Source organism: Vibrio sp. 2132-1, assembly GCF_033344315.1.
Genome location: NZ_JAWPON010000018.1, coordinates 1 through 57,671, shown reverse-complemented (window position 1 = coordinate 57,671; position 57,671 = coordinate 1). Strand labels below are relative to the sequence as shown.

53 protein-coding genes (1 of these 53 running past the window's edge) are annotated in these 57,671 nt (G+C 46.7%); 29 read left to right on the top strand and 24 right to left on the bottom strand.

All coding sequences use genetic code 11. The annotated features are described in order from the left end of the window. Positions 1-4,291 carry the 5' portion of a DEAD/DEAH box helicase gene (locus R8N47_RS18780; protein WP_318070366.1) on the bottom strand. The gene continues 1,994 nt to the left of window position 1, outside the view, so 4,291 of the gene's 6,285 nt are visible here — the first part of the coding sequence; its start codon is at positions 4,289-4,291; the stop codon falls past the left edge of the window. A 1-nt stretch (position 4,292) separates the two neighbouring features. Then, positions 4,293-7,628: an STY4851/ECs_5259 family protein gene (locus R8N47_RS18775; RefSeq protein ID WP_169608569.1), complete on the bottom strand. Its 3,336-nt coding sequence runs from the start codon at positions 7,626-7,628 to the stop codon at positions 4,293-4,295. An 854-nt stretch (positions 7,629-8,482) separates the two neighbouring features. On the opposite strand from R8N47_RS18775, the gene mioC reads away from it, so the two are divergent. The 15 genes from mioC (at position 8,483) to glmU (ending at position 22,277) form a co-directional block, all read left to right on the top strand. After that, positions 8,483-8,917 (top strand): FMN-binding protein MioC, encoded by a 435-nt coding sequence (gene mioC / locus R8N47_RS18770; RefSeq protein WP_005378900.1) that lies wholly within the window; start codon positions 8,483-8,485, stop codon positions 8,915-8,917. 477 nt (positions 8,918-9,394) lie between these two features. Then, positions 9,395-11,290 carry a tRNA uridine-5-carboxymethylaminomethyl(34) synthesis enzyme MnmG gene (mnmG, locus tag R8N47_RS18765; RefSeq protein WP_005378901.1) on the top strand — a complete coding sequence of 632 codons (1,896 nt, stop codon included), beginning with the start codon at positions 9,395-9,397 and terminating at the stop codon, positions 11,288-11,290. Beyond that, positions 11,290-11,925, top strand: a complete 636-nt coding sequence (rsmG, locus tag R8N47_RS18760; RefSeq protein ID WP_005378902.1) for a 16S rRNA (guanine(527)-N(7))-methyltransferase RsmG — start codon at positions 11,290-11,292, stop codon at positions 11,923-11,925. Before mnmG ends, rsmG begins: the two co-directional genes overlap by 1 nt. A 10-nt stretch (positions 11,926-11,935) precedes the next feature. Then, positions 11,936-12,709 carry a ParA family protein gene (locus R8N47_RS18755; RefSeq protein ID WP_005383838.1) on the top strand — a complete coding sequence of 258 codons (774 nt, stop codon included), beginning with the start codon at positions 11,936-11,938 and terminating at the stop codon, positions 12,707-12,709. A gap of 24 nt (positions 12,710-12,733) precedes the next feature. Then, the gene (locus R8N47_RS18750) at positions 12,734-13,615 is read left to right on the top strand and encodes a ParB/RepB/Spo0J family partition protein (RefSeq protein WP_005383840.1); all 882 of its coding nucleotides are present in this window, start codon (positions 12,734-12,736) and stop codon (positions 13,613-13,615) included. Positions 13,616-13,804: 189 nt separating this feature from the next. Further along, positions 13,805-14,194 (top strand): F0F1 ATP synthase subunit I, encoded by a 390-nt coding sequence (locus tag R8N47_RS18745; protein WP_005378921.1) that lies wholly within the window; start codon positions 13,805-13,807, stop codon positions 14,192-14,194. Positions 14,195-14,202: 8 nt separating this feature from the next. After that, the gene (gene atpB, locus R8N47_RS18740; RefSeq protein ID WP_005378922.1) at positions 14,203-15,015 is read left to right on the top strand and encodes a F0F1 ATP synthase subunit A; all 813 of its coding nucleotides are present in this window, start codon (positions 14,203-14,205) and stop codon (positions 15,013-15,015) included. Between the two features lie 57 nt (positions 15,016-15,072). Continuing rightward, entirely contained in the window at positions 15,073-15,327 is a 255-nt protein-coding gene (atpE, locus tag R8N47_RS18735) for a F0F1 ATP synthase subunit C (RefSeq protein WP_002540812.1), read from the top strand. A gap of 74 nt (positions 15,328-15,401) precedes the next feature. Continuing rightward, the gene (atpF, locus tag R8N47_RS18730) at positions 15,402-15,872 is read left to right on the top strand and encodes a F0F1 ATP synthase subunit B (RefSeq protein ID WP_005378929.1); all 471 of its coding nucleotides are present in this window, start codon (positions 15,402-15,404) and stop codon (positions 15,870-15,872) included. A 14-nt stretch (positions 15,873-15,886) separates the two neighbouring features. Next, complete coding sequence (gene atpH / locus R8N47_RS18725) at positions 15,887-16,420, top strand: F0F1 ATP synthase subunit delta (protein ID WP_005378930.1); 534 nt, start codon at positions 15,887-15,889, stop codon at positions 16,418-16,420. Between the two features lie 13 nt (positions 16,421-16,433). Continuing rightward, positions 16,434-17,975, top strand: a complete 1,542-nt coding sequence (atpA, locus tag R8N47_RS18720) for a F0F1 ATP synthase subunit alpha (RefSeq protein ID WP_005378931.1) — start codon at positions 16,434-16,436, stop codon at positions 17,973-17,975. Between the two features lie 44 nt (positions 17,976-18,019). Beyond that, on the top strand, positions 18,020-18,886 hold the full coding sequence (gene atpG / locus R8N47_RS18715) for a F0F1 ATP synthase subunit gamma (RefSeq protein WP_005378932.1): 867 nt from the start codon (positions 18,020-18,022) through the stop codon (positions 18,884-18,886). A gap of 35 nt (positions 18,887-18,921) precedes the next feature. Continuing rightward, positions 18,922-20,325: a F0F1 ATP synthase subunit beta gene (atpD, locus tag R8N47_RS18710; protein WP_005383849.1), complete on the top strand. Its 1,404-nt coding sequence runs from the start codon at positions 18,922-18,924 to the stop codon at positions 20,323-20,325. A gap of 18 nt (positions 20,326-20,343) precedes the next feature. After that, positions 20,344-20,766 carry a F0F1 ATP synthase subunit epsilon gene (locus tag R8N47_RS18705; protein ID WP_005378937.1) on the top strand — a complete coding sequence of 141 codons (423 nt, stop codon included), beginning with the start codon at positions 20,344-20,346 and terminating at the stop codon, positions 20,764-20,766. A gap of 149 nt (positions 20,767-20,915) precedes the next feature. Continuing rightward, positions 20,916-22,277 carry a bifunctional UDP-N-acetylglucosamine diphosphorylase/glucosamine-1-phosphate N-acetyltransferase GlmU gene (glmU, locus tag R8N47_RS18700; RefSeq protein WP_054575340.1) on the top strand — a complete coding sequence of 454 codons (1,362 nt, stop codon included), beginning with the start codon at positions 20,916-20,918 and terminating at the stop codon, positions 22,275-22,277. Between the two features lie 80 nt (positions 22,278-22,357). Here the strand turns inward: glmU and R8N47_RS18695 are convergent, their stop codons facing one another. Beyond that, positions 22,358-23,098, bottom strand: a complete 741-nt coding sequence (locus R8N47_RS18695) for an amino acid ABC transporter permease (RefSeq protein ID WP_064354428.1) — start codon at positions 23,096-23,098, stop codon at positions 22,358-22,360. A gap of 115 nt (positions 23,099-23,213) precedes the next feature. Here R8N47_RS18695 and R8N47_RS18690 point away from each other — a divergent pair, with 115 nt between their 5' ends. Next, positions 23,214-23,990, top strand: coding sequence for a transporter substrate-binding domain-containing protein (locus R8N47_RS18690; protein WP_054579442.1), 777 nt, complete (start codon positions 23,214-23,216; stop codon positions 23,988-23,990). Positions 23,991-24,034: 44 nt separating this feature from the next. On the opposite strand, the gene punC is transcribed toward R8N47_RS18690, so the two are convergent. After that, the gene (punC, locus tag R8N47_RS18685) at positions 24,035-25,240 is read right to left on the bottom strand and encodes a purine nucleoside transporter PunC (protein ID WP_054579443.1); all 1,206 of its coding nucleotides are present in this window, start codon (positions 25,238-25,240) and stop codon (positions 24,035-24,037) included. 152 nt (positions 25,241-25,392) lie between these two features. On the opposite strand from punC, the gene punR reads away from it, so the two are divergent. Next, the gene (gene punR / locus R8N47_RS18680) at positions 25,393-26,295 is read left to right on the top strand and encodes a DNA-binding transcriptional activator PunR (protein ID WP_017821565.1); all 903 of its coding nucleotides are present in this window, start codon (positions 25,393-25,395) and stop codon (positions 26,293-26,295) included. Positions 26,296-26,348: 53 nt separating this feature from the next. Here the strand turns inward: punR and ilvA are convergent, their stop codons facing one another. Genes ilvA through ilvG form a run of 5 tightly spaced genes read right to left on the bottom strand, consistent with a single transcriptional unit; the run spans position 26,349 to position 32,647 of the window. After that, entirely contained in the window at positions 26,349-27,896 is a 1,548-nt protein-coding gene (gene ilvA, locus R8N47_RS18675; RefSeq protein ID WP_042523890.1) for a threonine ammonia-lyase, biosynthetic, read from the bottom strand. Positions 27,897-27,898: 2 nt separating this feature from the next. Then, entirely contained in the window at positions 27,899-29,740 is a 1,842-nt protein-coding gene (gene ilvD, locus R8N47_RS18670; RefSeq protein ID WP_064354427.1) for a dihydroxy-acid dehydratase, read from the bottom strand. Between the two features lie 13 nt (positions 29,741-29,753). Next, positions 29,754-30,692: a branched-chain-amino-acid transaminase gene (gene ilvE / locus R8N47_RS18665; RefSeq protein ID WP_005378953.1), complete on the bottom strand. Its 939-nt coding sequence runs from the start codon at positions 30,690-30,692 to the stop codon at positions 29,754-29,756. Between the two features lie 12 nt (positions 30,693-30,704). Then, the gene (gene ilvM, locus R8N47_RS18660; protein WP_005378958.1) at positions 30,705-30,989 is read right to left on the bottom strand and encodes an acetolactate synthase 2 small subunit; all 285 of its coding nucleotides are present in this window, start codon (positions 30,987-30,989) and stop codon (positions 30,705-30,707) included. 11 nt (positions 30,990-31,000) lie between these two features. Further along, complete coding sequence (ilvG, locus tag R8N47_RS18655) at positions 31,001-32,647, bottom strand: acetolactate synthase 2 catalytic subunit (RefSeq protein WP_053350673.1); 1,647 nt, start codon at positions 32,645-32,647, stop codon at positions 31,001-31,003. A 465-nt stretch (positions 32,648-33,112) separates the two neighbouring features. On the opposite strand from ilvG, the gene R8N47_RS18650 reads away from it, so the two are divergent. Continuing rightward, positions 33,113-34,636 carry a YifB family Mg chelatase-like AAA ATPase gene (locus R8N47_RS18650; RefSeq protein WP_005383862.1) on the top strand — a complete coding sequence of 508 codons (1,524 nt, stop codon included), beginning with the start codon at positions 33,113-33,115 and terminating at the stop codon, positions 34,634-34,636. 55 nt (positions 34,637-34,691) lie between these two features. On the opposite strand, the gene R8N47_RS18645 is transcribed toward R8N47_RS18650, so the two are convergent. Then, on the bottom strand, positions 34,692-35,648 hold the full coding sequence (locus R8N47_RS18645) for a DUF2860 domain-containing protein (protein WP_005379034.1): 957 nt from the start codon (positions 35,646-35,648) through the stop codon (positions 34,692-34,694). 149 nt (positions 35,649-35,797) lie between these two features. Here R8N47_RS18645 and R8N47_RS18640 point away from each other — a divergent pair, with 149 nt between their 5' ends. Next, positions 35,798-36,676: an acyltransferase gene (locus R8N47_RS18640; protein WP_005379035.1), complete on the top strand. Its 879-nt coding sequence runs from the start codon at positions 35,798-35,800 to the stop codon at positions 36,674-36,676. Between the two features lie 46 nt (positions 36,677-36,722). Here R8N47_RS18640 and R8N47_RS18635 read toward each other — a convergent pair whose 3' ends face one another. From R8N47_RS18635 to R8N47_RS18615, 5 genes are all read right to left on the bottom strand, one after another. Beyond that, complete coding sequence (locus R8N47_RS18635) at positions 36,723-37,325, bottom strand: thiol:disulfide interchange protein DsbA/DsbL (protein WP_005379036.1); 603 nt, start codon at positions 37,323-37,325, stop codon at positions 36,723-36,725. Positions 37,326-37,359: 34 nt separating this feature from the next. Beyond that, positions 37,360-38,346, bottom strand: coding sequence for a serine/threonine protein kinase (locus tag R8N47_RS18630; protein WP_005379037.1), 987 nt, complete (start codon positions 38,344-38,346; stop codon positions 37,360-37,362). 48 nt (positions 38,347-38,394) lie between these two features. Continuing rightward, positions 38,395-39,816, bottom strand: a complete 1,422-nt coding sequence (gene ccoG, locus R8N47_RS18625; protein ID WP_064354426.1) for a cytochrome c oxidase accessory protein CcoG — start codon at positions 39,814-39,816, stop codon at positions 38,395-38,397. A gap of 313 nt (positions 39,817-40,129) precedes the next feature. Beyond that, positions 40,130-40,396 (bottom strand): YihD family protein, encoded by a 267-nt coding sequence (locus R8N47_RS18620; RefSeq protein WP_047010287.1) that lies wholly within the window; start codon positions 40,394-40,396, stop codon positions 40,130-40,132. A 166-nt stretch (positions 40,397-40,562) separates the two neighbouring features. Continuing rightward, positions 40,563-40,730, bottom strand: a complete 168-nt coding sequence (locus tag R8N47_RS18615; RefSeq protein ID WP_005379043.1) for a hypothetical protein — start codon at positions 40,728-40,730, stop codon at positions 40,563-40,565. Between the two features lie 296 nt (positions 40,731-41,026). Here R8N47_RS18615 and R8N47_RS18610 point away from each other — a divergent pair, with 296 nt between their 5' ends. After that, positions 41,027-41,833 carry a sporulation protein gene (locus R8N47_RS18610; protein ID WP_005394045.1) on the top strand — a complete coding sequence of 269 codons (807 nt, stop codon included), beginning with the start codon at positions 41,027-41,029 and terminating at the stop codon, positions 41,831-41,833. A 70-nt stretch (positions 41,834-41,903) separates the two neighbouring features. Further along, positions 41,904-42,557 (top strand): PAQR family membrane homeostasis protein TrhA, encoded by a 654-nt coding sequence (gene trhA / locus R8N47_RS18605; RefSeq protein ID WP_005394044.1) that lies wholly within the window; start codon positions 41,904-41,906, stop codon positions 42,555-42,557. Between the two features lie 38 nt (positions 42,558-42,595). On the opposite strand, the gene R8N47_RS18600 is transcribed toward trhA, so the two are convergent. The 6 genes from R8N47_RS18600 to def all read right to left on the bottom strand — a co-directional run bounded on the left by R8N47_RS18600 (position 42,596) and on the right by def (position 48,964). After that, positions 42,596-43,180 (bottom strand): DUF3157 family protein, encoded by a 585-nt coding sequence (locus tag R8N47_RS18600; RefSeq protein WP_006742924.1) that lies wholly within the window; start codon positions 43,178-43,180, stop codon positions 42,596-42,598. Between the two features lie 25 nt (positions 43,181-43,205). After that, on the bottom strand, positions 43,206-44,651 hold the full coding sequence (locus R8N47_RS18595; RefSeq protein WP_006742925.1) for a TrkH family potassium uptake protein: 1,446 nt from the start codon (positions 44,649-44,651) through the stop codon (positions 43,206-43,208). Between the two features lie 9 nt (positions 44,652-44,660). Continuing rightward, a complete protein-coding gene (gene trkA, locus R8N47_RS18590) occupies positions 44,661-46,037 on the bottom strand; it encodes a Trk system potassium transporter TrkA (protein ID WP_005394041.1) in 1,377 nt (458 codons plus the stop codon). A gap of 63 nt (positions 46,038-46,100) precedes the next feature. Further along, complete coding sequence (gene rsmB / locus R8N47_RS18585) at positions 46,101-47,384, bottom strand: 16S rRNA (cytosine(967)-C(5))-methyltransferase RsmB (protein WP_318070365.1); 1,284 nt, start codon at positions 47,382-47,384, stop codon at positions 46,101-46,103. 80 nt (positions 47,385-47,464) lie between these two features. Next, positions 47,465-48,412, bottom strand: coding sequence for a methionyl-tRNA formyltransferase (gene fmt / locus R8N47_RS18580; RefSeq protein ID WP_318070364.1), 948 nt, complete (start codon positions 48,410-48,412; stop codon positions 47,465-47,467). 33 nt (positions 48,413-48,445) lie between these two features. Then, positions 48,446-48,964 (bottom strand): peptide deformylase, encoded by a 519-nt coding sequence (gene def, locus R8N47_RS18575; RefSeq protein ID WP_064354423.1) that lies wholly within the window; start codon positions 48,962-48,964, stop codon positions 48,446-48,448. A gap of 138 nt (positions 48,965-49,102) precedes the next feature. On the opposite strand from def, the gene R8N47_RS18570 reads away from it, so the two are divergent. From R8N47_RS18570 to R8N47_RS18555, 4 genes are all read left to right on the top strand, one after another. Then, complete coding sequence (locus R8N47_RS18570) at positions 49,103-50,197, top strand: LysM peptidoglycan-binding domain-containing protein (protein ID WP_213913932.1); 1,095 nt, start codon at positions 49,103-49,105, stop codon at positions 50,195-50,197. Next, a complete protein-coding gene (gene dprA / locus R8N47_RS18565; protein WP_053304037.1) occupies positions 50,181-51,290 on the top strand; it encodes a DNA-processing protein DprA in 1,110 nt (369 codons plus the stop codon). Before R8N47_RS18570 ends, dprA begins: the two co-directional genes overlap by 17 nt. 2 nt (positions 51,291-51,292) lie before the next feature. After that, the gene (locus R8N47_RS18560) at positions 51,293-51,772 is read left to right on the top strand and encodes a DUF494 family protein (RefSeq protein ID WP_005379074.1); all 480 of its coding nucleotides are present in this window, start codon (positions 51,293-51,295) and stop codon (positions 51,770-51,772) included. A 76-nt stretch (positions 51,773-51,848) separates the two neighbouring features. Further along, entirely contained in the window at positions 51,849-52,418 is a 570-nt protein-coding gene (locus R8N47_RS18555; RefSeq protein ID WP_047102572.1) for a type I DNA topoisomerase, read from the top strand. A gap of 65 nt (positions 52,419-52,483) precedes the next feature. Here the strand turns inward: R8N47_RS18555 and R8N47_RS18550 are convergent, their stop codons facing one another. Both R8N47_RS18550 and purE read right to left on the bottom strand, forming a co-directional pair. Then, positions 52,484-53,617, bottom strand: a complete 1,134-nt coding sequence (locus R8N47_RS18550) for a 5-(carboxyamino)imidazole ribonucleotide synthase (protein ID WP_064354422.1) — start codon at positions 53,615-53,617, stop codon at positions 52,484-52,486. Positions 53,618-53,621: 4 nt separating this feature from the next. Beyond that, positions 53,622-54,107 (bottom strand): 5-(carboxyamino)imidazole ribonucleotide mutase, encoded by a 486-nt coding sequence (gene purE / locus R8N47_RS18545; RefSeq protein WP_064354421.1) that lies wholly within the window; start codon positions 54,105-54,107, stop codon positions 53,622-53,624. A gap of 199 nt (positions 54,108-54,306) precedes the next feature. On the opposite strand from purE, the gene R8N47_RS18540 reads away from it, so the two are divergent. From R8N47_RS18540 to R8N47_RS18525, 4 genes are all read left to right on the top strand, one after another. Beyond that, the gene (locus R8N47_RS18540; RefSeq protein WP_005379084.1) at positions 54,307-54,864 is read left to right on the top strand and encodes an L-threonylcarbamoyladenylate synthase; all 558 of its coding nucleotides are present in this window, start codon (positions 54,307-54,309) and stop codon (positions 54,862-54,864) included. Between the two features lie 47 nt (positions 54,865-54,911). Further along, a complete protein-coding gene (gene hemF / locus R8N47_RS18535) occupies positions 54,912-55,829 on the top strand; it encodes an oxygen-dependent coproporphyrinogen oxidase (protein ID WP_054579451.1) in 918 nt (305 codons plus the stop codon). A 101-nt stretch (positions 55,830-55,930) separates the two neighbouring features. Then, positions 55,931-56,764 carry a shikimate dehydrogenase gene (gene aroE, locus R8N47_RS18530; protein WP_033906569.1) on the top strand — a complete coding sequence of 278 codons (834 nt, stop codon included), beginning with the start codon at positions 55,931-55,933 and terminating at the stop codon, positions 56,762-56,764. A 3-nt stretch (positions 56,765-56,767) separates the two neighbouring features. Continuing rightward, entirely contained in the window at positions 56,768-57,031 is a 264-nt protein-coding gene (locus R8N47_RS18525; protein ID WP_064354420.1) for a DUF1488 domain-containing protein, read from the top strand. Between the two features lie 7 nt (positions 57,032-57,038). On the opposite strand, the gene R8N47_RS18520 is transcribed toward R8N47_RS18525, so the two are convergent. After that, complete coding sequence (locus R8N47_RS18520; protein ID WP_005379096.1) at positions 57,039-57,587, bottom strand: gamma carbonic anhydrase family protein; 549 nt, start codon at positions 57,585-57,587, stop codon at positions 57,039-57,041. Positions 57,588-57,671: the final 84 nt, after the last annotated feature.

The following is a 57,671-nucleotide window of genomic DNA, read 5'->3' as shown; positions in this document are numbered from 1 at the left end:
CAATCGCGACACCATCTAGATAACCGGTCTGCCCGCAATGATTGCAGCGCCAGGCCAAATCAAACTTTTGAGCCTCCACTGCATCCGATTTAGAAATATTGTGCCAGTTAAGGGCAACACCACCTGAACGGAATACTCGGCCATCCAGAACAACTTCTGCACCGGGGGCATACTCTCGAATGGCAACCGCAAGGTTTCGGCTTGGTAAACCCCGCGCTCGAGAGACATTATCTTCCCTGTCATCTTCTTTCTTCTTCCCTTCGAGCTTGTCTCGCTTGAAGTCTTCAATATTAGTGTTATTGAACGTGACCACATCAGTTGGGAAGCCATAACCTGGTAAGAATGATTTCGCCGCCAATTCTCGAAGTAAATACTCTTTACATAAACGGTTCAGTTCTTGTTTGAGACGGAAAGCAAAAGGACTTCCCTCTTCAGCTCTCGCTTGCTCAGATTCAAGTCGCTTGTAGTCTTCCAGCCAGCGTTTGGAAAGCGTTTTCATCATAAGCGACGCTTGTTCCAATAAGCTGGTAGCTGAACTGGAGGCCAGCACTGTTCCAGCTACTAGGGTTTGGAGTTCCTTGTCTAACGCGATCGCACCTGTTTTTAGCCATGTTATGAATCTATCGCTGACGGATATTGACTCTCCTGACGCAAGATAGAACCACTCCAAATTAAGCGACGTTCGCTCTGTTTTTGTATTTCCGACCTGTTCTCGCAGGAACACAGAAAGCAGCATGGAATTGACATGACGCTGAACCAAGCGTGAAGAATTAAACGCGACATACGGTGCTGGGATCGACGTTTCAAAAGGCCACTTAGGGTTATTGAACGCCTGCTGATCATGAGGGTTTCCCTTACACAACGTGTAGGAAATAGCGCGTGACTCTTTGCTCCGGCCCGCACGTCCAGCTCGCTGTAAATAGTTAGCTGGGTGAGGCGGTACGTTATTCATCACTACTGCAGAAATACCACCGATATCAACGCCCATTTCCATGGTTGTAGAACAGTTGAGCACGTTGATTTTGCCCGACTTGAACATCTCCTCATATTTCTCTAAACGCTCAGCAGACTGCTGTGCAGAATGTTCAGCGGTACGGTAGTAAAAACCACCTTCAACGACTCTGTCGTTGATATCCGTCCATAAGTTTTGCTCCCTTAAAGCCTGTACCTTTGGATCCTCTGAGACCTGCTTACGTGTAAGCAGTAGACCCTTACCGAAATCAGCTTGGTCGTCTCCAAATTCCCAAATCTGTGGGTAGTCTACTGCCACGCAGGTGTAATCATCGTTACCCAGCTTTATCGGTAAATATGGCGTCAATCCCTTGAAGGTCGTATCGAGAAGCTTATGAGTACGCGAGCAAACGTACACTTTATCGGTGAATGAGAAGGTAAGTTGTTCTCTGTTTAGGAAGAATTTGTTCCCATCATTTTTTAGAACACCCACGTTTTTCGATGTTAGGTCACCCCATGCCGCGCGTAGCCAGCTATCAATAAGGTCAATGCCAATCACCGAGTCTTTATCCACACCACTTCCTAAAGCAAGCAGCTTGACCAATCGGTTCATACTGTTTCGGCTTGCAAGTGGCCATTTCTTCACACTGTTCTCATCTTGCTCTTCCGAGTCAGGATTTCTCAAACGTTTTGCGGAAAAGCGATTACCAATCCACTTTCTCCAATCTTCCTCCAACAGCATGTAGGTGTTTTCGCGGATATAAAAATCCAAGGCAACTTTGAGGAAATCAAGCCAGTCTTGGAGTGTTAACCCATGCTGCTCCCATTTTTCAGGAATGCGTTTTATTGTCTTGAGACCCGTGTACCCAACTTTTATTAGGCCTTGTGTTTCAGAACTGTTCTGTCGTTTCGGGCGACGGGAAAACTCTCGGAACAATAACATTTCAGCAAGTTTCAACGCCCCGTCTGTTTGTTTAAACGTCTCCGGTGACAGGTACTTGCTGTATTCCAGCATGCTTCCGGTCACGTCACTCTTCTGAGATAATTTGGATACCATTTCAGACCAAGATACTTCAACGATTGATAGCGTTTGGCTGCCTTCCGATAGCGCTTTTGCCTTTTCTTCTAGATCGTCTGCATGACTCGAGAGCCCCATAGCACGAAGTTCTTGAGCTTTAATTAACAATGCTTCTGGAGAAACGTCTGAGTTCACTTGTTCTGGAGCAGGTTGAGATAGCTGAGCATCTCTTAAAATGTCGAACACCAGCCCTCTCAGCTTTGAGCGCTCTGCTTCTTGCTGCATGCGCACTGCCATGCGCGCAGTGCCTTGGCGACTGTCGGTGAAGGTAATCAGACGTCGGCCTCGGCCAGGTCGTGACTGAGGGCCAAGTTTAGTGTCTTTATCGACGTCGATGTCCGGGCAATACTCAAGCAAGGTAGGAACAGCGTTAGCGACATAAAATGGCGAGCCTAACATTGCTCTGCGAAAAGGCATTGAACCCCGATAACCTTCAAAACCGCATTCGACACAGCGATGCTCCCCCATAGGGCCATCTTTGTCCTCGCCCCCAAAGTATTCCGATAAACCGATGCGTTCGCCTTCCAGCGCACCATAAACGCCAGACTTCCCTACATGTACGCTGCAGTAACCATTTTTATCAGCTAATGGTCGAGCAAACACATTTGGGCGGTTTGTTGTCTCACAGTCTTGGATCTCATAGTCATCATCGTCACTGGCGGTTTCATTGAGAAGTGAAAACTCATCCCCCGCACTGGCGTTCCATTGGCGAAGTTGATTTTTACGGGAGACTTTGCCAAGCAAGTGGGGTTGATTACAGTCTTGGCAGAAGGTCAACTCAAGTACTGGTGCTCCGCACTCGCACTTCTGACGTTGTGTCGCGTAAACAAAGCCAAATGGCCAATTGTCTCCAAGCGGTGTTTCGCTCTTACACCCACAATTAGCATCAATACAAGCCCAAAGCCCCTGGGTCATCCGCTGGAAGAAATGCGCGCGTAACTTTAAAAATGCTTCGCCGCTGCTACTTGCTTTTGTACCCGATGCAATATCAAGCCATTCAAGGAGTTGTTGTTGCGTAAAAAGAGGACGATTCAGACGAATGGATAACTGGGTATTGATGTCATTTAGATCCAGCGGTTTTTTTGCTTCCACTAATGTACTTCGAAGGGCAAGAGCCGTTGTGTTTCCACAGAGAGCTTCAAAACGACGCTTTGACACATCGGGCATTTGTTTGGTTTTACCTGCAATCGGTTCACCATCAGGCTCAATAGAAAGCAGTTCTTCAATTGAATAGTTGTTGCTCGGGCACTCAGGAAGGTCAGGGACGCTCCGCTTACCGCCAACAACTTCAATCTGGTTCGGTTCCACACCCGCCAAATGAGCTAGGTAGTTCTTTAGCTGTTTTTCCGCATCCTCGTCGGCAATGGTCGCTGATGTAGCAACAAAACGTACATCCTTTGCTTCTACATCAAAAGCTTGAAGTACACGACGTAACTGCAACGCCAGTTCTGCAGCTTGGGAGCCAACATAAGTGTGCGCTTCATCCAGTACAATCCAGCGCAAAGACTTTTCTTCGCGCGAGCGTTGAATGATCGGAGCGTCAATTTGGCGAACCATCATATATTCAAGCATGGTGCCGTTCGTCACCAAAATTGGCGCTGGTGCTTCCCGCATTAATTCACGTGAAAGCACTTCATTCGGACGATCTTTTTGCTTTCCACGCATCTTGTTCTTAGAGTTCTCGGTATTGCCGTTGTAAAGGCAATACCGAATGCCATCATCAAAATGTTTGGTCCATGCATCCAAACGCTCTTTTTGGGAGTTAATGAGTGCATTGAGGGGGTACAGAAATAGCGCCCTCACACCGACCAAGGGCTCTCCTTTATCTTCGTATTCGCGGTGTAAATCATTAATGATCGGCACCATGAAACACTCAGTTTTGCCTGAACCCGTGCCTGATGTCACGACTAGCGATTTGTGCTCATTTAAGAGATGCTCCCAACTGCGGAGCTGATGGCGGAAAGGTTGAAAATCTACACCAAATCGATAGCGCCCGTTCTTTTTGCTATCCAGGGCAGCAACAACCGCTTCAGACAGAAGATTCCCCGCCAGATCGCTCATCTTCGGGTCTGCAAACTCCCAGCCGAAGGTATGCTCGAATACCGGTGGTGCCAAAAATGCACTCTCTTGGCCACAATCAGAAGACATGATTTCGCTAAGGTGATTGCGAAGATTAGGATTAGTTACGCCCAAGATACTCAATGTCGATTCTTTAGTACGACTAATAGCTTGCTCAACGAGAGAAGAAAAATAACGGGTCATTCTAATTACCTGTTTGGTTTAGCAAAAAATAGGAGACAAAACAGCGGAATACGGGTTCAAACCACGCACAATCGAAGTCACGTAGTTTTCTTAAATGGAACAAGTCGTAATCACGGAAGGTTGAAGATACTTCGGTAGGCACAAGCTCTGTTACCACAGCAGCAGCGAAAACCGGCAGGTAAACAACTCCATCATGGAACCAGGCATTGGTTTTAATTTCAAACGGCATTAAGCCAGACTGTGTGCACCAACGTTTCAAATCAGCGCCAAACTCGGTTGGCCAACTGTTATTTTCTGCGTTCTGGCGCAAAAGATCTTGATACCACTCGTTATGAACAAGAATCTCCATCAAAGCGCTCGGACAAAGTTGGGGTAATTTGCCTGTTTCTAAGAAAATAGCCACTTCGTCTGACAAAGCAGGAATGGCGTCAACCAACTTCGTTATTTGTTTAGCCATCAACTCATCAACGATTTCGGCTGGTAAACACATACCTTCCAGCATCGAGATTTGAAGCTGAATCGCATGCCGCCAATCCACCAGGGGTACAAACTGCCAAAACACTGGCAACTCACTTTCCAGTCGCGAAATCAGCTCTGGGTTCAATTCAAACTGAAACAGTGCCACAGCCAATGCTTTGGTATCTCTCACCAAATACTTGAACACTTCAAACGTTGAAAGTGGAAGATGCCCGTAGTTCTTATATGTATCGCGCAGGTACTGCCAACCGCTGTGTCCCCAATCTGTTTTCATTTGATGAAACACATCTGCAATCACATTGGGATTAGATGAAGGGTGAAAAATACGAGATGCCTTTTGTAACGTTTTTACGTCACAGTCATTTGTTTGCTCACCCATGCATGGGATAAATTTAGCCCGAAATAAAACATCAGAGTCCGAAGCAGGAACTACAAGCCAAGGACCACCTTCTGTCACGTAATTAGGCAAGGCAAACTCCCCTGTTGAAACACCTTCAGTAGTAAGACTTTCAAGATAGATTGGCGCTTGCTCTGGTGCCGTAAGGTGCATCAACGCAGGGCGAAGAGCCTGCGTGTCAGCGAGTCGGTTTGAACGCGCATAAACCACATTTCTCTCCCGATCATAATCCATGACTGATGAGTAATGGCTGATGGAAAAACGAAGTGTCTTTCCTGGGCCCGAAATGACGAGATCAACGATGCTATCCAAGTGATTATTCAGCGACAACAACTCCAGTAGACTGGTTTTCAGCGCGTAAAGGCTCACTTCTACAGGCTTATCGCTCACCACATATTGCCAGCGGTAATAAGGAGCGGAGGTTTGCTTTATCCCCTTAATATTGCTTGATGCTTCTATTTGATAGCGAGCCACCTGACCTGACATAGAGAACAGATGTAGTCGACTGCCAAGTAAGTCATCCACTGTTAATCTTTGTGCTAAAGGTTTACCATGTGCATTAAAGGCGACAGCACCTTTTGAAGGAAAAGGCAGGATAAAGGTTATCGCCTCACCCAGCATATTCAACGTGATGTCAACTTGGACAGAAGAAGGCGGCGTCCCTTTAGCTAGAAGGTGCAAAGCAACCTGTTTTTCAGATTTCTCTATGTTCTCAAGAATCACCCCAGGAGTTTTAATTGCACAGACCTTGGGTGCGGCAGTAGTGATGATAATCACGCCAGTATTGGGTGTATCACCACTTTTAAAGCCAATATCAAAATCTGCGGGCAGCACACCAACTTGTTTTCGCAATAGCACTTCACCACTGTGCTTTTTGATGGTTAAACGCTGTTTACCAAGAAAATTATCTCGAGTTAAGTGCGAGACCGATTTTCCATCAAGACAAACATCCAAGCTTTCACCAGTTACTCTGGTAGCCGCATGGTTGATGGCTCTTAAACCACGAAAAATCATAGTCGGCTTGGTTTGCCACGTCATTACATCGCTTTCAAGCATAACGCCAACATGTTTCGGATCATCGCACCCCGTCGCGATACGATACGTATCATCACCGGGTAGAGTGATTAAACATGTTCCTGTTACTTGGCAAACTTTTAAGCGACAAAAACGGTATGGAGTGTCAGTAAGCTCACCCGATAGCGTTTCCGTCTTCGCTTCTTCCGGGATCAATATGTAAACATGTTTTTTGCGGGTTGAGAGTGAGGCTTGCCCTAACACTCGCCATTCACCATCTTCCTCACTCAAGATAACTGGCACTTCGCCCCAATCCAGCTCGCTGTCACCTATTGATACCTGAGCAAGCTTTTCACCCGATTGCATGGCCACAAGAGAAAGCCTTTGTTTGGCGTCAACCCTTTTCACTTCAGCACGCGTTTTTCGGATCACAACATGACACTGCTCCCCGTCAAACTGCGCATAACCAGTGCCAAGGTTGGCAAGCAGCTTTTGACCTTCAAACAACACCAAATCAATTCTGCTAACACTTAACTGTTCTCGAGTAAACATGAACAGTTGCTTATGTGGCAAAGTGACTTCGGTGCGAATTGATTGGTTGTCCCATGAAAAATAGTGCGTGCAGCTAAGTTTGACTTCCTTCTTCGCTTTCTTTTTAACTTCGTTAGATGCAATCACCAATAAGTTGTTCAGAAAGCGCGTACCTATGTCATCTTCCAGTGGCAGCGGGAACTGAGTACGCCAGTTCGGACAATGTATATCGAGATAGTTTGCGGGTACTGACTGCCGATCTAACCCAAACTGGTAAACTAGGCTATCGAGCTTATCGAGCATATCAGCGAATAGTTCGACAGAGTCATCACCTTGCAGTGCCTCTGGTAAACGTTGGATACGGGATTGGATAAGCTGCCGAACAGAATACTGCCCTAGCTCCTTGGCCTCACTGTATCGACCGAATATCTTTGAAAAAGCATCTTGATAGCCGTTGTGATCGTCAGAGAGTAGCTTGGTTGGTAATCCACCTTCTCTGAAAACGGATCCGAGATAGTTGTTCCCTTGAGAGTTCTCGTAGCGGGAAACAGAACGCCCCCAATGCTTCAACCCTCTTTGAACGACATCTGAGCGCTGTTGTGGTGAAAGCTCAAACCCCAACGTATCGTGGATGCTGTTCCAACTCCACTCCAAGTTGTATTCTCGGCGAAACCACTCAGAGCAATAAAGTACGAAAGAAGCGCACCACTCAGAAGAAAATATCGTTCTATTACCTACCCCATAACTCTTCGCAAGCACATCTCTAAGGGCAAGGTACTCATTGAGTGAAAGGTGGTATCGATAAAGCGGTGAACCAAGGCGTATCCCAGTTCGACTTTTCTGAAACTGCGAGAGCCACGTTTTGTGATGTGCTTGATTTTCTCTAGCAAACGCAGAATGTAATTGTGTAGTGTTCATTTTCACCGGAGTGATTAGTTAATTCAGATTTGAGTCACACGACTACGAATGGAAAAACCTAATAAGCTTGAAGCTAACATGTGTATTACACCACATAGCTTTTTTAAGCTTACGTTCGACCAACCATCCAAAGAGTAAAGCCAGTAAAGTCGAGATTTTACCCTGTGTTATGCACAATTAATTAGACTTTGTTCAATATGTGGAAGATTATTCAATCACTTGAGTAAATAAAATTACCTTTTGATGAACGAGCCGAAGTTGTGTTAGGTGAGAAATTGTTAATTTCCTGAAACAGGTATAACTCTTCGAGGAGAATAGGCTGTCTGCACCTCCGCGTCGCTGTACTTCTCGTGAATCCAACCATCATATCTACTACCAGAGGTTTAGAGTTTCGCCAGGCAAGAATAGTGACATCCCTTCTGATGCACTTTATGCTGCTATTAATAGTAAGTTGCCCGATTGGATCTTCATCTATATAGCAAAAGGCAACATTCACTTTGGTAAACAGACGATCACCGCACCTTACCTGCTAGAGAGTGGAAAACCACTCTTGTTTATCGTTGCTGAGGAGAAAGAAGGTGAAAGCTGATCCTGTTTCCCACCATTCCCACTTTTCCCATCCTGATCTATGATGGAAGTCATCTTGGGAAGTAAGTATTTGACCATTAATTGCAATTTGGTCCCCAATCGGTCCCCAAGACGTCGCGCGAGGCCAGCTATTATGGGAAACTTCACTTTCTGTATAGGGAAGTAAATAATCGAACGCGCGGTGCTGAGCTTAACTCACACCGCGTTTCTTTTTGTACGGCAAGCCATCCATGAGCTTTAGCCGTCGCATTCAATAAGGAAGAAGTATGATCCACATTATTACAGGCAGCACGTTAGGTGGCGCAGAATACGTAGGGGATCACCTGAGTGATCTACTCAACGAGAATGGATTTGAAACAACGATCCACAACCAGCCTTCCCTCAGTGATATCGAAAATCAAGGTACGTGGTTGGTGATCACCTCTACACATGGAGCTGGTGAGTATCCTGATAATATCCAACCTTTTATCGCAGCATTACAAAATACACCGCCAAAAATGACTGATGTAAAATTTGCGGTGATTGCGATTGGTGACTCTAGCTACGATACGTTCTGTGCCGCTGGTCAACACGCTTATGATTTATTAGAGGATATTGGTGCAACCCCTCTCGCAGATTGCTTTAAAATCGATGTACTGAGCCATGATGTGCCAGAAGACGCCGCAGAGATGTGGTTAAAAGAGAATATCGAACGTTTTTAAACTCACGACTTTCCCTTCAACAGAGTCGAAATTCGGCTCTGTTTTCTCCCATGTGAATAACTCCCACCAAATTATTTTGTTTAACCGCTCAAAAACTAACCAAACAGACTGTGGATAACTATAATAAGATCCAGTGATTTTCCTTTAGTTATCCCAATAACAACTTTGATCAATTTTACCTCCTGTGCATAACTACCACTTTTGATCCCAGGTAATCCTCGATCTGATCCAATCATGATCACAAGATATGATCCAAAGAAGATCCATGATCTTGTTGATCATTTTTAGGTTATCCACAGAAACGGTCGATCCTAATAGTAGATCTAATAAAAGATCATATATATAGATCTTATATATATTTATCTTGAAGCTTAAAACGGATAAAACGAGAAAACGTTTTTCTCTCTGGCATAAAGCAGGTAAAATACGGCTCCTTTATCTGTCCATTAAATCCCTTTGAATACCTGAGGTCAGTTCATGCTTTATCACGAAAACTTTGACGTCATTGTTGTCGGTGGCGGACACGCAGGAACGGAAGCCGCGCTCGCATCTGCACGCACAGGACAAAAAACGCTTCTCCTTACCCATAACATCGATACATTAGGCCAGATGTCTTGTAATCCGGCGATCGGTGGTATTGGTAAAGGTCACTTAGTAAAAGAAGTAGATGCTATGGGCGGTTTGATGGCTGAAGCCATCGACCATGCAGGTATTCAGTTTCGTACACTAAATGCCTCCAAAGGTCCTGCAGTACGAGCAACTCGAGCTCAAGCCGATCGCGCTCTGTACAAAGCGTACGTTCGTAATGCATTAGAAAATGCGCCTAACTTAACGTTGTTCCAGCAATCAGTTGATGATCTGATTGTTGAACAAGATCGCGCAGTTGGTGTGGTAACTCAAATGGGACTTCGCTTCCATGCGAAAGCCGTTGTGCTAACCGTGGGTACCTTCCTTGGTGGTAAGATCCACATAGGTATGGAAAGCTCGTCTGGTGGTCGTGCCGGGGATCCACCATCGATCGCATTAGCGGATCGACTGCGTGAACTGCCGTTCCGTGTGGATCGTTTAAAAACAGGTACTCCACCGCGCATTGATGCTCGTACTGTTGATTTTTCAGTGCTAGAAGCTCAGCACGGTGATAACCCAACGCCTGTATTCTCGTTCATGGGCAAACGTGAACAGCATCCGCGTCAGATTCCATGTTTCATCACCCACACCAATGAACAAACTCACGATGTGATCCGTAGTAACTTGGATCGCAGTCCAATGTACGCAGGTGTGATTGAAGGTATTGGTCCGCGTTACTGTCCGTCTATTGAAGACAAAGTGATGCGTTTCGCTGACAAAAACAGCCACCAAATCTTCATTGAGCCAGAAGGCCTAACCACGCACGAGTTATACCCTAATGGTATCTCGACCAGCTTGCCATTTGATGTGCAAGTACAAATCGTGCGCTCAATGAAAGGGTTTGAAAATGCACACATCGTTCGCCCAGGTTATGCGATTGAATACGATTTCTTCGATCCACGTGATTTGAAGCAAACGTACGAGACGAAGTTCATCCATGGTTTGTTCTTTGCTGGCCAGATTAATGGTACGACTGGCTACGAAGAAGCCGCAGCGCAAGGCTTGATGGCCGGTCTAAACGCAAGCTTGTTTAGCCAAGACAAAGAAGGCTGGAGCCCACGTCGTGACCAAGCTTACATGGGCGTGTTGATTGATGACTTATCGACCATGGGTACCAAAGAGCCGTACCGAATGTTCACTTCTCGTGCGGAATACCGCCTGCTACTTCGTGAAGATAACGCCGATTTACGTTTAACGGAAAAAGCGCGCGAGCTAGGCTTGATTGATGATGTTCGTTGGGCTCGCTTTAACGAGAAAATCAACAATATGGAAACGGAGCGTCAGCGTTTGAAAGCAACGTGGATGAATCCGAAGTCAGAGGGTGTTGATGAGCTGAACAAGCTGCTGAAAACCCCAATGGCCCGTGAAGCGAGTGGTGAGGATCTTCTGCGTCGTCCAGAGATCACTTATTCGCAACTGACGCAACTTGAAGCGTTTGCTCCTGCACTTGAAGATCAACAAGCGGCTGAGCAAGTTGAAATTCAAGTGAAATACGATGGTTACATCAAGCGTCAGCAGGAAGAGATCGAAAAATCACTGCGTCACGAAAATACCAAGTTACCTGCTGATTTGGATTACCGCGATGTAAAAGGTTTATCAAACGAAGTCGTTGCTAAACTGAGCGAGGCCAAACCAGAGAGCATCGGTATTGCATCACGCATTTCTGGTATTACGCCTGCTGCAATTTCTATTCTACTTGTTCACTTGAAAAAGCATGGTTTGCTGAAGAAAGGTGAGGAAGAATAATGAGCGCATTGCGAACAAAGCTGGATTCACTGATCGCGAAAACCGATTTGGAAGTGTCAGAACAGCAACGAGAGCAGTTAGTTGGTTATGTCGAACTGCTCGACAAATGGAACAAAGCGTACAATTTAACATCGGTACGTGATCCGCTTGATATGTTAGTGAAACATATTCTTGATAGTATCGTTGTAAGCGCACACCTGCCCGGTGAGCGCTTCATTGATGTTGGTACTGGTCCGGGGTTACCGGGCATCCCTTTGGCAATAATGAACCCTGAGAAAACCTTCTTTTTGCTCGACAGTCTTGGCAAACGCATTCGTTTTATCAAGCAAGTCGTGCACACATTAGGGCTGAAAAACGTGACACCAATTCAAAGTCGCGTCGAAGAATTCCAACCTGAAGAAAAATTTGATGGCGTTTTGAGTCGAGCTTTTGCTTCAATGACAGACATGGTGGAATGGTGCCACCATTTGCCGAAACAAGAGCACGGGGTGTTTCTAGCGCTGAAAGGACAGCACCCTAAAGATGAAATGGATCAGCTTCCTGAATGGTGCAGTGTGACAGAGATCATATCTTTGGCTGTTCCTGAGTTGGAAGGTGATCGTCATCTAGTAATCTTATCGCGCAAGGAAAATTAGCGAGGTAATCGTGGGTAAAATTGTAGCAATCGCCAACCAGAAAGGTGGGGTCGGCAAAACAACAACGTGCATTAACTTAGCGGCTTCGATGGCGGCAACAAAGCGCAAGGTTTTGGTGATCGATCTCGACCCGCAAGGCAATGCTACGATGGCTAGTGGCGTGGATAAGTATATGGTCGACGCCACCGCATACGATCTTTTGGTCGAAGATACACCGTTCGATCAAGTCGTTTGTACCCAAACAACAGGGAAGTATGATTTGATCGCGGCGAACGGAGACGTAACCGCGGCAGAAATCAAATTGATGGAAGTTTTCGCTCGTGAAGTGCGTCTAAAAAATGCATTGTCGTCAGTTCGCGATAACTATGATTTCATCTTTATTGATTGTCCTCCTTCTCTAAACCTTCTTACAATCAATGCGATGGCGGCAGCTGACTCTGTGCTGGTGCCGATGCAATGTGAATACTTTGCGTTAGAAGGTTTAACTGCTCTTATGGATACAATCAGCAAGTTAGCGGCTGTTGTGAATGAAAACCTAAAAATCGAAGGTTTATTGCGTACCATGTACGACCCACGCAACCGCTTATCGAATGAAGTATCCGATCAACTTAAAAAACACTTTGGGAATAAAGTTTACCGTACTGTCATTCCGCGTAATGTTCGTTTGGCTGAAGCGCCAAGTCACGGTAAGCCAGCAATGTACTACGATAAGTACTCCGCAGGTGCCAAAGCGTATCTTGCTCTAGCGGGCGAAATGCTCCGCCGCGAAGAAATCCCAGTTTAACTCTAACCTAAGGAATTCAATCCCATGTCTAAGCGTGGTCTCGGAAAAGGACTGGATGCGTTATTGTCGACCAGTTCGTTTGCTCGTGAAAAACAGCATATTGCATCGCATAGCCAAGAATTATCGGCAGACGGTGAGTTAACCGATTTAGCGATTGGTCAATTGCAGCCGGGCGTATACCAACCGCGTAAAGATATGGCGCCTGAAGCGCTAGAAGAACTAGCGGCTTCGATTCAATCACAAGGCATTATTCAACCAATCGTGGTTCGCCAGGTCGAAAATGGTCAGTTTGAGATCATCGCAGGTGAGCGCCGCTGGCGTGCTGCAAGGCAGGCGGGTTTAAAACGCGTGCCGTGTTTGGTGAAAAAAGTTGAAGATCGTGCCGCCATCGCCATGGCGTTGATTGAAAACATTCAACGTGAAGACTTGAATGTGATTGAGGAAGCCCAAGCGCTTGAGCGTCTACAAGATGAATTCACGCTGACACATCAGCAAGTGGCCGATGTGATTGGTAAATCAAGAACGACGGTGAGTAACCTATTACGTCTGAATCAGTTGGAAGTTGATGTAAAAGGTCTGGTTGCAGATAAAAAATTGGAAATGGGTCATGCTCGAGCTCTGTTAGCGTTAGAAGGCGAACAGCAAGTCGAAGTAGCTCAACAAGTGGCTAAGAAGCAAATGACTGTTCGCCAAACTGAACAGTTAGTAAAAAAGTGCTTAGCCCCACAAAATGAGCAAAAAGGGCAACAAGAGGATACCGAAGCCGAGCAAATGTCGCATAAATTGAGTCAGCTGCTTGATGCAAAAGTTTCTCTTACCCGTTCTGCAAACGGAAAAGCGAAATTGACGATAAGTCTTGATGAGCCTCACAAATTGGATCAACTAATTGCCAAGCTTGAGGCCTAGATGAGATAATTGATTTAGGTCAATTAATCTAATTAATCGAATTTTGTGCGAAAGTTGTCGTTTTGTAAACAAAACTGTAAGTTTTTGATGCAATCGAATTGCTTTACGTTGAACTGAACGTATAATTTTCGCCAATTTCCCAGCACAGAGAGTTAAGTGCGAAGTGGATATTACTAGAGGTACGAATACATGGTAGCTGCGTTAGCTAGACCAGGACGAGAGCTCGCAAGGCAATTGTTAATGATCCAGTCTGGCGCGGTTATTTTTGTGGCAGCAGGAATGGCGGTAGCCATAAATCCTGACTGGGGATTTTCAGCGCTGATTGGCGGAGGCATTTTTGTTGTTGCCAATGCAGTATTCGCGCTGTGTGCTTTCATGTTTAGTGGAGCTCGCGCTGCCAAGCGCATCGCTGCTTCCTTCTATACGGGTGAAGTACTGAAAATTCTCATCACGGTTGCACTGTTCTATGTTGCCTACATGTATATGCAGGTGGAACTTGTTCCCCTCAAACTAACCTATTTGCTGGTACTAGGTATTAATATCTGTGCACCAGTGCTATTCATTAACAACAAAAAATAGGATGAGTTATGGCTGCGCCAGGTGAAGCGCTAACATCGTCCGGTTACATTGCCCACCACCTTTCTAACCTATCGCTATACAAGTTGGGTTTAGTAGGGTCGGAGACAAGTTTCTGGAACGTACATATCGATAGCCTGTTTTTTTCTTGGTTTACTGGTTTAATCTTCCTCGGAATTTTTTACAAAGTAGCAAAGAGAACAACAGCGGGTGTACCGGGTAAGCTTCAGTGTGCTGTAGAAATGATCGTTGAATTTGTCGCCGATAACGTCAAAGACACGTTCCATGGACGCAACCCACTGATCGCGCCTTTAGCACTGACTATCTTTTGTTGGGTATTTTTGATGAACGTGATGGACTTAGTTCCTATCGACTTCTTACCATACCCAGCAGAGCATTGGCTAGGTATTCCTTACCTTAAGGTTGTACCGTCTGCTGATGTGAATATCACCATGGCTATGGCTCTAGGCGTTTTTGCATTGATGATTTACTACAGCATCAAAGTAAAAGGTCTAGGTGGATTCGCAAAAGAACTTGCACTACATCCATTCAATCACCCACTGATGATTCCGTTTAACCTACTAATTGAAGTGGTATCGCTATTAGCGAAACCTCTATCACTTGGTATGCGTCTATTCGGTAACATGTTCGCGGGTGAGGTTGTATTCATTCTTTGTGCGGCAATGCTACCATGGTACTTACAATGGATGGGTTCACTACCGTGGGCAATCTTCCATATCTTGGTTATTACGATTCAAGCCTTCGTATTCATGATGTTGACAATTGTTTACCTGTCAATGGCACACGAAGATCCTGATCATTAATTTTTTTAAAGCTTTTTATTTGGGCACTAAGCCAACAACTATAAATTGGAGATAGTAATGGAAACTTTACTGAGCTTTTCTGCAATCGCCGTAGGTATTATCGTCGGTCTTGCTTCTCTTGGTACAGCGATTGGTTTCGCACTGCTAGGTGGTAAATTCCTAGAAGGTGCTGCACGTCAACCAGAAATGGCTCCTATGCTACAAGTTAAGATGTTCATCATCGCGGGTCTACTTGATGCGGTTCCAATGATCGGTATCGTAATCGCGCTACTATTCACTTTCGCAAACCCATTCGTTGGTCAACTAGGTTAATCACCTTTAACTCGGGACGGGCGATTATCGCTTGTCACTGATTAACACTAAGTCCAAATAGAGGGGTAGCTGTTGTGAACATAAACGCAACTCTGCTAGGTCAAGCAATCTCGTTCGCACTATTTGTGTGGTTCTGCATGAAGTATGTATGGCCACCATTGATGCAAGCGATCGAAGAGCGTCAGAAGAAAATTGCTGATGGTCTTCAAGCAGCAGAACGTGCTGCGAAAGACTTGGATCTAGCACAAGCCAACGCTTCTGATCAATTGAAAGAAGCGAAGCGCACAGCAACTGAGATCATCGAACAAGCGAACAAACGTAAGTCTCAAATTCTTGATGAAGCTCGCGAGGAAGCTCAGGCAGAACGCCAGAAAATCCTAGCGCAAGCAGAAGCAGAACTTGAAGCTGAACGCAATCGTGCACGCGATGAGCTGCGCAAACAAGTTGCTACTCTGGCTGTAGCTGGTGCTGAGAAAATCCTTGAGCGTTCTATCGATAAAGATGCGCAAAAAGATATTCTCGACAACATTACTGCAAAACTTTAAGTCTGGGGGCGCATATGTCTGATTTGACTACTATCGCACGCCCCTATGCTAAAGCAGCCTTCGACTTTGCTTTAGAGAAAGACCAGTTGGACCAATGGGGCCAAATGTTATCTTTTGCTGCTGAAGTGGCCAAAAACGAACAAATGAACGAACTACTAACGGGTTCGGTTTCTGCTGATAAAATGGCAGAAATTTTTGTTGCAGTTTGCGGCGAACAAGTTGATGCGCACGGTCAAAACCTTTTGAAGGTAATGGCTGAGAATGGTCGTTTAGCGGCCCTTCCTGATGTTTGTAAAGAGTTTTTTACTCTGAAAAAAGAACATGAGAAAGAAATTGATGTTGAAGTAATTTCAGCAACAGAGCTTTCTGATGAACAACTTGCAAACATTGGCAGCAAACTTGAAAAGCGTCTTGAACGCAAAGTGAAGCTGAATTGCAGTGTAGATGAGACCCTACTTGGTGGGGTTATTATTCGAGCCGGAGACCTAGTCATCGATGACTCAGCGCGTGGTCGTTTGAACCGCCTGAGCGATGCATTGCAGTCTTAATGGGGATTGGAGCATGCAACTTAATTCCACGGAAATTAGCGATCTGATCAAACAACGTATCGAATCTTTCGAAGTTGTTAGTGAAGCTCGCAACGAGGGTACTATCGTATCGGTAAGCGATGGTATCATCCGCATCCACGGCCTAGCGGACGTGATGCAAGGTGAAATGATTGAATTACCGGGTGGCCGTTATGCACTGGCACTTAACCTTGAGCGTGACTCGGTTGGTGCGGTTGTAATGGGCCCATATGCTGACCTTAAGGAAGGCATGAAAGTTACAGGTACTGGCCGCATTCTTGAAGTGCCAGTTGGTCCAGAACTACTAGGCCGCGTAGTAAACACGCTGGGTGAGCCTATCGATGGTAAAGGTCCAATCGAAGCGAAAATGACTTCGCCTGTAGAAGTGATCGCACCAGGTGTAATCGACCGTAAATCGGTAGACCAACCTGTGCAAACTGGTTATAAGTCAGTTGACTCAATGATCCCAATCGGTCGTGGTCAGCGTGAGCTTATCATCGGTGACCGTCAGATTGGTAAAACAGCACTGGCGATCGACGCGATCATCAACCAGAAAGACTCTGGTATTTTCTCTATCTACGTAGCAATCGGTCAGAAAGCATCGACTATCGCTAACGTTGTTCGCAAACTAGAAGAGCACGGCGCACTACAAAATACTATCGTTGTAGTTGCATCAGCTTCTGAATCTGCAGCGCTTCAATACCTAGCGCCTTACGCAGGTTGTGCGATGGGTGAATACTTCCGCGATCGCGGTGAAGACGCACTGATTGTTTACGATGATCTATCTAAGCAAGCGGTAGCTTACCGTCAGATCTCTCTACTACTTAAACGTCCACCAGGCCGTGAGGCATTCCCAGGTGACGTATTCTACTTACACTCGCGTCTACTAGAGCGTGCAGCTCGTGTAAACGAAGAGTACGTAGAGCGTTTCACTAACGGTGAAGTGAAAGGTAAGACTGGTTCTTTGACTGCTCTTCCTATCATCGAAACTCAAGCAGGTGACGTTTCAGCATTCGTACCGACTAACGTAATCTCGATTACCGATGGTCAGATCTTCCTACAAACTGAGCTATTCAACGCTGGTGTTCGTCCTGCTGTTGACCCTGGTATCTCAGTATCTCGTGTAGGTGGTTCAGCTCAGACGAAAATCATCAAGAAACTATCAGGTGGTATCCGTACAGCACTAGCTGCATACCGTGAACTAGCGGCATTTGCTCAGTTCTCTTCTGACCTTGATGACGCAACGAAGAAACAGCTAGACCATGGTCAAAAAGTTACAGAACTAATGAAGCAGAAGCAGTACGCTCCAATGTCTGTATTTGACCAAGCTCTAACTATCTTCGCGGCAGAGCGCGGTTACCTTGATGATGTAGAACTTAACAAAGTTCTAGATTTCGAGGCGGCTCTACTATCGTACGCTCGCGGTCAATACGCTGAACTAGCAGCTGAGATCGACAAGTCTGGCGCTTACAACGATGAAATCGAAGCTCAGTTGAAGAAACTGACTGACGACTTCAAAGCAACCCAAACTTGGTAATTAGGTCGGTGGCAGTTTCTGCCACCAACTAACGGAGAGTAACGATGGCCGGCGCAAAAGAGATACGTAATAAAATCGGTAGTGTTAAAAGCACTCAGAAAATTACGAAAGCGATGGAAATGGTAGCAGCTTCAAAAATGCGTCGTTCTCAAGATGCAATGGAAGCTTCTCGTCCATACGCTGAAACAATGCGTAAAGTGATCGGTCATGTGGCTAACGCAAACCTAGAGTACCGTCATCCGTACCTAGAAGAGCGTGAAGCTAAACGTGTTGGTTACATCATCGTTTCGACAGACCGTGGTCTGTGTGGTGGTTTGAACATTAACGTGTTCAAAAAAGCCGTTACAGACATGCAAGCATGGAGAGAGAAAGGTGCTGAGATTGAGCTAGCCGTTGTTGGCTCAAAAGCAACAGCTTTCTTTAAACATGGTGGCGCAAAAGTTGCGGCACAGGTTTCTGGTCTTGGAGATAATCCAAGCCTACAAGACCTAATCGGCTCTGTTGGCGTAATGCTGAAGAAATACGATGAAGGTGAACTGGACCGTCTATATGTAGTATTCAACAAGTTTGTAAATACTATGGTTCAGCAACCAACGATCGATCAATTGCTACCTTTGCCTAAATCGGACAGCGAAGAGATGCAGCGTGAGCATTCATGGGACTACATCTATGAGCCTGAACCAAAACCTCTACTGGATACGCTATTAGTGCGTTACGTAGAGTCTCAGGTATACCAAGGTGTGGTTGAGAACCTTGCTTGTGAGCAAGCGGCTCGAATGATTGCGATGAAGGCTGCAACGGATAACGCAACCAGTTTGATTGACGATTTGGAACTTGTGTACAACAAAGCCCGTCAGGCTGCGATTACACAAGAACTATCAGAAATCGTTGGTGGTGCAGCTGCGGTTTAAGCTTAGGTAAAACGAAATAGTTTAGAGGATTAACGATGGCTACAGGTAAGATCGTACAGATCATCGGTGCGGTAGTCGACGTAGAGTTCCCACAGAGCAATGTACCTAGTGTATATGACGCTCTAAACGTAACGGACTCAAAAGAGCGTCTAGTTCTTGAAGTTCAACAACAGCTAGGCGGTGGCGTAGTTCGTTGTATCGTAATGGGTAGCTCTGATGGTTTACGTCGTGGAGTAGAAGTGGTTAACACTGGCGCTCCAATTTCAGTACCAGTAGGTACTAAAACTCTAGGTCGTATCATGAACGTCCTAGGTGACGCGATTGACGAGCGTGGTGAAGTGGGTGCGGAAGAGGTTTACTCTATCCACCGTAGTGCACCAAGCTACGAAGAGCAATCAAACGAAATTGCACTTCTAGAAACGGGCGTTAAAGTAATCGACCTAATTTGTCCATTCGCTAAGGGTGGTAAAATCGGTCTATTCGGTGGTGCTGGTGTAGGTAAGACCGTTAACATGATGGAACTTATCAACAACATCGCACTACAGCACTCAGGTCTATCAGTATTTGCTGGTGTTGGTGAGCGTACTCGTGAAGGTAACGATTTCTACTACGAGATGCAGGAAGCGGGCGTTGTAAACGTTGAGAAGCCTGAAGAATCAAAAGTAGCGATGGTTTACGGTCAGATGAACGAGCCACCAGGTAACCGTCTACGTGTTGCACTGACTGGTCTAACAATGGCAGAGCGTTTCCGTGACGAAGGTCGTGACGTACTACTGTTCATTGATAACATCTACCGTTACACACTTGCAGGTACAGAGGTATCAGCACTACTAGGTCGTATGCCTTCTGCGGTAGGTTACCAGCCAACTCTTGCAGAAGAGATGGGTGTACTTCAGGAGCGTATCACGTCAACGAAATCAGGTTCTATCACGTCTGTACAGGCGGTATACGTACCAGCGGATGACTTGACTGACCCGTCTCCAGCAACAACGTTCGCGCACTTGGATGCAACGGTTGTACTTAACCGTAACATCGCTGCAATGGGTCTATACCCTGCGATCGACCCGCTAGATTCAACATCTCGTATGCTTGATCCACTAGTCGTTGGTCAAGATCACTACGAAGTTGCTCGTGGTGTTCAGCAGACTCTTCAGCGCTACAAAGAGCTGAAAGATATCATTGCTATCCTAGGTATGGACGAGCTATCTGAAGAAGATAAGCAAGTTGTATCTCGTGCACGTAAGATTGAGCGTTTCCTAACTCAGCCTTACCACGTAGCAGAAGTATTTACAGGTGACCCTGGTATTTACGTACCTCTAAAAGAGACTCTACGTGGCTTTAAAGGTCTACTAGCTGGTGAATACGACGACATTCCTGAGCAGGCATTTATGTACTGCGGTAGCATCGACGATGCTATTGAGAATGCGAAGAAGCTATAAGGCTAACTAGGAGGCGATATGGCAGCAATAACCTTTCACCTAGACGTAGTAAGCGCTGAGAAGAAAATCTTCTCTGGTCGTGTTGAAACGTTTCAGGTGACCGGTAGCGAAGGTGAACTTGGTATTTTCCATGGTCACACACCGCTGCTGACCGCTATCAAGCCTGGTATGGTGCGTATTGTGAAACAGCACGGCCACGAAGAAATTATTTATGTTTCTGGTGGTATGGTAGAGATTCAGCCTGGTACAGCGACTGTACTAGCTGATACAGCTATCCGTGGTGAAGAGCTAGACGCAGCGAAGGCAGAAGAAGCCAAACGCCGCGCTGAGGAGCAAATCCAGAATCAGCATGGTGACATGGACTTCGCACAAGCGGCCAGTGAACTGGCTAAAGCCATTGCTCAGCTACGAGTTATCGAGCTGACAAAAAAGCGTCGCTAAGCTCAATTAGCAACGTTGCATGAAAAAAGGCGGCCAATTGGTCGCCTTTTTGATTAATTTTAGTTGGAAATTTACCTTACTCCATTAACTATTTTAAAAGAGCTGTTTAAAATAACGGCCAATTAACATAAAACGTCAATAGGTTATCAATGAAATTCAGTGCTGTGATTCTTGCAGCGGGTAAAGGTACCCGTATGCATTCGAACATGCCTAAGGTGCTACACACTTTGGCAGGTAAGCCAATGGCAAAACATGTGATTGATACATGTACAGGTCTAGGTGCACAAAATATCCACTTGGTCTTTGGCCACGGTGGTGATCAAATGCAAACCACTCTTGCAGAAGAGCCTGTAAATTGGGTGCTTCAAGCGGAGCAGTTAGGGACAGGTCATGCGGTTGATCAAGCGTCTCCGAAGTTTGAAGACGATGAAAAAGTACTGGTGCTTTACGGTGATGTTCCACTGATTTCAGCTGAAACGATTGAAAACCTATTAGATGCACAGCCAACAGGCGGTATTGCACTACTAACAGTGATTCTAGATAACCCGACAGGCTACGGTCGTATTATCCGTAAGAATGGTCCTGTTGTGGCGATCGTTGAGCAAAAAGATGCAACAGAAGAACAAAAACAAATTAAAGAGATCAACACTGGCGTGATGGTTGCGACTGGTGGGGATCTTAAGCGTTGGTTGTCTGGCTTAAACAACAACAACGCACAAGGCGAATACTACCTAACTGACGTTATTGCAGCTGCACACGATGAAGGTCGTGCCGTTGAGGCAGTACACCCAGTCAATGCCATTGAGGTGGAAGGGGTCAATGACCGCGCACAGCTTGCTCGTCTAGAGCGTGCTTTCCAGTCAATGCAAGCTCAGAAGCTACTAGAGCAAGGTGTCATGCTACGCGATCCAGCACGCTTTGATTTGCGTGGTGAGTTACAGTGCGGTATGGACTGTGAAATCGACGTGAATGTTATCGTCGAAGGTAAAGTTTCACTGGGTGATAACGTGGTTATCGGTGCGGGTTGTGTACTGAAAGATTGTGAAATCGACGACAACACCATCGTTCGCCCTTACAGTGTGATTGAAGGTGCAACGGTTGGTGAAGAATGTACGGTTGGTCCATTTACTCGCCTTCGTCCTGGTGCTGAAATGCGTAACGATTCCCATGTGGGTAACTTCGTTGAAGTGAAAAATGCGCGCATCGGAGAAGGTTCAAAAGCGAACCACCTAACTTACTTAGGTGATGCAGAGATCGGTCAACGTACTAACATCGGTGCAGGTACTATCACTTGTAACTACGATGGTGCGAACAAGTTTAAAACCATCATCGGTAATGATGTTTTTGTTGGTTCTGATAGCCAGCTGGTGGCGCCTGTCACTATCGCTGATGGCGCAACCATCGGTGCTGGCACGACACTAACAAAAGATGTTGAAGAAGGTGAGTTAGTAATTACTCGCGTCAAAGAGCGCAAAATTATTGGCTGGCAGCGTCCTGTAAAACAGAAATAAGCATTACCTACACTCTGTCTCTATATTGTCAAAGCCGCTCAACAAGAGCGGCTTTGTTGTTTCTAGCTAAGGCTTCATCGCTAGTAGCTAGGAATGGCAATACGGTTTTCGAGCCAACGAACGGCTTGAGATACAAATAGGATGAGCAACAAGTACTCCAAAACGAGGAAGGTATAAATCTCTAAGGGTAAGTACTCATTCACCACCAGCTCATTAGCACGGCGAGTGAGATCGCTTAAACCAATCACGCTGACTAAAGAACTCATCTTGAGAATGTAGACAAATTGATTACCCAGTGGTGGGAGAATTTGCCGAAACGCTTGGGGAAGAATTACCAAGCGCATCTTTTGCCAATAGCTTAAGCCCAAAGACTCAGCTGCTTCATGCTGGCCACGGCTGATAGCTTGTATCCCACCGCGAAACACTTCCGCCATAAACGCACTCTCAGCGATAGTCAGTGCAATAACACCCGCCCAAAAGTGATTGAGTGAGACATCCAATAGCGTAGGCATGCCGTAATACACCCAAAGTAGTAAGACTAAAACTGGCACTGAACGGATCACCTCGACATAAATACGGTTTATCCACTTCAGAGAGGCAGAGTCCGACAGAGCGGGTAACGCAACGATCAGACCCAAGCTCATCGCAAATAACATACTGAGGAGTGATACCTGAATGGTGTCATTAAACCCAGCGATTAAAAACTTTAGATTGGTGAGCCCTTGATCCGTCGAAGGGTCAAGTACATACCAGCCCCATTGATAATCTGAACAACCAGTGAGTAATAGCAGTGAAAACAGCCATAGAGTTCGAAACGTCACATTTACTCCCTGAATTAACTAAAAAACTTCCTTTGTTGCTGCTATGTTATCAGTAGAGCTCTAATAAAGGTTAATTATTAAACCGTATAAGGTCATTATTTTTAAGGGAATAAAAATGAGAAAGATTTTACTAGTGCTAGGAATGTGTTTGCTTGCTGCGACTCAAGTCGCTCACGCTGAAAGCCGTCTTCAATCCATTTTAGACAATGGCGTACTCCGAGTTGGAACGACGGGAGATTGGAATCCGATGACGATGAAAGACCCCGCGACAAACAGTTATCGTGGCTTCGATATCGATGTAACAACAGAACTTGCTAAAGATCTCGGTGTAAAAGTGGAGTATGTGCCCACGGATTGGAAGACGCTAGTTAATGGCATTACCGCCAACAAATACGATATTACTGGCAGCGCATCTCTGAACATGTCTCGCGCGAAAGTAGCTGGATATAGCCAGCCATATTTCTACCTTTCCTTTGTACCTGTGGTGCAAAAGAAAGATCTCGCCAAATTCTCTGATTGGGCGGATTTTAATAAACCAGAAGTAAAAGTCGCGGCGACGTTAGGTACGGTACAAGAAAAAATGGTGAAAGAGTTCTTCCCGTCTGCTCAGCATATTGTTATTGAAGCGCCAGCGCGCGACTTCCAAGAACTACTAGCTCGCAGGGCCGATGTATCGGTGACGTCCAATGTGGAAGCAGCGACGTTGGTGGATAAGTTTAAACAGTTGGCGATAGTGCCAGTGACCGCACCGCGTAAACCAACCCCAATTGCTATGTTGTTGCCGCAAGACGATCAAGTATGGATTAATTACATCAATCACTGGGTAGAGTTGAAAAAGACTCAAGGCTTTTTTAAGCAGACTGCCAAGAAATGGGGGTTGAAAAGCTTATAAACAGAAAGAGCCGCATTGCGCGGCTCTTTTTATTATCTGAACGATTAAAGTTCGTCTTCACTCACGACTCGGGCGTTGTCAGGAGTCGTAAAGTGCTTGGATAATTCGCGATTCGACAGAATGTATCCCATCCACAGCCCACCCATACAGATGATGATTGCGATGCCAGTAACCATCTGAGCTTGGCTTGCCATTGCGGCTACCAATGCACTTGAGAAGCTACTTACACAGATTTGCAGGCTGTTTTGCAGACCTGCTGCTGTTGCAGGGCTCTGTTGTGCGCTGGCCAGTGCACGGTTTACCACGATTGGGTACAGCGCGCCGTTAGCAACGGCAATCAAACAGAATGGCGCAAGAATAGGCCAAATCGATGACAGATCCCACTGTGAAGCAATGAAAATCATTAATGCCGCGACACTAAATAGGCCAATCAGTTGGCGCAGAACCTTTTCATCACCAAATTTTCGAACGCCTACTTTACCTAAGTAGCCACCAGCCATAAACGCGATGGTTTGTGGGATAAAGCTCAAACCAATATCTTTTGCTTCGTAGCCCAGTTGCGCCATGATTTCTGGCATCCCAGTTAGGTAAGCAAAGAATGCAGCTGAAGCCGTCGCAAACATAAACACGTTGCCAAGGTATTTTTTAGAACTCAGCAGCGCTTTGATGTCGGCAGACATACTGGTTTGTTTGATTTCTGCTTTCTCGTCTTTTTGTGCCATGGTCGCAAAGACCAAAAAGACACCAACCAGTGTTAGCGTAATAAAGATACTGTGCCAGCCGAAGTTATCTGCCAACACAACCCCTAATTGAGGTGCTAGTGCTGGTGATAGCGCGACGAGTGGCATGATTGTCGCAAAAATTTGTTGGCTACTGCTTGAGTAGCGTTTAATGACCATAGCCTGCCAGATCACGGCTGGTGCACACACACCGATAGCTTGGATAAAGCGCAGTGTGAGTAGTTGCCATACTTGATCACAGAAAGCCAAACCGAATGACGCGATAGTAAATAGCACCAACCCGGCTGCGAGTGTATTACGATGGCCAAATTTATCGGATGCCAATCCCCACATTAGCTGGCCAATCGCCATACCAACGAGGAATACCGTTAAAGAGAGCGCAATTTGCTCAGGGCCTGTTGCAAAGTCGATTTCCATCGCTTTGAATGCTGGCAGATACATATCGGTAGCAACGAAGCCAAGCATCGATAATGCTGCCAGATAAATGAGCTGTAGTTTTGAGATTTTCATGATTCAACCAGTCAAATTATTTAATCATTTTTTAATCAACATCAGTTGGCGCCAACCCTGATTTATTTACCTTATTATTCTATTTTTCGATTTTGAGAAAATAAAACGCTAAAATTGTTGGTTATCAATCAAATTTTTTGAAAGGTTAAATCATGTTCTCTAAAGCGTCTTTGGAAATGCTGGATACGGTTGCCCGTTTAGGCAGTTTCACCGCTGCGGCTGAGGTATTGCATAAAGTCCCCTCAGCCATCAGCTATGGAGTAAGGCAGGTCGAGCAAGATTTAGATGTGGTGCTGTTTCGACGTTTACCAAGGAAAGTCGAGCTAACTCCAGCGGGTGAACTTTTTATGGCCGAGGCGCGCTCTTTGCTGCGTCAAATGGAAGAGGTGAAAGCACAAACGCGGCGAGCGGCTCAAGGATGGAAAAGCACGTTAAAGCTGACCTTAGATAACGTGGTGAAGTTAGAAAAACTCAAACCTTTGGTGGAAGATTTCTATCGCGAGTTTGAATTTGCTGAATTGCAGATCAATATGGAGGTCTTCAATGGTTCTTGGGAAGCCATAGCACAAGGTCGAGCTGACATTGTCGTTGGCGCGACATCTGCGGTTCCCGTTGGGGGAGATTTTGAAGTCAAAGATATGGGCGTATTAGATTGGGCATTTGTAATGTCACCCGCTCATCCTTGCGTTCGACAACAAGTGCTTACTGAAGAGTTTGTGAGTCAATTTCCGGCGATCTGTCTTGATGATACTTCGAACGTGCTGCCAAAACGCCATACTGGCCATTATCCGCAACAGCGCCGATTATTATTGCCCAATTGGTATAGTGCGATTGAATGTTTAAAAAATGGGGTGGGCGTGGGTTACATGCCACGTCATATTGCAACACCCTTAATCAATGATGGTGTGCTGGTGGAGAAGGTCATGCCGGATGATAAACCGCTCAGTCACTGCTGCTTAGTATGGCGCAAAGATGATAATCATAAATTGATCCAGTGGATGGTGGACTATCTTGGGTCGCCTAATCAGCTACATAAAGATTGGTTACAGTCATAAAAACACCTCGCATTAGCGAGGTGTTTTCATTGATATGTTTGAAATGTGGCGTTTTATGACAAGAAAAACTTATACGATGGGTTGTCTGTCTCGTCTTTGCATTGATAGCCAAGTTCACGTAAATGTGCAGAAAACTGAGCTAAATCGCTTTCATCTAACTCGAAACCACATAAAACACGTCCGTAGTCAGCGCCGTGGTTACGGTAGTTGAACAAGCTGATATTCCAATGAGTACCGAGTGTGCTTAAGAACTTGAGTAGCGCTCCCGGATATTCTGGGAATTCAAAGCTGTAGAGGCGCTCTTTAAGCGGCTTAGACGGCTTACCACCAACCATGTAGCGCACGTGCAGCTTCGCCATTTCATCATCAGACAAATCAACCACTGGGTAGCCACCATCACGTAAGTCGTGAATGATATGTTCTAGCTCTTCCTGACCGCCTTGCAAACGCACACCGACAAAGATATTTGCCAATGCGTCATCGTTGTAGCGGTAGTTAAACTCCGTTACGGCGCGGCCGCCAATGAGGTTACAGAACTCAAAGAAGGCACCTTGACGCTCAGGAATGGTGACGGCAAGCAAACCTTCACGTTTCTCACCAAGCTCGCAACGCTCAGAAACATAACGTAAGCCATGGAAGTTAGTGTTGGCACCAGACAGCACAGTACCTAAATTCTTACCTTGCAGTTTGTTTTGCTCAGCAAACTTCTTCAAACCCGCCAGAGCAAGCGCGCCAGAAGGCTCTGCAATCGCACGGGTGTCTTCAAAGATGTCTTTTACTGCTGCGCAGATTTCATCGCTAGAGACTGCAATATGGCCATCAATGTACTTTTGGCATAGACGAAACGTCTCTTCACCAATGCGTTTTACTGCAACGCCATCGGCAAACATGCTGACCTGGTCTAATACTACTGGTTCACCTGCATCCAATGCCGCTTTGAGGCATGAAGAATCTTCTGGCTCGACCGCAATCACTTTGATTTCTGGCATTAGCTGCTTCACGAGTACCGCAACACCGGCAGCCAAACCGCCACCACCGACAGGGACGAAGATGTAATCAAGGTGACCATTTTGCTGCAGCATTTCCATGCCTATGGTGCCTTGACCTGCAATCACCAGTGGGTGATCGAAAGGAGGGACAAATGTGTACCCATGCAGATCAGAAAGGCGTTCCGCTTCCGCTTTTGCCTCATCAAAGTTGCTGCCGTGCAGCACTACATTGCCACCGAAGCCACGTACCGCATCGACTTTGATGTCTGGTGTGGTTTTGGGCATCACGATGGTGGTCTTGATGCCTAGCTTAGTACCAGAGAGCGCCATGCCTTGAGCGTGGTTACCTGCCGATGCTGCAATGACACCAGCGGCTTTTTGTGCTTCAGATAAACTCGCCACCATGTTGTATGCACCGCGCAATTTGAACGAGTGTACGGGTTGGCGATCTTCACGCTTGATCTGCACGTTATTCCCGATACGTGCAGATAAACGAGGCATTTCTTGCAGTGGCGTCACTGTTGCTACTTCATAAACAGGTGCGCGAAGGATTTGGCGCAGATAATCTGCGCCAGTTTGGTTCACTTGTTTTTCGGGTTGAGCTTCCATCATTGCTAGCCCTCTAGCTTCGACTTGTCTCGTACTGCACCCTTGTCAGCACTGGTTGCCATACTCGCGTACGCTTTGAGTGCAAATGAAACTTCACGTTGGCGGTCAACTGGTTTCCAGCCTAGTTCGTCTTGTTTTGCACGGCGCTCAGCAAGTTCTTGTTCAGACACTTGGAGTGAAATTGAACGGTTTGGAATATCAATTGCGATCATATCACCTTCTTTTACCAGACCAATTGCACCGCCGTTTGCTGCTTCAGGAGAGGCGTGGCCGATAGAAAGACCTGATGTGCCGCCAGAGAAACGGCCGTCAGTCAGAAGTGCACACTCTTTGCCAAGGCCCATCGATTTTAGATAAGTGGTTGGGTAAAGCATTTCTTGCATGCCCGGACCACCTTTAGGGCCTTCGTAACGGATAACAACCACGTCGCCTGCTTTTACTTTGCCGCCTAAGATGCCTTCTACGGCGTCTTCTTGGCTTTCGAAAACTACGGCTGGGCCAGTGAATTTATGAATGCTCTCATCCACACCAGCAGTCTTAACGATACAACCATCTAATGCGATGTTGCCTGATAGAACGGCTAGGCCACCTTCTTGGCTAAAGGCATGATCGATAGTACGAATACAACCTTCCGCACGGTCGTCATCAAGGCGATCCCAGCGGCAATCTTGTGAGAACGCTTGAGTAGTACGAATACCCGCAGGACCTGCGCGGTAGAACTTAAGTACTTCTTCGTCTTCAGTTTGGATGATGTCGTATTTCGCCAGCTGCTCTTTCATCGAAAGGCCAAGCACGGTGCGCGCATCATTGTGTAGAAGACCTGCACGATCTAACTCACCAAGAATCGCCATGACGCCACCTGCGCGGTGTACGTCTTCCATGTGATATTTCTGGGTAGATGGTGCCACTTTACATAGGTGTGGTACTTGACGTGATAGGCGATCGATATCTTCCATATCGAAATCCACTTCACCTTCTTGCGCCGCGGCAAGTAGGTGCAGAATGGTGTTGGTTGAACCGCCCATTGCGATGTCCAGTGCCATTGCGTTTTCGAACGCATCAAACGTAGCGATGTTGCGCGGCAGTGCTGATTCGTCATCTTGCTCGTAGTAACGACGAGTCAGTTCAACGATACGACGACCTGCATTAAGGAACAGTTGTTCACGGTCAGCGTGCGTTGCCAGCATAGAACCGTTACCTGGTTGAGAAAGACCCAGTGCTTCCGTTAGACAGTTCATTGAGTTTGCAGTGAACATGCCTGAACACGATCCACACGTTGGACATGCGCTGCGTTCGATCTGCTCGCTTTGCTCATCAGGCACTTTTGGATCCGCGCCTTGGATCATCGCATCTACAAGGTCTAGTTTGATGATCTGATCAGAAAGCTTGGTTTTACCCGCTTCCATTGGACCACCAGAAACAAAGATAACAGGGATGTTAAGACGCATAGATGCCATCAACATTCCTGGAGTGATTTTGTCACAGTTAGAGATACATACCATGGCATCGGCACAGTGCGCGTTGACCATGTATTCTACTGAGTCTGCGATCAGTTCGCGTGAAGGCAGTGAGTACAGCATGCCGCCGTGACCCATTGCGATACCATCATCAACCGCGATGGTGTTGAATTCTTTCGCAATACCGCCAGCTTTTTCGATTTCGCGTGCTACAAGCTGGCCCATGTCTTTCAGGTGTACGTGACCCGGAACAAATTGAGTAAACGAGTTTACAACGGCGATGATTGGTTTACCGAAGTCTTCTTCTTTCACACCCGTTGCACGCCACAGTGCTCGTGCACCCGCCATGTTACGACCATGTGTGGTGGTAGCTGATCTATATTTTGGCATTTCCTAATCCTTCTTACTTCTGTTCTGGGTACACATAGTCTAACCAGCCCCACTTATCTTCCGTGGTGCCGTCAAATAGGCCAAAGTAGGCTGCTTGTAGTTCTTTAGTGATAGGGCCGCGCTTACCAGTGCCCACTTCAATCTTGTCGATGGTTGCCACTGGTACAATCTCAGCCGCAGTACCTGTCATGAAGACTTCATCGGCAAGGTAAAGGGCTTCACGAGCAATGTTCGCTTCACGGACTTCGTAGCCTTTATCGCGTGCAATTGTCATGATCGAGTCGCGAGTGATGCCCGGTAGAATCGCGCTAGTTGCTGGTGGTGTGGTGATTACGCCATCTTTGATAACGAAGATGTTTTCACCAGCCCCTTCCGATAGGTAACCATCTACGCTTAGCGCAATACCTTCGTCGTAACCGTGACGACGCGCTTCACCACCAACCAGTAGTGAAGATAGGTAGTTACCGCCTGCTTTAGCTGCAGTTGGGATGGTGTTTGGCGCAGCGCGGTTCCAGCTTGAAATCATCGCATCGACACCTTTTTCTAGCGCTTCTTCGCCTAAGTAAGAGCCCCAAGGAAATGCTGCAATGATTAGATCCATCTCAGTGCCAACTGGTGGACATACGCCTAAGCCAACATTACCGACAAAACCCAATGGACGAATGTAAGCGCTGTCGAGTTTGTTTTGGCGCAGTGTTTCGCGGGTCGCTTCCATGATTTCTTCTACAGAGAAAGGGATCGGAAAGCGGTAAATCTTGGCAGAATCTTTTAGACGTTGTGCATGCTCACGGTGACGGAAGACAATTGGGCCTTTTGGTGTGTTGTAACAGCGCACGCCTTCAAACACGGATGTACCATAGTGCATTGCGTGAGTCAGAACGTGAACGTTCGCCTCTGCCCATGGAACCATCTCACCATTAAACCAAATGAAATCTGCAGTTTTCGTTGCCATTTGTTGCCTTCCTTATGCACTTACGTGTTGTTGTAAGTTGTGATTTGGCAGTTCATCGTTGCGGATTTTTAGCACCTCAACCTTACGAACGTCCCACAACTTCTCTATTTGATTGATCAAAAACGAGATTGGTCGATCGCTGTCGACGATGATCTCGACGCTGGCTACTTTGCTTTCGTGGTTTTGCGTAGCAGCGACTTGTTTGATCACGAAGCCTCGGTGACGAATCACACGTAGAACGCGCTCCAACAGTACCGGTTTGTCATCGGCTTTGATGTCGAGTAAATATCTGTCCATGCGATTGTCTCCTATGTATTTTCCAACATATCACTGTTTGATGCGCCAGGTGGCACCAATGGCCACACGTTTTCTTCTTCATCAATCAAAACGTGAAGCATGTAAGAAGTTTCACTCGCTAGCATCTCTTTGAGAGCAGGTTCGACTTCTTCTTTCTTGGTGATGGTTTTGCCCGGGATATCGAACGCTTTTGCTAACATCACGAAATCTGGGTTGTCATCAAGAATGGTTTCACTGTGGCGACCGTCAAAGAACAATGACTGCCATTGGCGAACCATGCCAAGACGTTGGTTATTAAGAAGGACAATCTTCACTGGAATCTGACGACGCTTCAGCGTGCCCAATTCCTGAACGTTCATCATAAATGAACCGTCACCTGTAATAAGGATAGACTGATCATCAGGACGTGCGACTGCAGCGCCCATCGCTGCTGGCAAGCCAAAGCCCATGGTGCCAAGGCCAGCAGAAGTGATGAAATTTTGTGGTTCGCGTGGCTGGATATGTTGCGCTGTCCACATCTGGTGCTGACCGACGTCGGTCGAGACAATTGAGCTATCTGGCATCATGTCAGACAGTTGTTTAAGCAATAGCGGTGCGTAGATTAATTCGCCCGGGTGGTCGTAACGCCACTTAAAGCCGCTGCGCAGACTTTCACTGTGATGAACCCACGGTGAGATATCTTGAGTCAGCTCTAGCTGAGGAAGAATGGTGTTGATGTCGCCACGTAATGGTGCGTTGGCGTGGCGCAGTTTATGAATCTCCGCAGCATCAATGTCGATGTGAATCACTTTCGCATTTGGTGCAAACGTGTCGAGCTTACCCGTCACACGGTCATCAAAACGCGCGCCAACCACAATCAATAGATCGGCTTCTTGAACCACTAGGTTAGCGGCTTTGGTGCCATGCATACCCAACATACCAAGATAGTGAGGATCATGGCGTTCAATGGTACCGAGGCCTTTTAATGTGCTAACTGCAGGCATTGGGTTTAAGCGAAGAAATTCGCGTACTGCATCGGTTGCTTTCGCAAGTTGCACGCCACCACCAACATACAACACTGGGCGAGTAGATGCTGCCAGCACATCTTGCGCACGTTTGATATCTTCAGCGCTGACATCTTCGATTGCTGGTGCTATGTATGGAGGAAGAAGGTCTGTAGGTGCTTGAGCGAGTTGAACGTCTTTGGCGATATCGACAATGACAGGACCCGGACGACCGGTTTTTGCGACCTCAAAGGCTTCGGCAAGTGTCGGAGCTAGATCTTCAATTTCGGTCACGAGATAGCTGTGCTTAGTACAGGCTAGGGACATTCCGATCACATCCATTTCTTGGAATGCATCGGTACCGATATGAGAGCTAGCAACCTGGCCTGTGATGGCAACTAGAGGTACGGAGTCAAGGAAAGCGTCGGCAAGGCCGGTAACAAGGTTAGTGGCTCCTGGGCCAGAAGTTGCCATGCACACAGCAACGTCTTGAGTGGAACGAGCCATCCCGATAGCTGCCATAGCGGCCCCTTGCTCGTGACGGCATAGGATGTGTTCCACCCCACCGTCATACAAAGCATCATAGATTGGCATGATGGCCCCGCCGGGGTAGCCAAAAACGGTTTCGATGCCTTGCTGTCTTAAAGCGGCTACGACAAGTTGTGCACCAGTCATCGTAAACCTCCTTTGCTACGTTGTGGCTCGTAGCGATTGCCATATTTATTGCACTTCATGTGCACTCCCATTCTTCCCGTTAAACTGTCCGAGGGTTAGACAGATGACAACTTGTAGTTGTAAAAAAACCCCCGGACTTTTCAGTGCGGGGGTTTTTTGTAATTTGTGGTTACCTTTCGCCCACAATACCCCGCGCGGTGCCAATAATGACCACGATAATCAGGGCTAGCAGTGCGTTGATATGAGCGAAAAGGTTCATCTGTCTGTCGTTCTTTTTTCGTTAAAAAATGTTGTGTAATGTTCTACGAAATTGTTTGCGTCATTAGTGGTATCACACAATTCCGCTGCATGACAAGCAAAAAGTCATTCTTTTTTCACATTAACTCTCAATTGGGACGCGGTATATAACATAACCAACTAGATAAAACATTTGTTTACAGAGTGTTCAAAAAAATTGAGGAACGTATGGGGCTGGCAATCATTCATAGTCGAGCAAGCGTCGGGGTGCAAGCGCCATCGGTTAGTGTAGAAGTTCATATCAGCAACGGCATGCCAGGGTTTACCTTAGTAGGCTTGCCAGAGACAACGGTAAAAGAGTCCAAAGATCGCGTACGCAGTGCGATCATTAATTCTAACTTTCAATTTCCTGCTAAGCGGATCACCGTGAACTTGGCTCCGGCAGATCTACCCAAGGAGGGAGGGCGTTTTGATCTTCCTATTGCATTGGGAATTTTGGCCGCTTCGGAGCAAATCGCGACAGATAAGCTCAAAAACTACGAATTTGTTGGTGAGTTAGCGTTATCTGGTGGTCTGAGACCTGTAAAAGGTGTGCTGCCTGCTGCGCTGGAAGCCAGTAAGATTCAACGTCATTTGGTCGTCCCACATGTGAATGGCGATCAGGCGGCGCTGGTGGGGAAGGAACAACATAAATCGGCCCAATCATTACTGGAAGTATGTGCCGAGCTTTGTGGTCAACATCGACTGAATCTTTTTCAAACGCCTAAGCGAAAAACGATCGAAAAACATGGTCGAGACTTACAAGATATTATTGGCCAACAACAAGGTAAGCGAGCACTGGAGATTGCTGCCGCTGGAAACCACAACTTACTTTTCCTTGGCCCGCCAGGTACTGGAAAAACGATGTTGGCTTCGCGTTTGTGTGACTTATTACCGGAAATGAGTGACGAAGAAGCAATGGAAACCGCTTCGGTGGCATCGTTGACTCAGAGTGAAATTAATGAGCATAACTGGAAGTCGCGTCCGTTTCGTTCTCCGCATCATTCAAGTTCAATGGCGGCATTAGTCGGCGGTGGTTCGGTACCCAGACCAGGGGAGATCTCTTTAGCCCACAACGGGTTATTGTTTCTCGATGAAATGCCCGAATTTGATCGTAAAGTTCTGGACTCGTTACGCGAACCGCTCGAATCTGGAGAGATCATTATCTCTCGAGCGCAAGGTAAAACACGCTTTCCGGCTCGTTTCCAATTAGTCGGAGCCTTGAACCCAAGCCCGACAGGATATTACGAAGGCAATCAAGCGCGCACCAATCCACAAGCTATTTTGCGCTACCTTGGTCGATTATCTGGACCACTGTTAGATCGCTTTGATATGTCTTTAGAAATCCCAGCTTTGCCCAAAGGGACATTAGCAGAAGGTGGTGATCGCGGTGAGCCGACTGCTATCGTAAAAGCGCGTGTGAGCCATGCGCGTAACAATATGCTAAACCGCAGTGGTAAGGTCAATGCACTGCTAGGTAGTCGAGAAATTGAGGCGTTTTGTCCCTTGCATAAGAGTGATGCTGAGTTTCTTGAAACCGCTTTGCATCGTTTAGGGCTCTCGATTCGTGCATATCATCGTATTATCAAAGTGGCGCGAACAATCGCCGATCTGGATGGGGCGGAGCAAATTGAACGAACGCACTTGGCCGAGGCGCTTGGGTATCGAGCGATGGACCGTTTGCTGAAACAGCTTACGGCGCAAGCGGTATAGACAGCAAAGTGTCATCGCAACAAGTTTTGTAAGCACCTTGTTGCGATGAAGGACGTTAGAAGGTGTAGTTGAGACCAAGCGACAATAGGTACTCTTTCTCCTCATAAAACGTGATATTCGAGTCAGTTTGGCTATAGCCGGCTAAAGAAATGAACGACCAGTCTTGCCAGTCAAATACGTTTTGATATTCGTAGGCCGCAAATAGGCTGATGGTGTCGTCATTTCGTGTTTTAGCAAAAGTTTGGCTAGCGGCTTGATAGTCTTTCCATGCATAACCCGCTGTGAGGGCCAATCGATGGCGGTTGATAAATTTAAACCAGCTAATGTCAAATCCGTACGAATCAAATGACTCCGCTTTACCGTCGGCATCTTGATTGATGTAGGTGAAAGCGGGTTGCAACATAGACGTTTGGTTGAGTGGAATGCGATAGTCGCCTTTGACATAGTAAAGGTTAGCATCGCGAGCAAGTGAGCGGTCTGTCACTTCCTCCTGCTCGATGTCTTTATCAGCATAAGCAAGATCAAGGTTGAAGTTTTTATCAATTAACCCTTTGATCTGAAAGCGATACGCATTGCCGTCAACATCCGTCTCTTTACGTGCGGTTCCTACTTGATAAGGGTTGCGCCAAGTTTCGCCTTTGAGTACCGTCGGCAGATAGGAAACATCGAGCACGGTGCCAGATTGTAGCTCGTGTTGATAGCCCAACTGAAAAGCGAGTGTACCTACCGCGACATCTGAGCGTGTGGTACCGGCGTAAACTTGGTGGTTGAGTCGGCTACCAAAGGTGTATGTCACACTCCCTAGCGGTGCAGCGATAACGGAACTGTCACTATCGGCACGCTTATCGAGAGAATCGATGGTGTTACTATTTTCTGTATTGAAATTGGATTCTGATGATATGAATCCGGCATTCAGCGAAATTTCACCGCCAAAACCTGCGGTTTCAGCGAGTTGAGCCTGAGCAGAACTGACGACAAAGGCCAAAGGCAAGAGAAGTAGCCTTGGTTTCATTCGTTATCTCCTTGTTGTCGAATGAGTGGTGCACATATTGGTTGCGGTAACAAATCTGACCATTCCCACGCATGTTCCAATGTGGCAAAGGCGCAGTATAATTACACGCTGTTTTATTCTTCACACATTATCACTGTTGTTTGACTATCATGTTGGCATATTTGTTATTTTTTTTTAACGCTTCTTTTGTGATTCTCAATTCTGCGGTTTGTTCACTCGCAATTTGTGTTATCGCTGTATTTAAAATATTGCTTCCTGGCGTAAAGCTAAAAGCGATAGCGACCGCTTGTGCCAATAAGGTGATGTGGTTATGGGCTACCGTTAATGCGTGCATTCTGGCGGTATCTAACCGTGTTGAGTGGGATGTTCAGGGCGGTGAAGCGCTTAAAAAAGACGGGTGGTATCTGCTGATCAGTAATCATCTCAGTTGGACAGATATTGTTGTGCTTTGCTGCGTGTTTAAAGACCGTATTCCCATGCCGAAGTTTTTCCTCAAGCAACAACTGCTGTATGTGCCTTTCATCGGGATGGCGTGTTGGGCGCTCGATATGCCATTTATGCGTCGCTATTCGCGAGAGTATCTGATCCGCAATCCTCATAAGCGAGGTCAAGATTTAGAGACGACACGTCGCTCGTGCGCTAAATTCAAACACACTCCAACCACAGTGGTTAACTATGTCGAAGGAACCCGATTTACCGAAGAAAAGCAGCGTAAGAGTAAAGCAAACTATCAATATTTGCTGCAACCAAAGTCGGGCGGGATTGCGTACACGTTAGCGGCGATGGGGGAGCAGTTCGAGAGCATTATCGACGTTACGTTGGCGTACCCAGAAAATACGCATAAACCGTTCAAGGATTTATTGATGGGCCGCATGAGCAAGGTGGTTGTGCGTGTAAATGTGTTACCCGTTGATGAAAGAGTGCTTGGTGATTACTTCAACGATAAGCCCTATAAGCGACAATTTCAGCAATGGTTGGGGGATGTGTGGCAAGAAAAAGATCGGTTGCTACAAGAGATTTACAAATAAACAAAAGGGGAGCGACGTGTTCCCCTTTTGATTGATATCGATGTGCTTATTTTAGTGTCAGCAAGTAGTTCACCAGAGAGAAGTACTCATCCATCGTTTTGATGCTTTGTGCTTGAACTAGGTATTTGTTGTTAACGATAACCGCAGGAACGCCGGTTAGACCGCTGTTTTCAAATTGCTTGTCCATACGGCGAACCATTGAATCAACCGCGAAGCCTTTGAATGCAGAATCGAATTTTTTCGCGTCTACACCTTCATCAAGGAAGATTTGACGAAGTTCTTCATCATTACGTGGCGCCTTCTTTAGATTGTGGATGCGGTTAAACATCACTGGCACCATTTTGTCTTCCACTTTTAATGCAACCATCGTTGCGTAGGCTTTGCTCATTGATGGGCCCATGTTGCCACCCATGAAAGAAACGTGGTTTTTTAATAGCTTAGTACCTTCTGGCAACTGCTTTTTCAGTTGCTGGATAACCGGTTCAAAGCTATTACAGTGCGGGCAGTAGAAAGAGAAAAACTCCGTCACAAGAGGTTTTTTTGATGCCTCAAGATCCAATACTTTGTAATGTTCACCTTCTTTGAATTGCGCTGCATGTGCCGACAGGCTTAACATCAGCATAGAAAACAGTGCGAACAGTTTTTTCATCGAAATATCTCCATTTTTGAATTTTTGGCCTGACTTACCATTGAGGCATTAAAGACAGCGGTGCTTCTTCTAAAGCGGCGATCTGCTCTTTAAATGCAAGGACCTGACCTTCCCAGTATTTTGGCTCATTAAACCATGGAAAAGCGAGAGGAAATGCAGGGTCATGCCAACGTTTTGCTAGCCATGCCATATAGTGCACCATTCGTAGACCGCGAAGTGGCTCGATTAGTTTCAATTCTGCAGGATTAAAATCGCAAAACTCTTGGTAAGCCTCTAAAACAATATCCAACTGCATCAGTTTGTCTTGGCGTTCACCGTTCAGTAGCATCCATAAGTCTTGTACTGCAGGGCCGTTACGAGCGTCATCCAAATCAACAAACATAGGGCCATCTCGCCACAAAATATTGCCTGGGTGGCAATCGCCATGCAAACGAATCATATTGAAGCCTTCTTGCCAGTGGCTTTCAATTGATTTGATCAGCATATCCAAGTCATTGAAGAAGCTGTTCTCCAAGTGCATTGGAATCATATTGGCGTTTTGCAGAATCTCTCTTGGTTGATACAGGTATTCTTGTAAGCCGATCGTAGGGCGATGTTGGAAGGCTTGGCGGCTGCCGACTTTATGGATTCGGCCAAGGAAACGCCCTACACCTTCGAGCTGATCTAAATTGTCAACCTCGTATTGGCGACCACCCACGCTATCAAACAGCGCAAAAGCATAGCCTTGATAGTGATGCAGGGTTTCACCGTTGATGCGCACAGGTGGTGCGACGGGGATCTCATTGCCAATCAGCTCTAAAGTAAAGTCGTGCTCCTCTTGGATCTGTTCATTGCTCCAACGTTCAGGACGGTAAAACTTGACGACATAACGACGACGCTCTTCGTCAGTAAATTGATAAACACGGTTTTCGTAGCTATTGAGGGGAAGAAAGCCTGATTCTGCGCGAACGCCGATGCTTTCTAACGCGTACCACATAAAGTCTGGGGTAAGGGCGTCAAAGTTAAACATACTTTGGGACATATAAACAAAAAGGCTCATTACTGAGCCTTTTTCCATTAGTCATCGAAGTTATAGCTTCTTGATAAATCGGCTTTCCACTTCAATGGTGAATTCGTTGCTCTTATCGGTGAGTATAAACTGAATTGTCGTAATCGCAGAGTTTAGCTTGTCAGGATCGGCACCAAGACTCATTGGCAGGTTCAATACCTCACCTGGCTGGACCTGAATTGTCTGCTTACCATACCAGCTTACATCGGATAGCCCTTCAACATCCAACGAGTACTCTTGCACTTGCTGAGTTTTGTTGATCACCTTGAGGGTGTAGGTGTTTTCTACTTCTCCCGAGCTATTAACGCGGAACAGTTGGTTACGGTCGCGAATAACACTCATGCCGGCTGGGTCTACCGCTGCAATTTGGGCAAAGAAAAGACCGACCATGACGAGTAGTACGGCACCATAGCCTAGCAGCTTCGGACGCATGACTTTGGTACTCTTACCCGATAAGCGATGCTCGGTGGTGTAACTAATTAGGCCTTTCTCGTAGCCCATGCGATCCATGGTGTTGTCACACGCATCAATACAAGCGCCACAGTTGATACATTCATACTGCAAGCCGTCACGAATATCGATACCTGTTGGGCACACCTGCACACACAAATCACAATCAATACAATCACCCAAACCAAGCTGCTTTGGATCGGCTTTACGCGGACGTGGGCCACGTTTTTCCCCACGTTTTGCATCGTAGCCAACGATGAAGGTGTCTTTATCAAACATGGCAGACTGGAAGCGCGCGTAAGGACACATGTGAATACACATGATGGAACGCATCCAACCAGCATTACCATAAGTACAAATGGCAAAGAACATTACCCAAAAGACGGGCCAGAAGTTGGCGTTAAAGGTGAAAAAGTCGATAACCAATTGCTTCATTGGTACGAAGTAGCCAACAAAAGTAAAACCAGTGGCGAGTGCAATGGCAAACCAAGCTATATGTTTGACGGTTTTACGCATCGCTAAATTCGCCGTCAGCTTATTGGAGTCTTGTTTACGGCGTTTATTGGCACTACCTTCGAGCTTCTCTTCAAACCAGATATACATGAAGGTCCAGACGGTTTGTGGGCAGAGATAGCCACACCAAACCCGACCTAAGAAGGTGGTAATAAAGAACAACCCAAACGCCGCGATCACAAACAGCAAGGCGAGTAGGGTAAGATCTTGTGGGTACAGGGTGGTACCGAAAAAGTTGAACTGCTGGTTGCCAATATCAAGTAAGATCGCTTGACGTTCACCGTAAGGAATCCACGGTATCAAAGCGAAGAGAAGTAGTAAGAACCAACCACCGTAACGACGTAGTTTCTGGTAAGTCCCTTTGCTTTCGCGTACATAGATGCGATTACTTGGGTTAAACCGATCCCCGTTTCCTTTATGGGGTTTGGGATTATAGGTTTTAGGAGTCACATCTTTGATATCGATCTTATCCTGACTCATGCACTCATCCTTCTTAGGCTTTTATAATGTACGGCGTCATTTCTATTGATGTCGCTCGATGACATTGCTACTTCGTCCTTATCATAAATCATGACCGGACATAATTATTTTAGTAAATACTGATGAACGGCGATTATACAATCAATAACAATTCCTTTTCTTTAACGCAGTCAACGTTTAACAACAAAAGTCAGTACAGTTAACCTGATAATTGGCTGAACAGTTATAACCAACTGTGGGACTAAAAATTTTAGTTATAAAAAAGCGACTCATTTGAGGGAGTCGCTTAAAGAATACTGGGTTGTTGAGCCGGTTATTTGATGACGCCACGAGCGCGCAGAATCGCAGTTTTAAAATCATCTTCTTGGTCTTTCTTAAGACCTGGGATCATTTCGTCTTTGCTGCTGTTACGCATTTTAAGGTGGTAGATCAGCACGTCGTCGGTCAGATCTTCTAGCTTGCCTTCGTAGCCTGCTTCTTTCGCTAGCTTCACGATGAACTGCAGTAGGTTCATTTCTTGGTCTTTATGCCATTCAGGCTCTAGTAGCTCAAGCAGCTCTTCAATGCGATGACACTTCATTTCTTTCTCCACAGAATTTATAGGTGTAATTAGCTGTAAAGGTACCAAATTGCTTTGCGAAGACCAAATAGGAAAAACTATCTATTTCACTGTGTTTTGTTCTAAGTCGTTGAGGTGGTTTGAGTTGCGTGCAAAGAAAAAAGCGCAGCTGGCGCCGCGCTTTTGATTAAGCTGCTTTGATAACTTTGGCCGGAACACTCGACATCATTGCTGTCTTCTCAACCAATGTCATTGCTGGCGCAACTTGCTTTGCCTTTGGTGCAGTAGTAAAGCCACTGCGGCGGCGCATTGCACTAGTATTAGTGTGTGCGAACCTGACTGTTGTTGGGCGCATTAATTTACCTAACTGTCAGGCATATCCATTGCCGATGTAATGGCCTGAATCATTATGAGCTAGGCTCCAACAAGATTGAAGAATCACTCTTCTGGCTCTCGCCAATCCAGTTAATGAATCAGGAATACCGATATGCATGCATATCACGTATAAGATTAGCATCCTTGTAATAATTGGTCGATAGTTGAGCAATTGAATTGTTTAGATTTTGTCATTTTGTCGCGATGATCGAGGCAATTTTTGTTTGATCCCTCGATCAGCAGTAGTAGTATGAGATCTCGACGAAGGAGGTGCCTATGTCATTTTTGAAGAAGACACTTGCCAGTTTTGGGATTGGGAGCGCTAAGGTCGACTCAATCCTAAATCAAGACGTGCTATATCCTGGTCAAAGTGTGGATGTGTCTATCCATGTTTATGGTGGTGCCACTGAACAAGCGATCGACAATATCGATTTAAAACTGTGTTGTCGCTATATCGCGGAAGCTCCTGATGACCGTGGTGCGCGAGAAGGACACAGCATGCGCCGAGTACCTCAGACTCATGTGCTTGCTAAGTGGAGCCTCCCTTATGCGTTTACCATCCATTCCGGCGAAGAGCGTACCTTCGATGTTCAGCTCGATGTGCCTTGGAATACGCCTGTCACCATTGGTGACGCCAAAGTGTGGCTCGAAACCGGCTTGGACGTTGCTGCTGCTTTAGACCCGACCGATAAAGACATCCTCACCGTTCGACCTGATCCACTAATGGATGCGGTGTTATCCGCATTTGAAGCGCAAGGTTTGCGTATTCGCCAAGTGGAGTGTGAGGAAGTAAAAGGGTTCGACCTGCCATTTGTGCAAGAATTTGAGATGGTGCCGACTGACGGGCCATACCATGGTGTGTGGCGTGAGTTAGAATTTGTCGCTCATCGTAGCGAGCAAGAACTCAAATTATGGTTTGAAGTTGACCGCACACGCAAGGGCGAGGGTGGCATGCTCGCAAGCTTACTGGGTAGCGGAAAACTCAAACGAGAGTTGACCATTCCAGCCACGACTAAGCTTGATCAAGTGGGTGAACTTGTACTTAATTATCTCGATCAAACCACGGCCGTTCATGAGTCTTAATTTAAGCTTACACGTGTAAGCCTAATGTGCCATACTAGAGCAAATTTCAAACTCTAGTATAGGCGCATTGATGTCTGAACTGCAGAAACCTCAATACAGTCAACGTGAAGAACTGGCTAATACCATCACTCATGGCATTGGGATGATTTTTGGTATTGTTGGCTTGATACTGCTGCTAATCAAAGCCATAGACCAGCAAGCTGATACGCTGACGCTGGCCAGTATGGCTGTCTACGGTGCGAGTATTATCGTGCTATTTTTGGCTTCGACGCTGTATCATGCAATTCCGCACCCCAACGCCAAACGCTGGCTAAAAACTTTCGATCACTGCGCCATTTATCTGCTCATTGCTGGCAGTTACACGCCTTTTTTGTTGGTGAGTTTACGTACGCCGCTCGCGTTTGGTTTGATGATTGTTATCTGGACCATCGCTCTACTCGGCATCATTATGAAAGTCGCGTTTGTTTACCGATTTAAAAAGCTTTCCTTGATGACGTATTTGGTCATGGGCTGGCTGTCGTTGATTGTGATTTATCAGTTGGCGATCAACTTGGATATTGGCGGACTGACATTACTCGCAGCTGGTGGGATTGTGTATTCACTGGGGGTGATTTTCTACGTTGCGAAGCGTATTCCATTCAATCATGCGATTTGGCACGGCTTCGTTTTAGCGGGTTGTGTGTGTCACTTCTTCGCAATTTATTATTTTGTCGAGCCTATCTAACGGATAGATATGAACTCGACAAAACATGTGTTATCACATTAACGAGTTTTCACTTCTAACACTTTGGCTGAAAACTGGTATTGCTGAGACTGCGGCACTGCCAGTTTGATGCTTTTACCCTGTTCTGCTTGTTGTGGTCGCAGGTAAGTATCCGCCATTCGCTTGATGGATTGCCAAACTGTGACTTTTTCTTTCGCCAGTTGCTGGCCAGACATATCAAATACCAGAACTTCCACTTCAACTTGAATCACCGATTGTGAGCTTTGATTGGTAATGGACGTTGGCAGTACGAGCTCACCATCTTGATAGCTCGCGGAGCCAATCAGTACGTCGACACCAGAGTCAGACAGCTGCATGGTTGGCTTTTTGGCGTTTACCACCACAGTAGTGCCAACAGTTTTCGTCACAACTGGAATTGTCGCAATTGCGGGAGCTGCGATCGTTTCAACCGCGCCTATTGTCGCTTGCGTCTCTGTTGCTTGCTGCGCAGGTTTTTTCATGACGTATTCCCAAGTAAAGTCATCGTTTAACTTCACTTCTCGACCATCGGCTAAAGTGATGACTTCAGCGGCGTATGTGGATGAGGCGGCAAGTAGGGTCGCCAGAGTGATCCATGTTTTCATTGTTATACCTTTTATTTGTGTCTGCTTAACGGCGCCAAAACGCAGGGAAGAACAGTACAAGAATAGTCAGAATTTCCAAGCGGCCCATCAACATGCCAAAGCTCAGAAGCCACTTGGCGGTATCTGGCAGAGGCGCGAAGTTACCCGTCGGTCCAATCACGCTTCCCATACCCGGGCCGACGTTGGCTACCGCAGTGATGGCACCAGAGATGCTAGTGATGGGGTCTAAACCCAGCGCACTCAAGCAACCCGCGATGAAGATTATGGTGATAAAGAACATCAAGCCAAACGCGACCACCGAGCGAACAATGTCATCATTCACTGGGCGTTGGTTGTAGCGCTGTACAAACACACCTGAAGGGTGAATCAATTTCATCATCTGTTTGTTCAGCAGTGTCATTGCGATTTGGAAACGGAAGATTTTGATCCCACCAGACGTTGACCCCGAACATGCACCCGCCATCATTAAGAAGGCAAAAAGAGTTGTGGGTAATGCGCCCCACGCGGTGAAGTCCTCTAAGCCAAAGCCCGTTGTGGTGACGACAGAGACGATATTAAACATCGACACTCGCAGCGCATCCAAAATGGTGTATCCATCTCGAATCACTAACCAGGCTGAAATCACTAAGCTTGAGAAAACGAACAGGTACGCGAATCCTCGAACTTGAGCGTCGTTAACCAATACATCAATACGGCGTTTACGTAACGCGGCGATGAAGAGCAAAAATGGCAAGCCACCTAAGAACATAAAGGTAGTGGCCACCCAGTGTGCGCCATTAGAGAAGTGGTTCATCGACCCGTCGGATGTAGAGTATCCGCCCGTTGATAGCGTGGTAAAGGCGTGATTGATCGCTTCAAACAGGTTCATGCCGGTGACCAAGTAGCCCACAATGCATAAGCCAGTAAGCATCAAATAAACCGCTACGATGTTTTTGGCGACCGTTTTTGCTCTCGGGCTACTTTTATCCGACCAATCGGATGATTCGGTTTGGAATAGCTTCATACCACCGACATTGAGCATAGGTAGCACCGCCACCGCCATTACGATAAAACCAATCCCCCCAAGCCACTGCAAAATAGAGCGCCACAGCAAGATGCTCGGCGCCATGTTGTCTAGGCCACTGAGCACCGTTGAGCCCGTCGTGGTGATACCCGACATCGTTTCGAAGTAGGCGTCGGTGAAGCTGATGTGGTTGATGAACACAAACGGCAAGGCGGCAAACGCACTGGCGATGGTCCAAACCAAACTGGTGATGAGGAACATATCGCGTACGCTGAGTTTGAACTTGGCGGTTCGACCGATCGTTAGGCAAATGAAGGCGGCAAGGTGCGTGATCACAACGGCTTGGGCGAAATCGAGGAATCCCCCCGTACCGGTAAAGAAAGCGACCAAAGTCGGCACGTACATAAACAGGGCCAGTTTGGATAAAACCAGCCCGATAACAAACAGTACGGGACGTAAGTTGACCATAGGAAAATCCTAGAGGAAGAATGGACTCGGCTGGAATAGCGCTTCGACGTCTGATACGTATTTTTTGTTGACCAGGAACATCACCACATGGTCATCCTGCTCGATGACCGTACGGTCGTGGGCAATAAGGACTTCTTCGCCACGAACGATAGCACCAATGGTGGTCCCAGGTGGGAGTTTGATGTCGCCAATCGCACGCCCAACCACTTTCGATGTACTTTCATCACCGTGAGCGACGGCTTCAATGGCTTCCGCAGCGCCGCGACGAAGTGAGGACACGTTTACGATATCAGCGCGACGCACGTGCGTCAGCAAGGCGGAAATGGTCGCTTGCTGTGGTGAGATTGCCACATCAATTACGCCGCCTTGTACCAGATCTACATAAGCGCCACGTTGGATCAGCACCATTACTTTTTTCGCACCCATGCGTTTTGCCAACATCGCAGACATGATGTTGGTTTCATCTTCGTTGGTCAGTGCGATGAAGACGTCGACTTGGTCGATGTTCTCTTCCGAGAGAAGCTCTTGGTCTGCCGCGTCGCCGCAGAACACAATGGTGTTTTCTAGCTCTTCTGACAGTTTCTCTGCACGTTGGTAGTTACGTTCAATCAGCTTCACGCTGTAGTTTTGTTCTAAGCGCTTTGCGAGACTGGCACCGATGTTACCCCCGCCAACAATCATGATGCGGCGGTACGGTTTTTCTAGGCGCTGAAGCTCACTCATCACTGAGCGAATATGATTACTTGCTGCAACGAAGAACACTTCATCGTCTGCTTCAATGATGGTGGTGCCTTGAGGACGAATCGGGCGACCTTGACGGAAAATCGCCGCCACACGGGTATCGATGTGCGGCATGTGCTCACGCAAAGCAGACAGCGCATTACCCACCAGCGGGCCACCGTAGTAGGCTTTTACTGCCACTAGGCTGACTTTCTGTTCAGCAAAGCTCACCACTTGCAGCGCGCCTGGGTATTGGATCAGACGTTCGATGTAGCTCGTAACGAGTTCTTCTGGTGCGATAAGGTGATCGACAGGAATGGCGCCAGATTTAAACAGGGCTTCTTTTTCAGCCAGATATTCTGGAGAGCGAATACGTGCAACGCGGTTTGGGGTGTTGAATAGAGTGAACGCGACTTGGCAGGCGGCCATGTTGGTTTCATCAGTATTGGTCACCGCGACGAGCATATCGGCGTCTTGTGCACCCGCTTCGTGCAGCACGTCTGGGTGGCTCGCATGGCCATTGACCACACGCAGGTCGTATTTGTCCTGCAATTCACGCAGTCGGTCGGCATTATTGTCGACGATGGTGATGTCGTTGTTTTCACCCACTAGGTTTTCTGCCAGTGTGCCGCCAACCTGACCTGCACCAAGAATAATGATCTTCATACTCTTTTCTCGTATCTGAAAAAGGCGATTGAAATCACTCCAATCGCCCTATTTAGCATGCTGTTACGCGTGTGTTTTGGTTAGCACTGCGTAGTAGAAACCATCCATATCTTCTTCGCCTGGTAGAATTTGACGACCAGGCTGGTCGGGATCAGAATCCAGCAGTTGCGCATCCGCGGTACGTGCTAAAAACGCTTTTACTTGCTCCATGTTTTCTTGCGGTGTGATTGAACAAGTCGCGTAAACCATTGTGCCGCCGGGCTTCAGTTGCGTCCACATGGCATCAAAAATTTCACTTTGTAGCTCTGCTAATGCGGCGATGTCGTCTGCACGACGTAGCCATTTGATGTCTGGGTGACGACGAATCACGCCAGTCGCAGAACATGGGGCATCCAGCAAAATGCGATCAAATTGCTCGCCTTGCCACCATTCTTGTGGATTACGCGCATCACCGCAAACCACTTTTGCCTGAAGGTTGAGACGCTTCAGGTTTTCATGCACACGTTTCAAGCGTGTGTCGTCGCAGTCAATCGCGACCACTTCACTGCCCGACGTGCGCTCTAGAATGTGTGCCGTCTTGCCACCTGGCGCTGCACAGCAATCTAAAATCAGTTCGCCGTCTTGTGGTTTTAGGTAGTTGATCGAGAGCTGCGCTGCCGCATCTTGTACTGAAACCCAACCTTTCTCAAAACCAGGTAGCTTCATCACGTCACATGGCGCGGCCAATTTTATGGCGTCCATTGCTTCTGTGTGTGGCGTGCTATCAATGTTTTCATTTTTGAGCAGCGCAAGGTATTCATCACGAGTGTGGTGTTGATGGTTCACACGCAGCCACATTGGTGCTTTTTGGTTGTTCGCTTCAACAATGCTTTCCCATTGCTGTGGGTAGGCCTCTTGCAGCAGTTTTAGTAACCAGCTTGGGTGACCGAACTTGCCAGCGTTGTTGCTGACGGCCATTTGGTCGAGTTCTTCTTGGTTGCGTTGGTAGTTACGCAATACTGCGTTAATCAAACCACGCAGACGAGGACCTTTCAGCTCTTTAGTGCCTTCAACCGTTTCACCGACAGCTGCGTGTGCAGGAATGCGCATGAAGCTCAGTTGGTAAATACCAACCAGAATTAGGTGATGGAATACACGTTGTTTGCCTTTGAGGGGCTTATCCATCAACTGGTTTGCGATCATTTCTAGGCGAGGTAGGTAACGTAGCGCACCGTAACAGATCTCTTGTAACAGAGCGTGGTCACGAGGTCGTACCGTTTGTTGAGCCGCTGGAAGAGCGCTTGAAAGTGAGTGGCCCTTGTCGACGACAAGATACAGGACGTTAGCAGCCGCAGCGCGAACATTCATGATGAGTACCTTAAAGTAAAGGAGGGCATCTCTGCCCTCTAAAAGTTCGTATTATTGGGGATAATAACCCCTAGTATGGCTTAAACCAGCAGAGTGCCGACTTCAAACCAAGCCGCACGCGAATTCAGAATATCCTGAACTGACATGGCTTTTTTGCCAGGAACTTGCAGTTGCTCTAGCACCAGTACGCCGTTGCCTGTCGCAACATAAATACCGGTTTTATCTGCTTGCACGATGGTGCCGGCTGGTTTGTCACTGGTTTGCTCTGCCACACGGCTTTGCCATACTTTGATGTTATTTTCTGCCGCCTCAAAGTGGCTCATTGGCCATGGGTTAAATGCACGAACGCAGCGCTCAATGTGAGCCGCATCGTCGTTCCAGTTAATGCGTGCTTCTTCTTTGCTGAGTTTTTTCGCGTAGTTCGCTAGCTCATCGTCTTGCTTCACTGGCACTGCTTTACCCGCAGCAATGTCGGCTAAGCAGTCAATCAGGGCTTCTGGGCCAAGCTCAGCCAATTTCTCGTACATTGAAGCGCTGGTATCTGTCGCTTCGATTGGCAGAGTTGCGATTTTCAGCATGTCACCTGTATCCAAGCCAATGTCCATCTGCATGATGGTTACACCTGTTTCTGCATCACCAGCCCAAATTGAGCGTTGGATAGGAGCTGCACCACGCCAGCGAGGAAGAATCGAACCGTGCACGTTAATACAGCCCAGTTTAGGCGTATCTAGCACGACTTGTGGAAGCAATAGACCGTAAGCCACAACCACCATGATGTCGGCGTTCAGATCAGCAAGCTCTTGCTTGGCTTCATCTGATTTGAAGTTTTCTGGCTGGTATACCGGAATATCGTGCTCAAGCGCGATGGTTTTCACTGGGCTGGCAGTAAGCTTCTTACCACGACCTGCTGGGCGGTCTGGTTGAGTGTATACCGCAATTACTTCGTGCTCCGAAGACAACAACGCCGCCAAGTGACGGGCGGCGAAATCCGGAGTACCTGCAAAGACAATACGTAAAGACTGACTCAAGGTAGGCTTCCTTCTAATTAAATTGTATCGAGATTAAGCGTTTTGCTGTTTCTCGTTAAAGCGTTTGATTTTCGCTAGCTTGTCTTGAATACGCTTACGCTTAAGTGGCGATAGGTAATCAACGAACAGTTTACCCATTAGGTGGTCTAGTTCGTGTTGAACGCAGATTGCTAGCAGATCGTCAGCGTCAAATGTGTATTCTTTGCCGTCGCGATCTAGGGCTTTAACCGTAACTTCAGCAGCGCGAGGCACAAGTGCGCGAGCACCTGGTACCGATAGACAGCCTTCTTCGATGCCGTCTTCACCACGCTTTTCCAGAATCTCAGGGTTGATAAGCACCATCGGCTCATCGCGAGTTTCTGAAATATCAATCACTACGATACGTTTGTGGATATCAACCTGCGTTGCAGCAAGGCCAATACCTTCTTCGTCGTACATGGTTTCAATCATGTCATCGACGATTTTTTGAATCTCAGGTGTCACCGCTTCAACAGGCTTTGCGACTGTGCGCAGGCGATCATCCGGGAATGTTAATACTTGTAATACAGACATATTCACTCGAAATATTGAACTGTGCCGAAACAGCACAAACCTTGTTGTCTCAATTCTAGACATTTTATAGCCTAAATGACAGCATCCTTGCACCAATTTCCATTCTGGTTCCTGCTTAATAGATCAAGGACGAGGGTCATGAATCGAATTTTCCGCAACGTTGCCAGTGTTACGTTGCCGTTACTTTTCTCTTTCAACGCTGTAGCAAATGTGGATGCGAACCCACTGACTGTTAAAGATGATGCGCCACAAGCATATGTAGTTGTGAAGGGCGATACGCTATGGGATATTTCGGCCATGTACTTGGATAGCCCGTGGTTGTGGCCTCGTTTATGGCAAGTAAACCCAGAAATCGATAACCCTCATTTAATTTATCCCGGAGACAAGCTGTCTTTGGTGTGGATTAACGGTCAGCCCGTGTTGAGCCTAAAACCGGTTAAGAAGCTGAGCCCGAAAGCTCGCATCACAGAAAAGAAAGCCGTACCAACGGTCGCGGAAGGTTTGGTGATGCCTTACCTCAAATCGGATCGGTTGCTAGATAAAGATTCGTTGAACAATGCTGCAAAAGTGATGGGTAGCAGCAAAGGCAGTAAGTATCTGACTACAGAAGATGTGCTGTATATCAATGGCAATCAGACCGCGACAGGTTGGGCTATTTACCGACCAGTAGCTACCTTTTCGCGTGTCGATGTGTCCGAAGAGATTACCGCGCTGCGTTTGATTGCCAAAGGCGAGCTCGTTGAAGCTTCGAGTGATTATTCAGGTTTGAAGCTTACATCGCAAATGCAAGAAATCCTACGTAACGATATCGCGTTGCCAAATCAATCGGTTGAGAATACTGACTTCACGACTACGTTCTATCCGCTGCCGTCGCCACAAGGCAGTTCTGCAAAGTTGCTAGGTAATATCGAAGGTATTCGCTTTAGTTCAACTAACCAAGTCGTGGTGATTGATAAAGGCACGTCAGATAATCTCAAGCAAGGCAGTGTGTTTGATTTAAAAGAAGACGCGCACCCAGTTTACAAAGACGGCGATGAGTTCAAGAAAGAGTTTGGCGTGCTTGATAAGAAAATTACTTTGCCTCAAAGCAAAGTTGGTGAGTTGCTGGTCATTCGTCCTTATGAGTACTTTAGCTTGGCACTGATCACTAACAGTACGAAACCCATTAACCAAGATATTTCGGTGGTGTCACCGTTGGCGGACGAATTAACCATCGATGAATCGACGAAATAACGATGATCTCGCTGCCTGGTTAAAACTGAGTTGTTTACCAGGCATTGGCGGCGTCAAAATGAATAAGCTACTGGCAAGAGACACGCCACGTAACATCGTAAACTTCTCTCCTGAACAGCTACAACAACTTGGGTTAACAACTAAGCAAATTCAAGCTTGGGCTTCAACAGATAAAGAAGTCGATGCTTGTTTAAGCTGGCTTGAGGCTTCTACAAATCATCATATCCTGACACTGACTGACCCGCGTTATCCACCTCAACTCAAACAAATCGTTGCACCGCCACCTCTACTTTTTGTTCAAGGAAACCCTACTTGTCTCTCTCAGCCACAAATCGCGATGGTTGGCAGTCGAAATGCGAGTATTGATGGATTACAGCATGCACGTCAGTTTGCTGCAGAGTTTGTTCAGCACGATTTTATTGTCACCAGTGGTCTCGCTTTAGGCATTGATGGTCATGCGCATGATGGTGCGTTGCAAGCGGGTGGTAAGACGATTGCGGTGCTAGGATCTGGCTTAGAAAATATTTATCCGGCACGTCATCGTGGTTTAGCGCAACGTGTTATTGAATATGGGGCTTTGGTGTCTGAGTTTCGGCCTAATGCCAAGCCGCGCCCAGAAAACTTCCCGCGTCGTAATCGTATTATTAGTGGATTATCGCTTGGTGTACTGGTCGTCGAGGCGGCGAAAAAGAGCGGCTCGTTAATTACAGCTCGTTACGCGCTTGAGCAAGGTCGAGAAGTATTTGCGCTGCCAGCGTCAATCAATGCCCCCAATGCCTGCGGTGGAAACCAGTTGATACGTCATGGCGCTTGCCTCGTAGAAAAGACGAAAGATGTCTTAGATGAAATACAGTCCTTGCTTGATTGGTCTATTAATCAGAGTACTGATTTATTTTCTACGTTAAATGATGAAGAAGAATTGCCATTTCCTCAGCTGTTAGCTAACGTAGGAAGTGAAGCTACACCGGTTGATATTCTTGCAAACAGGACCAATATACCTGTCCAAGAAGTCATGATGCAGCTCTTAGAGTTAGAACTCTCTGGGCATGTCGTTGCGGTTTCAGGTGGCTATATTCGAAAGGGGAGGGGCTAGCTATGATGATGGATATACTGATGTATCTATTCGAAACCTACATCCATAGCGATGCAGAGTTACAGGTCGAACAAGACGAGTTGGAAGAAGAGTTGCTTCGTGCAGGCTTCCAACAAAAAGATATCTACAAAGCCCTTGTCTGGTTAGAAGAGCTTGCCGCATTGCAGCAAAGTGACACCTCTTCTGCAATCTCGACTTGCATGGCTTCGTCATCAACTCGTATCTACACAGCGAAAGAGATGCAGCGTTTAGATTTGGAATGCCGAGGGTTTCTATTGTTTCTCGAGCAAATCAATGTGTTAACCACAGAAACTCGCGAAATGGTGATTGACCGAGTGATGGGATTAGAAACGAGTGAGTTTGAGCTTGAAGATCTCAAATGGATCATTCTGATGGTGCTGTTTAATGTGCCTGGCAACGAAAACGCTTACACGCTAATGGAAGAGCTGTTGTACACCAAGGAACAAGGGATTCTTCACTAACCATCTGGGCAAGTTCGAGTTTAACTAGAATAAACGCGAGCTTGTCTTTTTGTGTGTTTTTCACGAAACGGTAAGTATGAGTAGTAAAATCGACAACACCCTTTTCTCTGCCCATGAACACGCTTTGGAGCACGAGCCGTGTCCAAAATGTGGTGGTGAGCTGACTCTCAAGCACGGAAAACATGGCCCATTCCTCGGCTGTAACCATTACCCAAGCTGTGATTACATTAAACCGCTACACAGCAATGATGGTCACATCGTGAAAGAGTTGGGTGTGCCTTGTCCTGAGTGTGGCAATGAGTTGGTTCTCCGCCAAGGGCGCTACGGTATGTTCGTCGGTTGTAGTAACTACCCGGCTTGTCATCATATTGAGTCGATTAATCAACCAGAGCCAGAGGCGCAGTCACAAGAGCAACACGCTTGCCCTGAATGTGGCAAAGGACATTTGGTTGGGCGTAAAACCCGATTTGGAAAAACATTCTACGCGTGTGACAACTACCCTAAATGCAAATTTGCTGTGAACCTTGCTCCGGTCAAGGGGCGATGCGAAGAGTGTGGTTTTACTCTGTTGGTGGAGAAGAAACTAGCCAGTGGTGTGAAATTGCAATGTGCTAATCGTAAGTGTCAGCACACCCAGCAAGGGTAAATATATCAAAGGAATTAAAAAGGGTCGCATCGTGCGACCCTTTTGCTATTTATTCCGCTGCTTTTCTATGCTTGCCACTGCTTGGCAAATTCATGTACGGCAGGGAAAGCCTGTTCATCCAATACGTCTGCTAATGCACAAAGTTTACGATTAAGTTCGCCAGTGTAGTCACCACATACGTTGATGTGGCCCATCTTGCGACCCGCACGTTTTTCTTTGCCGTACCAATGAATGTGGCAACCATCCATCGCTAGCAATGCTTCTGGTAGTGTGTCTTCACCAAGAATATTAATCATCGAGGTTTCACGAACCAACTTCGTGCTACCCAAAGGCATGCCGCACACGGCGCGTAGATGATTCTCAAATTGACAGGTTTCTGCACCCTGTTGAGTCCAATGACCAGAGTTGTGTACGCGTGGTGCGATTTCATTGACTAGCAAAGTACCGTCAACATCGAAGAACTCCAGCGTTAGCACACCAACGTAATTCAAGCTGTTGGCAACGGCCGTGAACATCTGTTTTGCTTGCTCTTGCAACTCTGGTGCATCAATCGCAGTAGAAAGGCTCAATACACCATTGGTGTGGACGTTCTCTGCCAGAGGGTACACTTCAACGCTGCCATCTTTACCGCGAGCACCAACCAGTGAAACTTCGCGGTTAAAAGGGACAAATTCCTCAGCAACAATCGCTTGAGTTGGTGTTGCGGCAATGCACTCTGCCATCTCAGTCCAAATGTCGTCGACTTGAGAAGCTTCTTTTAAGCGCCATTGGCCTTTACCATCGTAGCCACCCAATGCACTTTTCAGAACCATTGGCATACCAACGTGTTCAATTGCGCGCTCAAAGTCTTCACGAGTTTCAATGACGTAGTATTTCGCGTTGCGCACGCCAGCATCATCAAGCAGTGCTTTTTCAATACGGCGATCACCACCTGCTTTGATGGCTTGCGTACTTGGTAGGAACTTGCCGCTCGCTTCGCAAACCTTGAGCACGTCATGTGGAATATGCTCGAACTCGGCAGTAATCACATCAACTTGCGTAATCGCATTTTCCAAGCCATGGCTAAGTACCTGTTGAGTTAAAGGGTGAACGACATCACCGCTGCTGACATCGTAAGCTGAAATTTGAATATTCAGTGGCGCACCAGCCAGAGACATCATACGAGCCAACTGACCCGCACCAAGAACCAGTACATGCATCTGATTAATCCTCTGCAGGGTTTGCATTTGCGAGAACTGTTTCCGTTTGCTCATTACGGAATGCTTCTACCTTCGCCATGATGTTTTCATCATGAGTGCCTAGGATTTGCGCAGCTAGGATACCGGCGTTTGCTGCGCCCGCTTCGCCAATCGCCAATGTACCAACCGCAATTCCCTTTGGCATCTGTACAATAGAAAGCAGTGAATCCATACCTTTCAGTGCACGAGACTGAACGGGAACCCCAAGCACTGGCAAACTAGTAAACGCCGCCGCCATACCAGGTAGGTGGGCTGCACCACCTGCGCCTGCGATGATAACTTTGATGCCGCGTTCTTTTGCGCCACTGGCGTAGTCAGCCAGTAATTGAGGAGTTCGGTGTGCTGACACGACTTTTGTTTCGTAAGGCACGCCAAATTGATCTAGCATGTCCGCTGCTAGTTTCATGGTTGGCCAATCGGATTTAGAACCCATGATGATACCGACTTTCATCTCAAACTCCTTTAAGCTGCAAAAATTAGGTGAGCTATAAATTTGTGCGCATTATACGGGGATTTTTATCTCAAGCAAACGTTTGCGTCTTGTTGTTGGCGCTATTGATACATTTTATAAAAAAATTGCTTTAGTGTCTGAGAATGAATATTTGTACACTTAGTGAAAACAACACAGTCAAACAAATAGGAAGTAATCGGTGGATAACTTTGAACAAGTGCTCAACGCACTCAAGCAAGGCGAAGTGATTGCCTATCCAACAGAAGGGGTTTTTGGTGTCGGATGTGATCCAGATAACCCAGAAGCAATTCAAAAGCTATTAGAGCTCAAGCAGCGTCCGGTAGAAAAAGGGCTGATTCTCATCGCTGCAAGTTACGATCAGCTCTTGCCTTATATTGATGAATCTCAGTTGACTGAAGAACAATTACAGACTGTTCATGCCACTTGGCCAGGCCCATACACTTGGATCATGCCAGCGAGCGATAAAGTATCCAACTGGGTTTCAGGGCAGTTTGATTCAATTGCGGTTCGTGTGACTGATCATCCTTTGGTGCAAAAAATGTGTAATGCATTCGGAAAGCCGTTAACCTCTACCAGCGCGAATCTTTCCGGCTTACCACCGTGTATGACCACGGAAGAAGTCGAAGAACAGTTGGGTGATAAGCTGGTCGCCATTCTTCGTGGCGAGACCAGCGGTCGTGATAAACCCAGCGAGATTCGTGACGCCAAAACTTCACAAATATTAAGACAGGGTTAACCCTGCTAGCCAGCCATCATTAGGTTTCACGTAATAGGTAATAACGTATGTCAGCGATCGATAAGCACGCCGTAAAGCAGTTCTTGATGTCACTTCAGGACTCCATTTGTCAGCAGTTAGAACAAGAAGATGGAAAGGCCGTCTTTGTCGAAGATGCATGGCAACGTGAAAAAGGAGAGCGTCTGGGTGGCGGTGGTCGCTCACGTGTTTTGCGTGATGGCCTTGTTTTCGAGCAGGGAGGCGTGAACTTCTCGCATGTGGAAGGGAAAGAAATGCCAGCATCTGCGACAGCGCATCGCCCAGAGCTAGCGGGTCGTCGTTTTGAAGCGATGGGTGTTTCTTTGGTTATTCACCCTAAAAACCCTTACGTACCGACTTCACACGCCAATGTCCGCTTCTTTATTGCAGAAAAAGATGGCGAAGACCCAATTTGGTGGTTTGGTGGTGGTTTTGACCTAACGCCGTTCTATCCATTTGAAGAAGATTGCCAATCATGGCACGACACTGCAAAACTGCTTTGTGCGCCATTTGGTGACGATGTTTACCAAGAGCATAAAGCATGGTGTGACAAATACTTCTTCCTACCACATCGTAATGAAACTCGCGGTGTTGGCGGTTTGTTCTTTGATGATCTAAACCAGTGGGAATTTGATAAGTGTTTTGCTTACATCAAAGCAGTGGGTGAAGGCTATTGCCAGGCTTACTTGCCGATCGTTTCTCGTCGTAAAGAGATCAAGTATGGTGAGCGTGAGCGTGAATTCCAACTATATCGTCGCGGCCGTTACGTAGAGTTCAACTTAGTGTATGACCGTGGCACCTTATTTGGTTTACAAAGTGGTGGGCGTACTGAGTCGATTCTGATGTCAATGCCGCCGCTCGCTCGCTGGGAGTACTGCTACGAGCCAGAAGCGGGATCGCCAGAAGCTGAACTTTACGAGCGATACCTAACGGCCCGAGAGTGGTAAGCACGGAATCTCCTTTTCTATATAGATAGATAGTGATAGGGTCATCTGTAATCAGGTGGCCCTGTTTTCTCTATATCTAAGTAAGGAACAAAGGTAAGGAAATGACCCAGCAAATCGATCGCTATGCCGTGTTTGGTAATCCTATCGGACACAGTAAGTCGCCATTCATTCACACCTTGTTTGCTCGTCAAACTAATCAATCTTTGGTGTATACCGCAGAAAGTGCACCTGTTGATGGTTTTATTGACGCGGCGAAGGTGTTTTTTGCTGAAGGTGGCAAGGGGTGCAACATCACTATGCCATTTAAAGAAGATGCTTATCAATTTGCTAGTCGATTGACAGAACGGGCTCAGTTAGCAGGCGCGGTAAATACCCTCAAGAAGTTAGACGATGGTGAAATCATCGGTGACAACACTGATGGTGCAGGTTTAGTGCAAGATCTGCTTCAGCATCAGGTTGTATTGGAAGGCGCGCGAATCCTAATTATTGGCGCTGGTGGTGCCGCTCGTGGTGTTATTAAGCCACTACTTGATCAAAAGCCGACCTCTTTAACCATTACCAACCGTACCTTTAGTAAAGCACAGGAGCTTGCAGAGCTGTTTGTCTCTCACGGTCCTATCCTCGCCAAAGAGATGGCAAGTATTGATGAAGAGTATGATGTCATCATTAACTCCACATCCGCTTCTCTAAGTGGTGAACTGCCGACTATTTCATCCTCCATCTTTGCCGCTAACAGTACAAGCTATGACATGATTTATGGCAAAGGGGTGACGAGCTTTAACTTATGGGCAAAAGATAATGGCGCCGCTCATGCGTATGATGGTCTTGGAATGTTAGTTGGGCAGGCTGCGGAAAGCTTTATGCTCTGGCGTGGCTTACGTCCTGGTGCCAAACAAATTCTCAGAGAACTAAGAAAGAACCTTGAAGGTCAATAAGCGATGAATCAATCCATCTTATTCCCAGATATTCAATCATGGGATGAAGTATCACAATCGATAAACTTTTCGGCGCAACAATCAGGCGCACAAATAGTGTGCTTTGTGACGAAACAAAAGTTAGAAAAGCTCAGTGGTTCACTGATTGAAACTGAGCAAGCGGCAATTAAAGTGTTTACTGATTACCGATTCGACCTAGAAGAAATGGCTGAAGAGCTAATAGAAGATGAAGCCTTCAACGAAGAAGGCCATATCATCATCGGTTAACAGGGCTTTAGTTCAAGTCTTTTACTTCATTTAAGTAGTCGTTTTTGTTCTGCACATAGTTATTGGCAGACTTTTGCAAGAAAGCTCGTTCTTTTTCTGATAGAGGGCGAGCTTGTTTTACTGGGCTTCCAACATATAAGTAGCCACTTTCTAATACTTTCCCAGGTGGCACTAAACTGCCTGCTCCGATCATCACCTCTGACTCAATTACAACAGCATCTAAAACAATAGCTCCCATACCAACCAAAACACGATCGTGGATCTCACAACCGTGCAGCATCACTTTGTGGCCAATCGTAACGTCATTACCAATAATCAATGGGTAGCCGTTTGGGTTTTCGGCGTTCTTATGGGTGACATGCAAAACACTGCCATCTTGAATATTCGTTCGATCACCAATGTGAATGTGGTTTACATCACCTCGCGCTGCTACCAGTGGCCAAATGCTAGAATCATCGCCAATTCGGATATCACCGACTAAAACAGAGGTTGGGTCAACGTAAACACGCTCACCAAGTTCAGGCTTTATACCTTTGTAGCTTCTCATTGAGCTCATCTTTTTTCCTTATTCAGGGCGATTACAGGGTGTATGGAGGTAGAATAGTAGTGAAAACTCGCCTTTTAGAATAAAAAACACCCA

What these genes read in the sequence shown, in the direction of transcription:
- R8N47_RS18775 (WP_169608569.1), bottom strand. Translation starts at nt 7,628, where the DNA reads ATGAACACTACACAATTACATTCTGCGTTTGCTAGAGAAAATCAAGCA.
- mioC (WP_005378900.1), top strand. Translation starts at nt 8,483, where the DNA reads ATGATCCACATTATTACAGGCAGCACGTTAGGTGGCGCAGAATACGTA.
- mnmG (WP_005378901.1), top strand. Translation starts at nt 9,395, where the DNA reads ATGCTTTATCACGAAAACTTTGACGTCATTGTTGTCGGTGGCGGACAC.
- rsmG (WP_005378902.1), top strand. Translation starts at nt 11,290, where the DNA reads ATGAGCGCATTGCGAACAAAGCTGGATTCACTGATCGCGAAAACCGAT.
- R8N47_RS18750 (WP_005383840.1), top strand. Translation starts at nt 12,734, where the DNA reads ATGTCTAAGCGTGGTCTCGGAAAAGGACTGGATGCGTTATTGTCGACC.
- R8N47_RS18745 (WP_005378921.1), top strand. Translation starts at nt 13,805, where the DNA reads ATGGTAGCTGCGTTAGCTAGACCAGGACGAGAGCTCGCAAGGCAATTG.
- atpB (WP_005378922.1), top strand. Translation starts at nt 14,203, where the DNA reads ATGGCTGCGCCAGGTGAAGCGCTAACATCGTCCGGTTACATTGCCCAC.
- atpE (WP_002540812.1), top strand. Translation starts at nt 15,073, where the DNA reads ATGGAAACTTTACTGAGCTTTTCTGCAATCGCCGTAGGTATTATCGTC.
- atpH (WP_005378930.1), top strand. Translation starts at nt 15,887, where the DNA reads ATGTCTGATTTGACTACTATCGCACGCCCCTATGCTAAAGCAGCCTTC.
- atpA (WP_005378931.1), top strand. Translation starts at nt 16,434, where the DNA reads ATGCAACTTAATTCCACGGAAATTAGCGATCTGATCAAACAACGTATC.
- atpG (WP_005378932.1), top strand. Translation starts at nt 18,020, where the DNA reads ATGGCCGGCGCAAAAGAGATACGTAATAAAATCGGTAGTGTTAAAAGC.
- atpD (WP_005383849.1), top strand. Translation starts at nt 18,922, where the DNA reads ATGGCTACAGGTAAGATCGTACAGATCATCGGTGCGGTAGTCGACGTA.
- R8N47_RS18705 (WP_005378937.1), top strand. Translation starts at nt 20,344, where the DNA reads ATGGCAGCAATAACCTTTCACCTAGACGTAGTAAGCGCTGAGAAGAAA.
- glmU (WP_054575340.1), top strand. Translation starts at nt 20,916, where the DNA reads ATGAAATTCAGTGCTGTGATTCTTGCAGCGGGTAAAGGTACCCGTATG.
- R8N47_RS18690 (WP_054579442.1), top strand. Translation starts at nt 23,214, where the DNA reads ATGAGAAAGATTTTACTAGTGCTAGGAATGTGTTTGCTTGCTGCGACT.
- punC (WP_054579443.1), bottom strand. Translation starts at nt 25,240, where the DNA reads ATGAAAATCTCAAAACTACAGCTCATTTATCTGGCAGCATTATCGATG.
- punR (WP_017821565.1), top strand. Translation starts at nt 25,393, where the DNA reads ATGTTCTCTAAAGCGTCTTTGGAAATGCTGGATACGGTTGCCCGTTTA.
- ilvA (WP_042523890.1), bottom strand. Translation starts at nt 27,896, where the DNA reads ATGATGGAAGCTCAACCCGAAAAACAAGTGAACCAAACTGGCGCAGAT.
- ilvD (WP_064354427.1), bottom strand. Translation starts at nt 29,740, where the DNA reads ATGCCAAAATATAGATCAGCTACCACCACACATGGTCGTAACATGGCG.
- ilvE (WP_005378953.1), bottom strand. Translation starts at nt 30,692, where the DNA reads ATGGCAACGAAAACTGCAGATTTCATTTGGTTTAATGGTGAGATGGTT.
- ilvM (WP_005378958.1), bottom strand. Translation starts at nt 30,989, where the DNA reads ATGGACAGATATTTACTCGACATCAAAGCCGATGACAAACCGGTACTG.
- ilvG (WP_053350673.1), bottom strand. Translation starts at nt 32,647, where the DNA reads ATGACTGGTGCACAACTTGTCGTAGCCGCTTTAAGACAGCAAGGCATC.
- R8N47_RS18650 (WP_005383862.1), top strand. Translation starts at nt 33,113, where the DNA reads ATGGGGCTGGCAATCATTCATAGTCGAGCAAGCGTCGGGGTGCAAGCG.
- R8N47_RS18645 (WP_005379034.1), bottom strand. Translation starts at nt 35,648, where the DNA reads ATGAAACCAAGGCTACTTCTCTTGCCTTTGGCCTTTGTCGTCAGTTCT.
- R8N47_RS18640 (WP_005379035.1), top strand. Translation starts at nt 35,798, where the DNA reads ATGTTGGCATATTTGTTATTTTTTTTTAACGCTTCTTTTGTGATTCTC.
- R8N47_RS18635 (WP_005379036.1), bottom strand. Translation starts at nt 37,325, where the DNA reads ATGAAAAAACTGTTCGCACTGTTTTCTATGCTGATGTTAAGCCTGTCG.
- R8N47_RS18630 (WP_005379037.1), bottom strand. Translation starts at nt 38,346, where the DNA reads ATGTCCCAAAGTATGTTTAACTTTGACGCCCTTACCCCAGACTTTATG.
- ccoG (WP_064354426.1), bottom strand. Translation starts at nt 39,816, where the DNA reads ATGAGTCAGGATAAGATCGATATCAAAGATGTGACTCCTAAAACCTAT.
- R8N47_RS18620 (WP_047010287.1), bottom strand. Translation starts at nt 40,396, where the DNA reads ATGAAGTGTCATCGCATTGAAGAGCTGCTTGAGCTACTAGAGCCTGAA.
- R8N47_RS18615 (WP_005379043.1), bottom strand. Translation starts at nt 40,730, where the DNA reads ATGCGCCCAACAACAGTCAGGTTCGCACACACTAATACTAGTGCAATG.
- R8N47_RS18610 (WP_005394045.1), top strand. Translation starts at nt 41,027, where the DNA reads ATGTCATTTTTGAAGAAGACACTTGCCAGTTTTGGGATTGGGAGCGCT.
- trhA (WP_005394044.1), top strand. Translation starts at nt 41,904, where the DNA reads ATGTCTGAACTGCAGAAACCTCAATACAGTCAACGTGAAGAACTGGCT.
- R8N47_RS18600 (WP_006742924.1), bottom strand. Translation starts at nt 43,180, where the DNA reads ATGAAAACATGGATCACTCTGGCGACCCTACTTGCCGCCTCATCCACA.
- R8N47_RS18595 (WP_006742925.1), bottom strand. Translation starts at nt 44,651, where the DNA reads ATGGTCAACTTACGTCCCGTACTGTTTGTTATCGGGCTGGTTTTATCC.
- trkA (WP_005394041.1), bottom strand. Translation starts at nt 46,037, where the DNA reads ATGAAGATCATTATTCTTGGTGCAGGTCAGGTTGGCGGCACACTGGCA.
- rsmB (WP_318070365.1), bottom strand. Translation starts at nt 47,384, where the DNA reads ATGAATGTTCGCGCTGCGGCTGCTAACGTCCTGTATCTTGTCGTCGAC.
- def (WP_064354423.1), bottom strand. Translation starts at nt 48,964, where the DNA reads ATGTCTGTATTACAAGTATTAACATTCCCGGATGATCGCCTGCGCACA.
- R8N47_RS18570 (WP_213913932.1), top strand. Translation starts at nt 49,103, where the DNA reads ATGAATCGAATTTTCCGCAACGTTGCCAGTGTTACGTTGCCGTTACTT.
- dprA (WP_053304037.1), top strand. Translation starts at nt 50,181, where the DNA reads ATGAATCGACGAAATAACGATGATCTCGCTGCCTGGTTAAAACTGAGT.
- R8N47_RS18560 (WP_005379074.1), top strand. Translation starts at nt 51,293, where the DNA reads ATGATGATGGATATACTGATGTATCTATTCGAAACCTACATCCATAGC.
- R8N47_RS18555 (WP_047102572.1), top strand. Translation starts at nt 51,849, where the DNA reads ATGAGTAGTAAAATCGACAACACCCTTTTCTCTGCCCATGAACACGCT.
- R8N47_RS18550 (WP_064354422.1), bottom strand. Translation starts at nt 53,617, where the DNA reads ATGCATGTACTGGTTCTTGGTGCGGGTCAGTTGGCTCGTATGATGTCT.
- purE (WP_064354421.1), bottom strand. Translation starts at nt 54,107, where the DNA reads ATGAAAGTCGGTATCATCATGGGTTCTAAATCCGATTGGCCAACCATG.
- hemF (WP_054579451.1), top strand. Translation starts at nt 54,912, where the DNA reads ATGTCAGCGATCGATAAGCACGCCGTAAAGCAGTTCTTGATGTCACTT.
- aroE (WP_033906569.1), top strand. Translation starts at nt 55,931, where the DNA reads ATGACCCAGCAAATCGATCGCTATGCCGTGTTTGGTAATCCTATCGGA.
- R8N47_RS18525 (WP_064354420.1), top strand. Translation starts at nt 56,768, where the DNA reads ATGAATCAATCCATCTTATTCCCAGATATTCAATCATGGGATGAAGTA.
- R8N47_RS18520 (WP_005379096.1), bottom strand. Translation starts at nt 57,587, where the DNA reads ATGAGCTCAATGAGAAGCTACAAAGGTATAAAGCCTGAACTTGGTGAG.